This window comes from Actinopolyspora xinjiangensis (assembly GCF_900104475.1).
Taxonomy (GTDB): Bacteria; Actinomycetota; Actinomycetes; order Mycobacteriales; family Pseudonocardiaceae; genus Actinopolyspora; species Actinopolyspora xinjiangensis.
This window is the reverse complement of record NZ_FNJR01000010.1, coordinates 173,015-224,793: the sequence shown is the minus strand read 5'-3', so window position 1 is coordinate 224,793 and position 51,779 is coordinate 173,015. Positions and strand designations below refer to the sequence as shown.

The 51,779-nt window shown below is 69.5% G+C and carries 52 protein-coding genes, 1 tRNA gene, 1 pseudogene and 1 riboswitch (1 of these 55 cut by a window edge); of the genes and pseudogenes, 29 read left to right on the top strand and 25 right to left on the bottom strand.

Annotated elements, in window-relative coordinates:
* Positions 1-1,060: 1,060 nt before the first annotated feature.
* Positions 1,061-1,570 (bottom strand): histone-like nucleoid-structuring protein Lsr2, encoded by a 510-nt coding sequence (locus tag BLQ75_RS16400; protein WP_092603323.1) that lies wholly within the window; start codon positions 1,568-1,570, stop codon positions 1,061-1,063.
* A gap of 386 nt (positions 1,571-1,956) precedes the next feature.
* Between BLQ75_RS16400 and BLQ75_RS16395 the strand changes: the two genes are divergently transcribed.
* Positions 1,957-2,325, top strand: coding sequence for a histone-like nucleoid-structuring protein Lsr2 (locus BLQ75_RS16395; RefSeq protein ID WP_092603240.1), 369 nt, complete (start codon positions 1,957-1,959; stop codon positions 2,323-2,325).
* A 116-nt stretch (positions 2,326-2,441) separates the two neighbouring features.
* Here BLQ75_RS16395 and rbsK read toward each other — a convergent pair whose 3' ends face one another.
* A complete protein-coding gene (rbsK, locus tag BLQ75_RS16390) occupies positions 2,442-3,338 on the bottom strand; it encodes a ribokinase (RefSeq protein ID WP_092603321.1) in 897 nt (298 codons plus the stop codon).
* 95 nt (positions 3,339-3,433) lie between these two features.
* On the opposite strand from rbsK, the gene BLQ75_RS16385 reads away from it, so the two are divergent.
* The gene (locus tag BLQ75_RS16385; RefSeq protein WP_244515634.1) at positions 3,434-4,639 is read left to right on the top strand and encodes a hypothetical protein; all 1,206 of its coding nucleotides are present in this window, start codon (positions 3,434-3,436) and stop codon (positions 4,637-4,639) included.
* A gap of 122 nt (positions 4,640-4,761) precedes the next feature.
* Here BLQ75_RS16385 and BLQ75_RS16380 read toward each other — a convergent pair whose 3' ends face one another.
* The 4 genes from BLQ75_RS16380 to BLQ75_RS16365 form a co-directional block, all read right to left on the bottom strand.
* Positions 4,762-5,640: a spermidine synthase gene (locus BLQ75_RS16380; protein ID WP_092603317.1), complete on the bottom strand. Its 879-nt coding sequence runs from the start codon at positions 5,638-5,640 to the stop codon at positions 4,762-4,764.
* A gap of 40 nt (positions 5,641-5,680) precedes the next feature.
* Positions 5,681-6,079, bottom strand: coding sequence for an adenosylmethionine decarboxylase (gene speD, locus BLQ75_RS16375; protein WP_092603238.1), 399 nt, complete (start codon positions 6,077-6,079; stop codon positions 5,681-5,683).
* A gap of 74 nt (positions 6,080-6,153) precedes the next feature.
* Positions 6,154-7,407: a type III PLP-dependent enzyme gene (locus BLQ75_RS16370; RefSeq protein WP_092603236.1), complete on the bottom strand. Its 1,254-nt coding sequence runs from the start codon at positions 7,405-7,407 to the stop codon at positions 6,154-6,156.
* A 487-nt stretch (positions 7,408-7,894) separates the two neighbouring features.
* Entirely contained in the window at positions 7,895-9,415 is a 1,521-nt protein-coding gene (locus BLQ75_RS16365; protein ID WP_092603234.1) for a PucR family transcriptional regulator, read from the bottom strand.
* Positions 9,416-9,965: 550 nt separating this feature from the next.
* Between BLQ75_RS16365 and BLQ75_RS16360 the strand changes: the two genes are divergently transcribed.
* The 10 genes from BLQ75_RS16360 to BLQ75_RS16315 all read left to right on the top strand — a co-directional run bounded on the left by BLQ75_RS16360 (position 9,966) and on the right by BLQ75_RS16315 (position 20,614).
* Positions 9,966-10,874: an FAD binding domain-containing protein gene (locus tag BLQ75_RS16360; protein ID WP_092603232.1), complete on the top strand. Its 909-nt coding sequence runs from the start codon at positions 9,966-9,968 to the stop codon at positions 10,872-10,874.
* On the top strand, positions 10,865-11,371 hold the full coding sequence (locus BLQ75_RS16355; RefSeq protein WP_092603230.1) for a (2Fe-2S)-binding protein: 507 nt from the start codon (positions 10,865-10,867) through the stop codon (positions 11,369-11,371). Before BLQ75_RS16360 ends, BLQ75_RS16355 begins: the two co-directional genes overlap by 10 nt.
* Positions 11,368-12,777, top strand: coding sequence for an 8-oxoguanine deaminase (locus tag BLQ75_RS16350; protein WP_092603228.1), 1,410 nt, complete (start codon positions 11,368-11,370; stop codon positions 12,775-12,777). The genes BLQ75_RS16355 and BLQ75_RS16350 overlap by 4 nt, the downstream gene beginning before the upstream one ends.
* Positions 12,778-12,880: 103 nt before the next feature.
* Positions 12,881-15,196 carry a xanthine dehydrogenase subunit D gene (gene pucD, locus BLQ75_RS16345; RefSeq protein ID WP_092603226.1) on the top strand — a complete coding sequence of 772 codons (2,316 nt, stop codon included), beginning with the start codon at positions 12,881-12,883 and terminating at the stop codon, positions 15,194-15,196.
* A gap of 171 nt (positions 15,197-15,367) precedes the next feature.
* Positions 15,368-15,817: a nucleoside deaminase gene (locus tag BLQ75_RS16340; protein WP_043578708.1), complete on the top strand. Its 450-nt coding sequence runs from the start codon at positions 15,368-15,370 to the stop codon at positions 15,815-15,817.
* Positions 15,818-16,091: 274 nt separating this feature from the next.
* Complete coding sequence (locus tag BLQ75_RS16335) at positions 16,092-17,555, top strand: NCS2 family permease (protein WP_092603224.1); 1,464 nt, start codon at positions 16,092-16,094, stop codon at positions 17,553-17,555.
* Between the two features lie 144 nt (positions 17,556-17,699).
* Entirely contained in the window at positions 17,700-18,803 is a 1,104-nt protein-coding gene (locus BLQ75_RS16330) for an XdhC family protein (protein ID WP_092603222.1), read from the top strand.
* Positions 18,804-18,807: 4 nt separating this feature from the next.
* Entirely contained in the window at positions 18,808-19,383 is a 576-nt protein-coding gene (locus BLQ75_RS16325) for a nucleotidyltransferase family protein (RefSeq protein ID WP_244515631.1), read from the top strand.
* A 119-nt stretch (positions 19,384-19,502) separates the two neighbouring features.
* Entirely contained in the window at positions 19,503-19,823 is a 321-nt protein-coding gene (locus tag BLQ75_RS16320; protein ID WP_092603219.1) for a hypothetical protein, read from the top strand.
* Between the two features lie 140 nt (positions 19,824-19,963).
* On the top strand, positions 19,964-20,614 hold the full coding sequence (locus tag BLQ75_RS16315; RefSeq protein WP_092603217.1) for a TetR/AcrR family transcriptional regulator: 651 nt from the start codon (positions 19,964-19,966) through the stop codon (positions 20,612-20,614).
* 212 nt (positions 20,615-20,826) lie between these two features.
* Here the strand turns inward: BLQ75_RS16315 and BLQ75_RS16310 are convergent, their stop codons facing one another.
* Complete coding sequence (locus BLQ75_RS16310) at positions 20,827-21,048, bottom strand: DUF3618 domain-containing protein (RefSeq protein ID WP_092603215.1); 222 nt, start codon at positions 21,046-21,048, stop codon at positions 20,827-20,829.
* Between the two features lie 218 nt (positions 21,049-21,266).
* Here BLQ75_RS16310 and BLQ75_RS16305 point away from each other — a divergent pair.
* The 6 genes from BLQ75_RS16305 (at position 21,267) to BLQ75_RS16280 (ending at position 27,064) form a co-directional block, all read left to right on the top strand.
* Positions 21,267-21,340: transfer RNA gene (locus BLQ75_RS16305), tRNA-Leu, on the top strand.
* A gap of 89 nt (positions 21,341-21,429) precedes the next feature.
* A riboswitch (cobalamin riboswitch) is annotated at positions 21,430-21,563 on the top strand.
* Positions 21,564-21,874: 311 nt separating this feature from the next.
* Entirely contained in the window at positions 21,875-22,939 is a 1,065-nt protein-coding gene (locus BLQ75_RS16300; RefSeq protein WP_092603315.1) for a FecCD family ABC transporter permease, read from the top strand.
* Positions 22,939-23,709 carry an ABC transporter ATP-binding protein gene (locus BLQ75_RS16295; RefSeq protein WP_092603213.1) on the top strand — a complete coding sequence of 257 codons (771 nt, stop codon included), beginning with the start codon at positions 22,939-22,941 and terminating at the stop codon, positions 23,707-23,709. Before BLQ75_RS16300 ends, BLQ75_RS16295 begins: the two co-directional genes overlap by 1 nt.
* Before the next feature lie 57 nt (positions 23,710-23,766).
* Positions 23,767-24,771: an ABC transporter substrate-binding protein gene (locus tag BLQ75_RS16290; RefSeq protein WP_092603313.1), complete on the top strand. Its 1,005-nt coding sequence runs from the start codon at positions 23,767-23,769 to the stop codon at positions 24,769-24,771.
* 119 nt (positions 24,772-24,890) lie between these two features.
* Complete coding sequence (locus BLQ75_RS16285; protein ID WP_092603311.1) at positions 24,891-25,403, top strand: PH domain-containing protein; 513 nt, start codon at positions 24,891-24,893, stop codon at positions 25,401-25,403.
* Positions 25,400-27,064, top strand: a complete 1,665-nt coding sequence (locus BLQ75_RS16280) for a PH domain-containing protein (protein ID WP_244515630.1) — start codon at positions 25,400-25,402, stop codon at positions 27,062-27,064. Before BLQ75_RS16285 ends, BLQ75_RS16280 begins: the two co-directional genes overlap by 4 nt.
* A gap of 172 nt (positions 27,065-27,236) precedes the next feature.
* Here the strand turns inward: BLQ75_RS16280 and BLQ75_RS16275 are convergent, their stop codons facing one another.
* From BLQ75_RS16275 to BLQ75_RS16265, 3 genes are all read right to left on the bottom strand, one after another.
* Positions 27,237-27,443: a DUF397 domain-containing protein gene (locus BLQ75_RS16275; RefSeq protein WP_092603211.1), complete on the bottom strand. Its 207-nt coding sequence runs from the start codon at positions 27,441-27,443 to the stop codon at positions 27,237-27,239.
* Positions 27,444-28,292, bottom strand: coding sequence for a helix-turn-helix domain-containing protein (locus BLQ75_RS16270; protein WP_092603209.1), 849 nt, complete (start codon positions 28,290-28,292; stop codon positions 27,444-27,446). It lies immediately after the preceding gene.
* Positions 28,293-28,424: 132 nt separating this feature from the next.
* Positions 28,425-30,158 carry a pyruvate dehydrogenase gene (locus BLQ75_RS16265; protein ID WP_092603207.1) on the bottom strand — a complete coding sequence of 578 codons (1,734 nt, stop codon included), beginning with the start codon at positions 30,156-30,158 and terminating at the stop codon, positions 28,425-28,427.
* A gap of 243 nt (positions 30,159-30,401) precedes the next feature.
* Between BLQ75_RS16265 and BLQ75_RS23570 the strand changes: the two genes are divergently transcribed.
* Positions 30,402-30,569, top strand: a complete 168-nt coding sequence (locus BLQ75_RS23570; RefSeq protein WP_170837534.1) for a hypothetical protein — start codon at positions 30,402-30,404, stop codon at positions 30,567-30,569.
* A 27-nt stretch (positions 30,570-30,596) separates the two neighbouring features.
* Complete coding sequence (bcp, locus tag BLQ75_RS16260) at positions 30,597-31,064, top strand: thioredoxin-dependent thiol peroxidase (RefSeq protein ID WP_092603205.1); 468 nt, start codon at positions 30,597-30,599, stop codon at positions 31,062-31,064.
* 266 nt (positions 31,065-31,330) lie between these two features.
* Here the strand turns inward: bcp and BLQ75_RS16255 are convergent, their stop codons facing one another.
* The gene (locus tag BLQ75_RS16255; RefSeq protein WP_092603203.1) at positions 31,331-32,089 is read right to left on the bottom strand and encodes a sulfite exporter TauE/SafE family protein; all 759 of its coding nucleotides are present in this window, start codon (positions 32,087-32,089) and stop codon (positions 31,331-31,333) included.
* Positions 32,090-32,464: 375 nt separating this feature from the next.
* Positions 32,465-32,572, bottom strand: a pseudogene (locus BLQ75_RS16250) (non-canonical purine NTP pyrophosphatase); the annotation flags it as partial.
* A gap of 283 nt (positions 32,573-32,855) precedes the next feature.
* On the opposite strand from BLQ75_RS16250, the gene BLQ75_RS16245 reads away from it, so the two are divergent.
* From BLQ75_RS16245 to BLQ75_RS16235, 3 genes are all read left to right on the top strand, one after another.
* Positions 32,856-33,575 carry an ABC transporter ATP-binding protein gene (locus tag BLQ75_RS16245; protein ID WP_092603201.1) on the top strand — a complete coding sequence of 240 codons (720 nt, stop codon included), beginning with the start codon at positions 32,856-32,858 and terminating at the stop codon, positions 33,573-33,575.
* Positions 33,572-34,867: a hypothetical protein gene (locus BLQ75_RS16240; protein ID WP_092603199.1), complete on the top strand. Its 1,296-nt coding sequence runs from the start codon at positions 33,572-33,574 to the stop codon at positions 34,865-34,867. Before BLQ75_RS16245 ends, BLQ75_RS16240 begins: the two co-directional genes overlap by 4 nt.
* A 71-nt stretch (positions 34,868-34,938) precedes the next feature.
* A complete protein-coding gene (locus BLQ75_RS16235) occupies positions 34,939-35,472 on the top strand; it encodes a hypothetical protein (protein ID WP_139183004.1) in 534 nt (177 codons plus the stop codon).
* A 273-nt stretch (positions 35,473-35,745) separates the two neighbouring features.
* On the opposite strand, the gene rdgB is transcribed toward BLQ75_RS16235, so the two are convergent.
* From rdgB to clpS, 12 genes are all read right to left on the bottom strand, one after another.
* Entirely contained in the window at positions 35,746-36,351 is a 606-nt protein-coding gene (gene rdgB / locus BLQ75_RS16230; protein ID WP_092603195.1) for an RdgB/HAM1 family non-canonical purine NTP pyrophosphatase, read from the bottom strand.
* A complete protein-coding gene (gene rph / locus BLQ75_RS16225) occupies positions 36,348-37,103 on the bottom strand; it encodes a ribonuclease PH (protein ID WP_092603307.1) in 756 nt (251 codons plus the stop codon). Before rph ends, rdgB begins: the two co-directional genes overlap by 4 nt.
* Before the next feature lie 121 nt (positions 37,104-37,224).
* On the bottom strand, positions 37,225-37,644 hold the full coding sequence (locus BLQ75_RS16220) for an Imm1 family immunity protein (RefSeq protein ID WP_092603193.1): 420 nt from the start codon (positions 37,642-37,644) through the stop codon (positions 37,225-37,227).
* Positions 37,645-37,809: 165 nt separating this feature from the next.
* Positions 37,810-38,580, bottom strand: coding sequence for an MBL fold metallo-hydrolase (locus tag BLQ75_RS16215; RefSeq protein ID WP_092603191.1), 771 nt, complete (start codon positions 38,578-38,580; stop codon positions 37,810-37,812).
* Positions 38,577-39,401, bottom strand: coding sequence for a glutamate racemase (murI, locus tag BLQ75_RS16210; RefSeq protein ID WP_092603189.1), 825 nt, complete (start codon positions 39,399-39,401; stop codon positions 38,577-38,579). Before murI ends, BLQ75_RS16215 begins: the two co-directional genes overlap by 4 nt.
* Positions 39,398-40,090 carry a rhomboid family intramembrane serine protease gene (locus BLQ75_RS16205; protein WP_244515627.1) on the bottom strand — a complete coding sequence of 231 codons (693 nt, stop codon included), beginning with the start codon at positions 40,088-40,090 and terminating at the stop codon, positions 39,398-39,400. Before BLQ75_RS16205 ends, murI begins: the two co-directional genes overlap by 4 nt.
* 115 nt (positions 40,091-40,205) lie before the next feature.
* The gene (locus BLQ75_RS16200) at positions 40,206-41,156 is read right to left on the bottom strand and encodes a PLP-dependent cysteine synthase family protein (RefSeq protein WP_092603185.1); all 951 of its coding nucleotides are present in this window, start codon (positions 41,154-41,156) and stop codon (positions 40,206-40,208) included.
* A 29-nt stretch (positions 41,157-41,185) separates the two neighbouring features.
* Positions 41,186-41,464, bottom strand: a complete 279-nt coding sequence (locus BLQ75_RS16195; protein ID WP_092603183.1) for a MoaD/ThiS family protein — start codon at positions 41,462-41,464, stop codon at positions 41,186-41,188.
* A gap of 78 nt (positions 41,465-41,542) precedes the next feature.
* Positions 41,543-41,998 carry a M67 family metallopeptidase gene (locus tag BLQ75_RS16190; protein WP_043578695.1) on the bottom strand — a complete coding sequence of 152 codons (456 nt, stop codon included), beginning with the start codon at positions 41,996-41,998 and terminating at the stop codon, positions 41,543-41,545.
* A gap of 91 nt (positions 41,999-42,089) precedes the next feature.
* A complete protein-coding gene (locus BLQ75_RS16185) occupies positions 42,090-43,148 on the bottom strand; it encodes a P1 family peptidase (RefSeq protein WP_092603305.1) in 1,059 nt (352 codons plus the stop codon).
* 310 nt (positions 43,149-43,458) lie between these two features.
* Positions 43,459-44,022 (bottom strand): DUF2017 domain-containing protein, encoded by a 564-nt coding sequence (locus tag BLQ75_RS16180; protein ID WP_092603181.1) that lies wholly within the window; start codon positions 44,020-44,022, stop codon positions 43,459-43,461.
* 16 nt (positions 44,023-44,038) lie between these two features.
* On the bottom strand, positions 44,039-44,332 hold the full coding sequence (gene clpS / locus BLQ75_RS16175) for an ATP-dependent Clp protease adapter ClpS (RefSeq protein ID WP_043578327.1): 294 nt from the start codon (positions 44,330-44,332) through the stop codon (positions 44,039-44,041).
* 73 nt (positions 44,333-44,405) lie between these two features.
* Here clpS and BLQ75_RS16170 point away from each other — a divergent pair, with 73 nt between their 5' ends.
* From BLQ75_RS16170 to BLQ75_RS16160, 3 genes are all read left to right on the top strand, one after another.
* Entirely contained in the window at positions 44,406-45,707 is a 1,302-nt protein-coding gene (locus BLQ75_RS16170; protein ID WP_092603179.1) for a nicotinate phosphoribosyltransferase, read from the top strand.
* A 55-nt stretch (positions 45,708-45,762) separates the two neighbouring features.
* Positions 45,763-46,320 (top strand): nicotinamidase, encoded by a 558-nt coding sequence (locus tag BLQ75_RS16165; protein ID WP_092603177.1) that lies wholly within the window; start codon positions 45,763-45,765, stop codon positions 46,318-46,320.
* A 177-nt stretch (positions 46,321-46,497) separates the two neighbouring features.
* Positions 46,498-48,738 (top strand): ATP-dependent DNA helicase, encoded by a 2,241-nt coding sequence (locus BLQ75_RS16160; RefSeq protein WP_280137850.1) that lies wholly within the window; start codon positions 46,498-46,500, stop codon positions 48,736-48,738.
* A gap of 99 nt (positions 48,739-48,837) precedes the next feature.
* On the opposite strand, the gene BLQ75_RS16155 is transcribed toward BLQ75_RS16160, so the two are convergent.
* On the bottom strand, positions 48,838-49,113 hold the full coding sequence (locus tag BLQ75_RS16155; RefSeq protein ID WP_244515624.1) for a hypothetical protein: 276 nt from the start codon (positions 49,111-49,113) through the stop codon (positions 48,838-48,840).
* A gap of 371 nt (positions 49,114-49,484) precedes the next feature.
* Here BLQ75_RS16155 and BLQ75_RS16150 point away from each other — a divergent pair, with 371 nt between their 5' ends.
* The 3 genes in view from BLQ75_RS16150 to BLQ75_RS16140 are tightly spaced (each overlapping or abutting the next) and all read left to right on the top strand, a layout consistent with a single transcriptional unit that may run on beyond the window.
* Positions 49,485-50,081 (top strand): biotin transporter BioY, encoded by a 597-nt coding sequence (locus tag BLQ75_RS16150; protein WP_092603174.1) that lies wholly within the window; start codon positions 49,485-49,487, stop codon positions 50,079-50,081.
* The gene (locus BLQ75_RS16145) at positions 50,078-51,496 is read left to right on the top strand and encodes a class I adenylate-forming enzyme family protein (protein WP_092603172.1); all 1,419 of its coding nucleotides are present in this window, start codon (positions 50,078-50,080) and stop codon (positions 51,494-51,496) included. The genes BLQ75_RS16150 and BLQ75_RS16145 overlap by 4 nt, the downstream gene beginning before the upstream one ends.
* Positions 51,493-51,779: the 5' end (the start) of a thiolase family protein gene (locus tag BLQ75_RS16140; protein ID WP_092603170.1), read on the top strand. The gene runs 856 nt beyond the window's last position; the window shows 287 of its 1,143 coding nt (coding positions 1-287); it begins with the start codon at positions 51,493-51,495; the stop codon falls past the right edge of the window. The genes BLQ75_RS16145 and BLQ75_RS16140 overlap by 4 nt, the downstream gene beginning before the upstream one ends.

The following is a 51,779-nucleotide window of genomic DNA, read 5'->3' as shown; positions in this document are numbered from 1 at the left end:
GAATCACCACAGATTGCTCCTCACCACCCTAACACCCGGCCACACCCCCCATTCACCAGGGGGCCCGGATCCACCAGAACCCGGAACAACCAAGCATCAGAGCCAACGAACCCGACCGAATTTCCAACCGAAACCCCGCCGGACCGCCAGCCCGGCACCGCCGTGCTGACGACAACCACTCTAACCCCCACCACACACCCCGCACACCCACCCCCCCACCAGCCACTGAAACAGCAGGACAGCCAACACTTCACCCCTTCGGGCGAAGAGACGCAACGGAACTTCCGGGAGTGTTCGTCCCCGTGAACAATGCGAGGGATTCACGTTCGGGTGAGTACTGGCCACGCCTCGTTTCGTCACGACCGAGCGCGGTAACCTCGATCTCGGAACACGACCACGGGGGTAGCAGTGGATTCGACACCGATTTACACCGAATTGCGGAACACTCTGATCGATCCGGAAGGGGACCACTGGACGACCAGTGCTCCACCCGAGTTCGCCGCCTCCCTGGAAGGTGCTCACGAGCAGAGCGACCAGCCGGACGACGCTCCGAGCGGCAATCACAGCGCCGGGTCCCACACCCCACAGCAACAGGGTCGACGGAGCAAGGGACGTCGGCACCGGGCGGAGGACTGAGCGAACCACGTTCCGGCCCGTTCGGATCGCCGGCTACATCCCCCGAACGGTGACTCGCGCACCGAAAGGCTGGAACGGTCGTCCTGTCGCGCCGGTACGGCGATTTAGATCGAGCGACGCTCCGCCGGTGACGCCGAGCTCCGGAGGAGTGCCCCGCCCGCGTGCGGCAACAACTACGGGCGGGGCGGAACGCCTCGACAGTTCAGCCGTGCCCCTCGTGAAGCACGACCAGTTCTCACGGGCTTCGGCTGGGCGACTGGACACCCATCGTCAGGACCGGTATCGCGAAATCTCCGAATCCGCTCTCCCCGAGCGGTCCCGCCATTGGACGGAGCTCACCGAACGGGGGGACATTCCCCGGTGTGGAGAACACGGCACCAGCGCCAACCGCGCCGGTGGACAGCCTCGAACGAGAGAGCCGGGATCACTCGTTGGCTGAAGAGAACTGCGGGAGCGAAACGACAGGAAAACGCTGCTGCTCGTCGTCTTCGACGTCTTCGGACCGCGCCGCCTGATCGGCCGCCCCCTTGGCCTCGCTCGGCGAGAACGACAGCGGCCGCTCCAGCAAGGTATCCCGGTCCAGTTCGTCGCCGGAGGCCACCTCGGTAGGAGCGGACTCCTCCTCGTGGCGCTCCTGCTGGTAGCGCTGCCGGGTCCGCCGGGCCGCCCCGCGGATCTCCTCGGTCAGCTGACGATTGGCCTGACGGGCCTGGCGCTCTTCCTTCTCCTGCTTCCGCGTCTGCCGCCGCTTGGTCTGCTGCTGCGCCGTGCGTGCCTGCTTGATGTACGGCCCGAACAGCTCGCGCAGACTACGCGCATTCTGCTCACTCAGGTCGATTTCATAGCTCACGCCATCCATGGCGAAAGTAACTGTCTGCTGCGCTTCGGACCCGTCGATGTCGTCGACGAGTTCGACCTGAATCCGCTCGGCCATGATCACCTGTTTTCGGGAACGTGCCCCGTCTCGCTCCGCGACGCTTGCCGGTGAGACACCTCCGACCGGCACTTACGTTATAGCACGCGGCCGGGCCGTTGTCTCCTCCTCACGATAGAACAACCTCATGAGCGCCCGTAAACCACCCGCGCCCACGGAGTCGGTTCCTAAAAACCAATACCACTGAACCCTTCACTCCCACGACACGGTCCCGCGTGTTGTCCTGACCGAGGAAGTGATCACAAGGTGAACGCTGTCGTGGAGGTCACTCCGGCATCACCCATCGACCGTTCGCGACAATGGCGTGGCGTCAGTTTATTGTACTGTCGCGCTTCGTCGTAAGCTGTGGATGACCGACGAAAACGATCCGGAATCGAGGGTTAGCAGTGGCGCAGAAGGTAACGGTTCAGCTGGTCGACGATGTCGACGGTTCAGAAGCGGACTCGACCGTCGAGTTCGCGCTGGACGGGGTGAGCTACACGATCGACCTGTCGTCCGAAAACGCCGCCGAACTCCGCGACGCGCTGGCTCCCTATGTTTCCAGCGCCCGCCGCGTCGGTGGTCGCAAGCGCAGCGGCAAGGCGAACAAGGCCGCGAAAACCCGTCAGTCGAACGGCGGCTCGCAGGCGCAGAAAGCCGCTGACCGTGAACGCAATCAAGCCATTCGGGAATGGGCACGTCAACAGGGCATGCAGGTTTCCGACCGCGGTCGGATTCCCGCTGAGGTCGTGGAGGCCTACGACAAAGCGCAGTGAGGCGAGCACGGATACCCGACGGGCGGGATGACGTCACTCGTCTCCCGCCCGTCGGGTAGCTCAATCACTGAAAACATTGCGTGCACGAAAGCACGCCAAATGTGATCGTTTTTCGTTCAGCTGTCCGCCTCCTCCAAGAATTCGCGAATATCTTCCCGCGAAGGCATCGACCCGCTCGCCCCTTTTCGCCGTATCGACAGCGCCGCGGCTCCCGAACCGTGGCGCAGGGCCTCGGTCGTGTCCGTCCCGCGGGCCAGCTCGGCGGCCAGCACACCGACGAAGGTGTCCCCCGCCGCCGTGGTGTCCACCGGTCGCACCGGGAACGCGGGCATCCTGACCCGCTCTCCGGAGCGGTTCCCGTAGAGCACCCCCTCGCCCCCCATAGTCACGACGACTTCGGGGACGCTGTCGAGCAGGGAGGTCAGCGCCCGTTCGGGGTCGGACTCACCGGTGAGCACGGCGGCCTCGTGTTCGTTGGGCACCAGCAGGTTCACGTTCGACAGCAGCGAGTCCGGCACCGGTTCCGCCGGAGCCGGAGTCAGCACCACGCGCACACCGTGCGCGGCGGCCACCTCCGCCGCGGCCGAGGCCCCCCGCAAGGGGGTCTCCAACTGCAACAGCAGGCAGTCGGACGCGGCGATGGTCTCCGCGTCACCGGAGCGGAGTCGATCCATCGCGTCGTTGGCCCCTCCCACGACGACGATCGAGTTCCCGCCGTCGTCATCGACCACGATGTGCGCGGTGCCGCTGTGCCCCTCCACCGTTCGCAGGCCCGTCGTCTCGACTCCCGCCTCGGCGAGCGTCGCGCGGATCCGGCCGCCGAACTCGTCGTCGCCGACCGCGCCCAGAAACCTGGTGCCGACCTCCGCTCTGGCGGCGGCTATTGCCTGGTTCGCCCCTTTACCTCCCGGAACCGTGCTGAACGTCCGCCCGTGCACCGTCTCTCCCCGGCGTGGCGGTGTCGCCACGTAGGCGACCAGATCCATGTTGCAACTACCGAATACCGTCACCATCGTCACGGGGCCATAATTACCGTCCCGCCGGTTGGCGGGGGCGGCCAGGGCCGCTGGCGCGTCGTGCACGACCCGCCGGGTTGCCGGGACGTACCATGCCCGGCAACGAGTTGGAAAGAGGACGAGACGCGGTGGACTACGTAGTGACTGCGGGGCTACGGCCTCCGGTGGACATCTCGAAACTCGACCCGCTGCAGCAGGAAGGAGTGGTGTCGGTACTCGATCACCAGCTGGGCCGGGTCGAGGGGGTGGCGGGCCCCGAGGAGGAAGACATCGACGTGCTGGACTACCGGATCGAGGTCGGCCCGGACGGCGCGACCGTGATGCTGGCGGTCGACGCTCCCGCGCTGTCGGCCGCGGAGAACGCCGCCGCCAACGTGGTGCGGGAGATTCTCCTGGACAGCCAGGTGCTCGAACACTGGACGCTGACGCACTCCGAGGTCAAGATCACCGAGGACGAGTTCAACGAGAGTCTCGCCGCCGCCGAGCAGCACACCGGAGAGCGGCTCGGTGAGGCCGACGAACGGTTGCAGGCCGAGATAGAAGAGGCGTTCGAGCAGGCCGAACTCCCCGAGTCGGACCCCTGGCGAGGCGAAGCGGTCCCCGAGGAACGGACATCCGGCTCGCGAGCCGGAACGGCCGAGACCGAGAGCTGGCGGCTTCGGCTGTACGAGCTCTCGGAGCGGCTACGGGCCTTCTCCGAGGAGGCCTTCGGCGCGAACGAAGCGAACGGCCAGCGGGCGAAGCTGGCGGCGGGAGCGCTGATCCACGCGGTCAGCGTCGTCACCGACGAGCTCTTCTACGACGAGCTGGCGCTCACGGTCAACGACGCCACGGCGGACGGTGCGGTGGGACTGCTGGTTCTGGAGGAGCTCCCCCCGTGTTACCAGCACAATTACGATGCGCGGTTCACGCGCTCGCTGTTGCTGTGCTCGGCCGCCGTGGCGACCCGATTGACGGGAACTCGCTGGCAGCCACCGCGATGTGTCGCGGAGGCGCTGGCGCTTCGGCTGTTCGTCAACGAAGCACGGGTGGTGCTGGAAGCCACCGAGCTCATGAGCTGGGACGAGAGCGCGCCCCTCTTCGAGGCGTTCGCGGCCCACGCCTGCCCGGACAACGCTTACGAGGAGCTGTTCACGGTGGGCACGGCGGCCGCGGAGGGAGCCGATTCCTCGGAGGAGGCCGTGACCGGCGAGGCCGTCGAGCAGCGACTGCGTACCAGGGGGCTCGCGTTCGAGCAGTGGTTCAGCAAGCGGGAGGAGGCCAACACCGCCACCGGGCAACATCCTTATCTGGGCTGAACCACGGCACCTCCGCTCGTGGCACGGCCGGAGCCGGCGCGTCGTTCGACGAGCACCGGTCGTGAGTGGGACTCACCCCGATAAAACGCGAATCCCACTCACCAGCCGGTGCCCGCGACCCCTCACTCCTGGTGGCGCACCGAGTACGGTGGGACCGTCAGACCGATCAGGCTCGCATCGTCGATCGTCGCCGGTTCGTACTGGCTCTTCGGCATCGCGTCGAGCATGACGTTGACCGGATCGTCCAGTTGCTCGACCCGGCCGAACAGGAAAGCCCACTCGTGTTCGTCCGAACCGAAGTAGGTGACGGTGTCGAACACCGTACGGAACCGGTTGTAAGCCCTGACGAGCGTGGTGTTTCGCCACACCGTCGGCGAACCCGCCTGGAAGCCGACCACACCGCCGGGGGCCAGCACCGCCTGGCACCTGCGGATGAAGTCCTCCCCGTACAGGCGGTTGTGCTGACTGTCGGTCTCCTCCGCCCGCTCGTCGGGAAGATCGACGATGACCAGGTCGTAGCGCTCGCCCGAGCTGATGGCCCCGTCGATGAAACCCCAGCCGTCGGTGTAGTGCAGCTTGACGGGACCGTTGCCCGCTTCCAGATCCGCGAGCTCGGCGGCAGTGTATCCGTACGGGAGGTGCTCGGCGCACACGCGCACGCACTCCCGGTCGATGTCCACGTGGTCCACCCGGGCGGCACCGGCCTTGACCGCCATCCGACTGGCCACGCCCTCGCTGGAGCCGACGATCAGCACCCGTTCCAGCTGTTCCGCGAGCAGGAAACCGGGCACCATCATCGCCTCGTGGTAGACCAGCTGCGAGAACTCGGTGCTCTGCCGATCGTCGTCGCAGAACAGCGCGATTCCCTGGCCGGTGCGGCCGATCACCACGTGCTGATAGCCGGTGTCGCCCTCCCACAACACCTCGTCGATGCGCCAGAGCCGCCGCATGTCCTCGCCCAGCGGCTCCTGGACCCACTGCTTGCCGTCGAGCTCGATCAACTCCCGCTCCTTCGGATGAACTCGGCCGAACACACGTCGTTCACGTGAGGCCGGTTTCATAGTCATGACCACGCCGGATGGTCCGGCAGTTCACATTCGTCGGGCTCAGGGACTCGGCGAGCAGACTCACCGCCCGCTCCGGCTGCGCCCTGTTCCCACAAGTGAACACATCGATGAAGATCGAACCGTTTTCCGGATAGGAGTGCAACGAAGCATGGGATTCCGACAGGAGCGCGAGCACCGTCACACCCTGCGGATCGAATCGTTTCGAGATCACGTCGCACACCGTGGCCTGTGAACGGTCCAGTGCACTGTTGAGCGCGTCTGTCAGGAACTGTTCGTCGTCGAGCAGTTCCGCGGACACCCCCTCGAGCTCGGCGAGGACGTGCTGACCGGTGAACAGACCGACAGGCTGCAGGGTTCCGGCGTCAATTGACATCTATCGACCTCCCAACATTTCGCAGATTCCTACGGGGAAACCTCTCGGCGAGCCGCGGCCGTCCCGGCCGCCGGTCACGCTCGCTCGGTGGTCTCGGCACTGTCGAAACAACGGGTACTCAGCGGTTCGAACCCGTTGAAGCAGACCGAGGAGTAACTCGCGGTGTAAGCCCCCGCGCTGAGCAGGTCGATCGTGTCTCCACCACGCAGCGTGGTCGGCAGTTCATAACCACTGCGCTGGTACAGCACGTCGTCGCCGTCGCAGGTCGGCCCAGCCAGCACCACGGGGCCGAGCGGATCGCCGTCCCGGCTGGTGCGCAGCCGGTAGGTGATCGCCTCCCCCTCGGTTTCGGCCAGCCCGTTGTAGCGTCCCGCGTCCAGGTACACCCAGCGCCCCTCCCCCGCCGAGTCGGCGGAGACCAGCACGACTTCGCTGCGCAGCACACCGGCGTCCCCTACGAGGTACCGCCCGGGTTCGAGCAGCACTTCGGGGCGCCGGTCACCGAAGTGACGTCGCAGCGCGTCCTCGATCACCTCGGTGTACTCGTGGAGTCCGGGGGTCGGCTGGGTGTATGTGGCCGGCAGTCCCCCGCCCAGGTTGATCATGCGGACACCGTCGGCGGGCACCGCGGGATCGCACATCGCCTCGGCCGCGGCCGCGATGCCGTGCTCCCACGCCTCGGCGGCGAGCTGCTGCGACCCGATGTGAAACGAGACGCCGTGCGGAACGAGCCCGAGATCACGGGCGTACCGGAGCAGTCGAACCGCGTCGGCGGGAGTACAGCCGAACTTGCGTCCGAAGGGTGTGCGGGAACCGGTGTTGTCCACCGCGACGCGGCAGAACACCGCGGCCCCGGGGGCCGCGGCGGCTATGTTCTCCAGATCGGCCGTGCTGTCGGTGGCGAACAGCCCAACTCCCCACTGGTGAGCACGGGCGATGTCACCTGGCTTTTTGATGGTGTTGCCGTAGGAGATCCTGCCTGCCGGGGCTCCCTGCCGCAGACACAGCTCGATCTCGCCGGGACTGGCGACGTCGAAGGAGGCGCCGAGCCGGACGAGCTCGGCCACCACTCGGGGATCGGGATTGGCCTTGACCGCGTAGCAGATCCTCGCCTCGGGCAGCTCCGCGCGCAACCGGGAGTAGCGGTCGCGCACCACCGCGAGATCCACCGCCAGACAGGGGGTGGCGGGACGCTCGTGGTCCAGGAAACGGCGGATGCGTTCCGACTCCTCACCGGAGACCGACGGTGCCCTGTTCACCGTCGTGTCGAGGATGGCTCCGCCGCCGTGGCGGTCCGTCACAGCGTCGCTGCCGGACAGGTAGGTCAATCCCGGAACCTCCGTTTCTCGGCCGTCGGCGGGCCGTCGCGTGGAACACACCAATCCGGCCAGGCCGGTCCGTGGCGGCCCGAGGAGGACCGAGCCGGGTACTGCCCTGCGCCGACCAAAAACGGTACCGCTGATGGCGGCGCATTTTCCAATCACACCGAAGGCTTCCCCCGGACAGCGGAACCGACTGTGACAACTGACACGGGACGTGGCCACACGGTGGATCGTTTCCCGTTCCGGGTTTGTTTCACTCACCTATCAGGTGTCTCGCCGAGTGGATGGCGATTCCCAGTCAGCGGTACCTACCGCTGCCATCCACCGCGGTGGCCGCGTCCGAGAGCCCGGCCCCTCGGGCCGGTTCGGGCACTCCCTCGCGAAACGCCGCTAGGCTGGGACGGAGCTCGAAGCGGTGCCCATCACCGCCGAGCCGACCAGCACCGCTCCAGCACGTTCGCGAGCCCCGCTCGTGCTCGGGTCTCCGGGAAGTTCACCCGCTGATCTGCAGCGCCAGGTAGAAGTCGACCCTGGTCGGAAAGTCCCCGAGGTCACGCCCCGTTATCTCCTCCACACGACGAATTCGGTAACGAAGCGTGTTCACGTGCACGTGCAGCAGTTGGGCACAACGCGACCACGAACCGGAACATTCCAGAAACGTTCGCAGGGTGTTCACCAGATCGGACTGGTGACTCCGGTCGTAGGCCAGCAGCCCGCCGAGCAGTCGTTGCCGGTAGGAATTCCGGAGTTCGTCGGGAACGGCCGACAGCAGGACCTGCTGGGAGACCAGGTCCTCGGCGGTGGCGATGCCGCAGCGGCCCTCACGCTGCTCGGCCAGCCGCCGCGTGTAACGGGCTTCCTCGACCGCTCCGCGCAGGCCGCTCGGATCGGCCAGGTCACTGACTCCGACGCTGACCCCCAGCCAGAACGGCCCGTACTCCAGCTCCCCCAACGTGGCCCGCAGCCACCCCGCCAACCCCGCCAGCTCGACCGGGGCGTCCACGTGCTCACCGAACACCGCCAGCGCACCGGTCTCCATCGGGGCCGTCACCGAAGGAAGCCCGGTGGCGGCGGCGATCTCCCGCAGCACGTCCGCCGCTGACTCCGAGCGCCCTCCCGTCGCCAACGCCACGACGCACAGCGCACCCTCGGTGGGCAGGCCGGCCTCGGCGAGCCTGCTCGCCACCTCCCGGGAACCGACCGACCCCTCCAGCAGCGCGCGCAACGCGGTGCCGACCGGGCGACCTGAGACCTGGCGCCCCTCGTCGAGCCTGCTGCGCAGCAACGCCACCGCGGTGGCGAGCTCGTTGCCGACCGCTTCGCGCGCCCGGTCCGCCTGGTCGCCGGGCAGCACGAGGAACCACCTGGCCGCGCGCGACTCGGTTCCGGAACTGACCGGCCAGAGGACGTAGGCTCGGCCACTGTCGGTGAGCACCGTTCTGGGCAGCCGCTCGGCCCTGAGGAACTCGCGGACCAGCGTACGACGGTCGGACGGCGGCAGCCTGCCGTGCTCGGCCACCACGGCTCCCACGGCGGAGCAGACCCAGCAGTCGGTGCCCAGCTCGGCCGCCGCGGCGGCGAGCACCCGGGGAAGGTCGGCACCCGCGGCCACGTCGGTCACCAGGTCGCGGCCGGGGGTTCGTTCGTTGCGCACGGCGCCGAGCACGTGTTCGAACAGGGTGTTGAAGCTGACGTTGACCGACAGCTCGAACAACGGCACGCCGTGCCGAGCGCAGGCCCGCACGAGATCGGCCGGGGCTTTTCCCAACCTCGCCGTACCGGCCACCAGGCCCGCCACCCCGGCGTCGGCCAGCGAGGCCGCGAACTCCTCCGAGTCGGAGGGGTCGCGGTGCCACACCAGCCCGCTGAGCACAAGCTCCCCGCCCTGCAAGTAGCGCCTCGGATCGATGAGATCCGTGATGTAGACGCCCCGCACCACCCTGTCCAGCCGCTCACCACCGGTGAGCAGGGTCAGTCCCATCCGGGGATCGTCCAACAGATCGCCGAGAAGCACGAGCGCCCCTAACGAGTCCTTGCGGAGTGTTGTTCGGCCCGGTACTCCGCCCGGGGCCACCGGACGACTCCGGCGGGTGGGCGGGCGCGTCGCCAGGCGGCTTCCGGACACGTGGCGCGGGACACTACTCGACGCGCCCCACGACGCCCCTCGGGTGCCGACTCGGGACGGGCCCCGAACAGCTGGGCCGCCGCTCCGCGAAGGTTTTCGGCTCCCACGCTCACCCGTCCGCGCCGGGGAACCGGAGCGGCCCGGAGCCAGGTGATCCTAGTCATGCCCGCGGCACCGCCGACAAGAGGCGCGCGACACCGAAACACGACCATCACGGGAAATTCCGCGCTCCGCGCCCGAACTCGGCTACGTTGCCCACGCGAGGACACGCTCGACGAACAGGCCCGGGCCGGGAGCGTTGGTTGTAGAAAAGCACGAAAACCACTCGTTCACCAGCGGTTCGTTTCATGTTTTCCGCCGCTAGTCAGTCCGGGTGGAAAAGCTGTGTACTTACTCACACCCCAACGGCCTATCTCGGGTTGTGATCTGGAGAAACACAGTGGATTTCCTACGACCGGCCGGCTGGAGCGAAGCGCTCGAAGCCAAGGCCAACCACCCCGATGCGACTCCCATCGCGGGCGGCACCGACGTCATGGTGGAACTGAACTTCGACCACCGGCGCCCGGAGACGCTGCTCGACCTGACTCGCATCGAACAGCTCCGGGAGTGGTCGCGAACCGAACGGAACGGTGTTCCGACTGTGCGCATCGGTGCGGCCGTGCCCTACGCCCGGCTGATCGAGGAACTGGGGACGACCCTGCCCGGGCTGGCGATGGCCGCCCGCACCGTGGGATCACCGCAGATCCGGAACCGGGGAACGCTCGGCGGGAACCTCGCCTCGGCCTCACCGGCCGGTGACGGGCACCCGCCCCTGCTGGCTTCGAACGCGGAGATCGAGCTGGAGTCGGTGCGCGGCAGCCGCACGCTCCCGCTCGCCGACTTCTTCACCGGGGTCAAGCGCACCGACATGGCCCCGGACGAGCTGATCGCGGCGGTACACGTGCCGGAGGGCACCGGACCGCAGCAGTTCTCCAAGATCGGTACCCGCAACGCGATGGTCATCGCCGTCTGCACCTTCGCCGTCGCCCTTCACCCTCGGCGGCGCGGGGTCGGTACCGGGCTGGGCTCGGCGGCCCCCACACCGCGCTCGGCCACCGAGGCCGAGGAGTTCCTCGCCGGGGCGTTGGCCGAGGACGGCCAGTGGGACGACCCGCGCCCGCTCCCCGCCTCGGTGACCGAACGCTTCGGTGAGCTGGTCGCTCGCGCGGCGGCACCGATCGACGACGTACGCGGCACGGCCGGGTACCGCACACACGCGTTGCACGTGCTCGCTCGCCGGACGCTGTCCTGGGCCTGGGACGAGTACCGCAGCGGCACCGAACTCTCCGGGAGGCAACGATGCGCCTGAATCTGACCGTCAACGGCCGCGCCATGACCGCCGACGACGTGTGGGAAGGCGAGAGCCTGCTGTACGTGCTCCGGGAGCGGCTCGGACTGCCGGGCTCCAAGAACGCCTGCGAACAGGGCGAGTGCGGCTCCTGCACCGTCTACCTCGACCGGGTTCCCGTGTGCGCCTGCCTGGTGGCGGCGGGGCAGGCCCAGGACCGCGAGGTGGGCACCGTGGAAGGGCTGGCCGACGGCGAGGAGCTGTCCACCGTGCAGCGGGCCTTCATCGACGAGGGCGCGGTGCAGTGCGGATTCTGCACCCCCGGTCTGCTGGTCGCCGCCGACGACCTGATCGAGCGGGTCCCGGAGCCCTCCGACGCCGAGATCAGGGAGGCGTTGGCCGGAAACCTGTGCCGGTGCACCGGCTACGAGAAGATCATGGCCGCCGTCCGCACCGCGGCCGAGCGGAGCGGCGGCACGAGCGGTTCGGGGAGCTCCGCCGGGGGTGACCGGACATGAGCGAGCATCCTCCAGGGCCACCCGCGCGGCGCACCGTCATCGAAGGCGCGGCCGTGGTCACCGTGGACACACCGGACCCCAACATCTCGGGCACGGGCACCGAGTACCCCGAGGGTCACGTCGTGATCGACAACGGGCGCATCAGTGCCGTGGGCCCCGGGCCGGCCCCGGAGCAGCCGGGACCTGTTCACCGGATCGACGGCAGCGGCTGCCTGGTGACTCCGGGGCTGGTCAACACGCACCATCACCTCTACCAGTGGGCGACACGCGGTTACGCGGTCGACGCGACGCTGTTCGGCTGGCTCACCGAGCTCTACCCGGTCTGGGCGGGCATCGACGAGGAGCTGACCGGTTCCGCCACCGCGGCGGGACTGGGCTGGACGGCGTTGTCGGGATGCACCACCGTCGCCGATCACCACTACGTGTTCCCAGACACGGGTGGGGATGTGCTCGGCGGCGTGGTGGCCGGAGCCGATCGCATCGGCGTGCGGCTGCACGCGGTGCGCGGCTCGATGGACCGGGGGCAGTCCGCCGGGGGACTGCCCCCGGACTCGGCGGTCGAGGACACCGAGTCCGCGTTGCGAGGAACCGAGGAGGCGATCCGGCGGTTCCACGATCCCTCCTTCGATTCCCGGCTCCGGGTGGCCGTGGGTCCCTGCTCGCCGTTCTCGGTCAGCGGCGAACTCATGCGGTCGGCGGCCGAGCTCGCACGGCGACACGGGGTTCGGCTGCACACGCATCTCGCCGAGACCTCCGACGAGCTCAGGCAGTGCGAACGGGAGTTCGGATGCGACCCGGTCGAATACGCCGACCGGCTGGGGTGGCTGGGCGAGGACGTCTGGTTGGCCCACGGCGTGCACCTCTCCGAGCGGAACGTCGCCAGGTTGGGCGAGACCGGCACCGGGGTGGCGCACTGCCCGAGCTCCAACGGGAGGCTCGGGGCCGGGGTGGCTCCGGTTCGCCCGCTGCTGGACGCGCGCGCCCCGGTCGGCCTCGGTGTCGACGGTGTGGCCTCCAACGAGTCGGGGCGGCTCGGTGACGAGCTGCGTCAGGCACTGCTGCTCGGCCGGGCCCACTACGGCCCGGACGCGCTGTCGGTGCGTGACGCGCTGTGGACGGGAACCCGCGGCGGGGCGCGTTGTCTCGGCCGGGAGGACGAGCTGGGCTCGTTGGAGCAGGGCAAGCTCGCCGACATCGCGCTCTGGGACCTCGACGGTCTGGGGCACGCCGGGATCGAGGACCCGGTGGCAGCGCTGGCGCTCGGCCCGCTGCCGCGGCTGCGCACGCTGCTCCGCGGCGGGGAGACCGTCGTGGCGGACTCCCGACTGGTCCGGGAGTCCGAGCGGGAACTGACCGACGAGCTGCGGCGCGACTGCTCCCGGATCGCCGCGAAGGGGGTCGGATGAGTTCGGCCCCACCGCGGACTCCGCGTCCGCCTTCCCACCGTGGCCCCATGACACCCGCCCGACGAGAGCGGTCGGCACGACACATCCCGGAAGAGGTGGCTCGATGAGCGATACCCACGCACCGGCGCACCGGCCCCAGGACCTCGACGACGCCATCGCCGGAGGGGTCGGCGAATCACCGCTGCGCCCGGACGGAACGCTGAAGGTTCGGGGGGACTTCGCCTACTCCTCCGACCTGTGGGCGGAGAACATGCTCTGGGGTGCCACGCTGCGCAGCCCGCACCCCTCGGCGCGGATCCGTTCCGTCGACATCGGTCCCGCGCTGCGCTCACCGGGCGTGCACGCGGTGCTGACGGCCGAGGACGTGCCGGGAAGGAATCTCTACGGTCTCAAGGACATCGACCAGCCGGTGCTCGCCGAGGACGTGGTTCGCTACCGGGGCGAGGCGGTGGCACTGGTCGCGGCCGACCACCCGGAGACCGCGCGCCGCGCGCTGGACCTGATCGAGGTCGACTACGAGGTGCTGGAGCCGGTGGTCGACGCGGAGCTGGCCGCCCACGACGACTCGCTGCCGAAGGTGCATCCCGGCGGCAACACGGTGCGGTACCAGCCGATCGTCAAGGGTGACCCCGAGGTGACGGCCGACGTGGTGGTGTCGGGTACCTACACCGTAGGCATGCAGGACCAGGCGTTCCTCGGCCCCGAGTCCGGGCTGGCCATCCCGGCCGAGGACGGCGGCGTGGACCTGTACCTGGCCACGCAGGACCTGCACACCGACCGCAAGCAGACCGCGGCGGCCCTGGACCTGGACCCGGAACTGGTGCGGATGACCATGTCCGGCGTCGGCGGCGCGTTCGGTGGCAGGGAGGACCTGTCCATGCAGGTTCACGTCTGCATGCTCGCGCTGCGCACCGGCAGGCCGGTCAAGATCGTCTACGACCGCGAGGAGTCCTTCTTCGGCCACGTGCACCGCCATCCGGCGAAGATGTACTACGAGCACGGGGCCACCAGGGACGGTGACCTGGTGTTCGTGCGCGCCCAGCTCTACTTCGACGGTGGGGCCTACGCCTCCAAGACCCCGGTGGTGGTGGGCAACGGCACCACGCTGGGGGTCGGACCCTACGACGTCGCCAACGTCTCGATCCAGGGCTGGGGGATGTACACCAACAACCCGCCCTGCGGCGCTATGCGCGGGCTGGGGGCGGTGCAGCCCGCCTTCGCCTACGAGTCGCAGATGGACCGGCTCGCCGAGGCGCTGGACATGGACCCGGTGGAGCTGCGCATCCGCAACGCGATCAGCCGGGGCGACACCACCCCGACCGGGCAGGTGCTGGACTATCCGGCTCCGGTCGCCGAACTGCTGCGACGCGTGCGCGAGCTGCCGCTGCCGGAGGCTCCGGCGGCCGGTGCCGAGCCCGACATCCGTGACCTGCCGGGCGGTGCCTCCAACACCACTCACGGCGAGGGGGTGGTGCGCGGTGTCGGCTACGGCGTGTGCATCAAGAACATCTGCTACGCCGAGGGGGCGGACGACTTCTCCACCGCCAGGGTGCGGCTGCAGAACGTGGCGGGGGAACCGCTGGCGATGGTGCACACCGCCGCCGCTGAGGTCGGGCAGGGCCTGGTCACCGTGCAGCAGCAGATCGCCCGGAGCGAGCTGGAGGTGGAGCGGGTCAACATCCACCCGAACGACACCAGCGTGGGGCCGGCGGGGTCCAGCTCCGCCTCGCGGCAGACCTATGTGACCGGCGGTGCCGTGCAGGCGGCGTGCCGAGCGGTCCGGGAACGACTGTTGGCGATCACCGCTGAGCGGTTCGGTGAGCCCGCCGCGGAGCTGTCACTGTCCGGCGGGAAGATCGTTTCGCGGGAATCGGGAGTGCTCGCCGACATCGCCGAGGTGCTCGGCTCCGAGGCCATCGAGGAGACCAGGGAGTACCACCACCGCGAGACGTTCCCGCTCGACGAGCGGGGACGCAGTGAGCGCGCCCAGGTGCAGCACGCCTTCTCGGCCCACCGCGCCGTGGTCGACGTGGACACCGAGCTGGGGCTGATCAAGGTCGTGCAACTGGACTGCTCGCAGGACGTCGGCAAGGCGGTCAACCCCGAGTCGGTGGTGGGACAGATCCAGGGCGGCTCGGCCCAGGGACTGGGCCTGGCGGTGATGGAGGAGATCCAGGTGGGCGAGGGCAAGATCCGCAACCCCTCGTTCACCGACTACCTGATCCCGACCATTCTCGACATGCCGCCGATGAACGTCGACGTCATCGAACGGGGCGATCCCAACGCCCCCTACGGCGTGCGGGGGGTCGGAGAACCCCCGACGATCTCCTCCACTCCGGCCATCGTGGCCGCGATCCGCGCGGCCACCGGCAGGGACCTGACCCACGTGCCGGTCGGTCCCGAGCACATCATCGGCTGACCTCGAGGCCGGCCCGATCCGTCGGGGCGCGGCCGACCACCGGGGACCACGCCGGTCCCCGGCCCGCCGGGGCCGCCGGATCGGGCGGCCCCGTGCGCTCCCACCACGAAAGGAACAGTCTTGTCCGCACAGGAAACCGTGTCCGCGCTCCCGGCACGGGCCGGGGAATGGATGCAGGAAGCGATCCGGCTGGCCACCGACAGCGTGGCCAGGGGCGGCGGCCCCTTCGGAGCCGTGATCGGCAGGGGCGAGGAGATCGTGGCCACCGGCACGAACATGGTGACCACCAACCTCGACCCCACCGCCCATGCCGAGGTGACCGCCATCCGCAACGCCTGCCTGGCGCTGAACAGCTTCAAGCTGGACGGCTGCGTGCTCATCACCTCCTGCGAACCGTGTCCGATGTGCATGGCTTCGGCGCTGTGGGCCCGGGTGGACCGGATCGGCTACGCGGCCGACCGGGACGACGCGGCGGTCGCGGGCTTCGACGACCGGGCCTTCTACGAACTGTTCACCGATCCCGACGCGGTGTGGCCGACACCGGTGCGGCGCATCGAAGCGGGCAACCGCACCGAACCCTTCGACGCTTGGCGGAACAAGGCCGACCGCGTCGAGTACTGACGGCGCCATCTACGCTGTCAGTGCCGTTCCACGGCGGCGTCGGCCGTGACGACCGGGTCATGCCGGCGCCGTGGGTACACCGTCGCGGAGTGACACCCGAGTGTTCTCCCGGTACCCGCAGCAGGGCGTCAACCGCCGTGCTCGAGACATCAACTATTCACCAAACGCCCCTGATCGGGCCGGACACAGTGCTGTTCACGGCCCGAGGACGAGTCCGGCCCGAAGCCTCGGTCGAAGGCGCTGGCCGGGGGCGCCCACCGGCATGGGAGGACGCATGACCCAGTTGAGACCGGATTCGACCGAGACGGATCCGGCCCCCGAGCCCCGACCGAGCTCGCCGATCGACCGGTACTTCCGGATCACCCAGCGCGGTTCGAGCCTGTCCCGCGAGTTACGGGGCGGGATCACGACGTTCGTGGCGATGTCCTACATCGTACTGCTCAACCCGTTGATCCTCGGTTCCTCCGAGGACGTCACCGGCGCCAGCCTGAGCAACACCGAGCTGACCACGGCCACGGCGCTGTGCGCGGGTGTGATGACCGTGCTGATGGGTGTGGTCGGCAACGCGCCGCTGGCCATGGCCGCCGGGCTCGGCGTGATCCCGGTGGTGGCGTTCACGGTCGCGCCGGAGATGACCTGGGCGCAGGCCATGGGGCTGGTGGTGCTCGAAGGTGTGTGCATCGTGCTGATGGCGATCAGCGGGGTGCGCGAGCGGATCATCAACTCGATCCCACCCGCGCTCAAGACCGCGCTGACGGTGGGAATCGGCCTCTACATCGCGCTCGTGGGGCTGGTCAGCGCAGGGTTCGTCACCAGGCAGCCCGACGCCGCCAACACCGATGTGCCGGTACAGCTGGGACCGAGCGGCCATCTGGTCGGGTGGCCGCTCGGGCTGTTCTGCCTGACCCTGCTGCTGATGATCGTGCTGGTCGCCAGGAAGGTTCCCGGGGCCATCCTGATCAGCATCGTGACCGGAACCCTGCTGTCGATCCTGGTCAACGCCGTGTTCGACGTACCGGCCGAACAGTGGGGGCGGACCAGTCCCGACCTGCCGTCGAGCCTGGTGGCCACTCCCGACTTCGGGCTGTTCGGCAACATAGACCTGTTCGGCGGATTCGTGAACGCGGGCGTGATCGCGGCCGTGGTGTTCCTGTTCACGCTGGTGCTGTCGGGCTTCTTCGACGCGATGGGCACCATCACCAGTGTCAGCAGCGAGGCCGGGCTGACCAACTCCGAGGGCAAGGTCCAGGGGATGGGACGCATCCTGCTGGTCGACGGCGTGGGCGCGGTCGGGGGTGGTGTCACCGGCTCCTCCCCGAACACCGTCTTCCTGGAGTCGGCCGCGGGGGTCGCCGAGGGGGCCCGTACCGGCCTGGCGAGCGTGGTCACCGGTGTGCTGTTCGCGGCCACCATGCTGTTCACCCCCCTGGCGGCGGTCGTTCCCGCACAAGCGGCCGCGCCCGCCCTGGTCCTGGTCGGCGGGATGATGATGGCGCAGGTGCGCAACATCCCGTGGCACGACGAGGACTTCGTGATCCCGGTGTTTCTGACCGTGGCGATCATCCCGTTCACCTATTCGATCACCAACGGGGTGGGTGCCGGGTTGATCTCCTACTGTGCGATCAAGATCTGCAAGGGACGGGCCAGGGAGATCGGCTGGCTGCTCAGCGGGCTGGCGCTGATCTTCGCGGTCTACTTCGGCATCGAGGGGGTCAAGGCCGTCTTCGGCGTCTCCTGACCGCCCGGGCACTCCGACCGGCACGGGCCCGCTCGGCGGAACCTCCAGCCGCTCGCCCCTCGGACGGCCCGTCCGGAGGACGAGTGCCGACCGGATCCGCCCGCCTCGATCCCGGTGACTCGATTCCAGTGAAAGGTGGCTGGTATGCGCGAAATCGCCGACGAACTGCTGCGGTGGATCGAGGCGGGCGAACGGTTCGTGGTCGCCTCGATAGTGGGGGTGCGCGGCAGCGCGCCCCGCGACGTCGGTGCCACCGCGGCGGTGCACTCCGACGGGACCGTGCTGGGAAGCCTCTCGGGGGGCTGTGTCGAGGGCGCGGTGTACTCGTTGGCCACGCGGGCGCTGTCCGACGGCGAACCGCTGCGCACCTCGTTCGACCACGATCCGGACGATCCCTTCGCGGTGGGGCTGACCTGCGGTGGGGAGCTGGATGTGTACCTGCACCCCGTCGATCCCGCCGACGACTCCCCCGCGGGGTCCGGGGGGACGGCGGCGGCACTGTCCTGGGCGTTGCGTTCGGCCCTGCGGGGTGAACCCGTCGCGGTGGCCCGGATGCTCGACTCGGGGCGCACGCTGGCAGTGGGCGCCGAGGAGCACGTGGGCGGCACCGGTATCGACGAGCTGGACGGGACGGTCCTGGCCGAGACCAGGGCGATGCTCGGCCAGGACGTCTCCGGCACCAGGCGGCTGTGCGTGCCGGGCGGGCGGGAGCACCCGGTGTTCGTGGAGTCGTGGAACACCCCGCCGCGCATGTTGGTGTTCGGCGCGATCGACCACGCCGCCGCACTGGCCCGGATGGGCAAGTTCCTCGGATACCACGTCACGGTGTGCGACGCTCGACCGGTGTTCACCACGAGAGAGCGGTTCCCCGAGGCCGACGAGGTCGTGGTGCGCTGGCCGCACGAGTACCTGGCCGAGGTCGGCACGGATCAGCGTAGCGTCGTCTGCGTGCTCACCCACGACGCCAAGTTCGACGTGCCGGTCCTGCGCGAGGCGCTGCGCCGTCCCGCGGGATACGTGGGCGCGCTCGGCTCTCGCCGCACCCACGCCGACCGTCTCGACCGGCTGCGGGCCGCGGGACTGACCGAGCCGGAACTGGAACGGTTGCGGGCTCCGATCGGGCTCGACCTCGGGGGGCGTACCCCGGAGGAAACCGCGGTGTCCATCGCGGCCGAGATCGTGGCGCTGCGCAACAGCGGAAGCGCGCGACCGCTGACTCGGACGAGCGGGCCGATACACGTTGCCTGAGCGGGTGGCCGGACTGCTCCTCGCCGCGGGTGAGGGCAGGCGGTTCGGCCTGCCGAAGGCGTTGGTGCGCCATCGCGGTTCGACGCTGGTGGAACGCGCGGCCGGGGTGCTGCTCGCGGCGGGGTGTGATCCGGTGGTCGTGGTGCTGGGAGCCGCCGCCGAGCGGATCGCGGCCACGGCCGACCTCGCCGGGACGGTGCCGGTGACGAATCCGGAGTGGCGCAGCGGGATGGGTTCCTCGTTGCGTACGGGGCTGGCGGTGCTGGGGGATTCCGAACGCTATTCCGACGTGTCGAGCGCTCTCATTCTTCCGGTGGACATGCCGGGAATTACCGAATCCGCTGTGCTACGGGTGGCGGAACACGCGAGCGGGGACGCGCTCGCGGCGGCAGGTTACGACGGGGAACGCGGCCACCCGGTGCTGTTGGGCAGGTCGCACTGGGACGGGGTGCGCGAGGTAGCGCTGGGGGACCGGGGCGCACGTGACTACCTACGCGTCCGGAACGTACGAATCGTGGCCTGTGAGGACATCGCGGCGGGCTTCGATATCGACCGCCCGGAAGACCTGAACGAGGGATAACCCGTAGAGTCGATGACCACGCGTGAGTGACCGTGCCGATCCACGCCCTATGCGGCCGCCCTTCGGCCGGAACGCGCGAGTTCACGGCGATGATTGAGCATGCTGGACGCGGAGGCATCATGGCTCAAGGGCACATCACAGCCAACTACCTGCCCGACGGGGACGACTGGGTGGTGCAGGTCACTTCCGACGTGGAGTCGCGCACCGCACGCGCACCGGGCCTGATCGCGGCCAGGGACAAGGCGGACCAGCTGATCGAGCAGCTGGCGCCCAACTCGGCGGGACGAGTGGTCATCCACTTGCTGGACGGCGACGGTTTCGCCTTCAGCACCGCCTACTTACAGGCGCGCCACGGACTGTCCGACGAGGCCACCCGCGCCGCCGCTCGGCAGGCCGCCGCGGCCGCGGCCCAGCAGCACCCCGGGGGCCACCGCGGCTGATCCCCTTCCCCGGCGCCACGCGCGAACCTCATCCCCGGAACGAACGCTCCCGGCTCGACCGATCGGTTCGGCTGCCCCACCCGCCGTCCACGTCGAGAGCACTGAATCGAGCCGCGCGAAGGCAACTAGGATATCGGCCCGTGAACACACCGGTCGACAGCGATTGGGAATCCGAGCCGCCCGCCAGCGGCAGCCGTGCGCACGACACGGGGGCCTCCCCCGGCAGGGGCAGACCGAGAGACGCCACGCGGGACGCCGCGCTGCGCAACGCGGCCCTGGAAGTGCTGGCCGAAGTGGGCTACCGCGCGTTGACCATGGACGCGGTGGCCGCGCACGCGCGGGCGGGCAAGGCCACCATCTACCGCAGGTGGGAGTCCAAACTCGAACTCGTCATCGACACCTGCACCCAGCTGGTGCGTCGCAACATCCCGCAACCGGACAACGGGGGCATGGAAAGCGACCTGCGCGAGTTCCTCAGCGCGTTCGCGGAGTTCCTCAGTGGACCGGTCGGCAAGGGCGCGCAGGCGCTGGTCGGCGAGTTGCCGCACGAACCCGAGCTGGCCGACGCCTTCCGGGACTCCTTCCTGCTGCCCCAGCGCGACGTGCTGCGCAGTATCATCGACCGCGGTGTCGAACGGGGTGAGACCGGTGAGAACGCGCCGGTGGACACCGTGGTGGAACTGGCGGGGGCAGCGTTGATCCACCGACTGATGCTGACCGGCGAACCACTGGACCAGCGTTTCGTGGACCGTCTGCTGCACGAGGCGCTGCTGCCGCTGCTGCGCCGGTAGTCGGACCCCCACCTCGACCTCCCCTCCCCCTCGCGGGAGAGCCGGTAGGAGTCGTGCCCGGTCGTCCGACGCCGTGGGCCGTCAGCACCGGCCGGACGCCACGTTCGAAGGACGGCGCCCCCTCCGGACCCGCGACCGGAGGCGGAGCGGATGCTTCCCGCCGTGCTCGCAAGCCGGTCGGGCAACGGCCGGCTTGCCTCGGCACGGTCTCCTCAACGCAACAGTTTGCGCAGCACCAGAACCGCCGTCAACGCGCCGACACCGATCAGCGCGTAGCGAATCCGGGGATCCTCGAGTTTCTCCCGCACGGTGGCTTTGCCCACCTCCACGGCACGGGTGGGGTTGGCCTTGGTTTCCAGCTCGTCCAACGAAGCGGCGAGCGCCTCACGGGCCTTTTCGATGTCGCGCTGGATGGCGTCGGGATCGCGGGCCACCTGTCCTCCTCGTACTTCCTGGGGTCTTGACCGGCCTGGCTGCCGCGGACGAGCGTACGCATCCCGGGACGACGACCTCCCCGGTCGGGCACCCTGGCTGTGCACACGGTAGATCACACCACAGCACCAAGGGGTGGTGACGCCGCCCGTGTCGCGGACTCGGGCGGATCGGGACCTGCCCGTTCCGTGACCGCGTGGATCGGTATGCTGACCCGCGAGGGGCCGTAGCCCAATTGGCAGAGGCACTAGGTTTAGGTCCTAGCCAGTGCGGGTTCGAGTCCCGCCGGCCTCACCCTCTCCGACTGCCCGGCCACGCGTGTTCGGCGTCTTCCCGCCGGGTTGTCCGCGTGTGTGCCCTCGCACAAGCCGTGGACAACGCGGATCACCCACTCCAGGATTGATCCGACAACCGAACCGGCAGCGGCCGGGGGAAGTCCGGTGCGAATCCGGCGCTGACCCGCAACGGTGAGCTCGTTCGAGCAAGCCCGAGAACCCGTCGTTGCCGATGACCGCCCCTTCGGCTCCGCCGCAGCGGGCGCAGCTCCACGACCGTCGAGGACCGCGGGAGGGAGCCCTCGCGCAGTCGCACGTCTCGGTGATCCCTGCGCGTGGTGCCCTCGTGCGGTCGGCAACCCGCAGGAAAGGCACCTCCGTTGTGCGACAGAGCTTCACGTCCGATGACAGCACGAGCTCTCCATCCGCTACACGCTCCGCTTCCGATGGGGTCCCGCCGGGGGTGAACGGCTCGAACAGTGTCGAGCGGACCAACCCGGCCCCGACGGCACGCCAGGACCTCACGGGGGAGGTCCACCCGGGCGGGGAAGCACTGGAGCGGAAACCTCCGGAGAAACGCCCGGCACGAGCCCGGCTTCCGCTGCTGTGCACGCTGTTCGGCGCCGGGCTGCTGGTCTCGGTGGTCTGCGGCGTGGCTCTGGGGCCGACCGGCATCCCGTTCGGCAAGACCGTCGAGCTGCTCTACCAGGCACTGCGCGGTGGCGTGGTCCCCGCCGAGGACGCGGGGATCTACTACATCATCTGGGATGTGCGGCTGCCCCGCGTGCTGCTCGCCGCGGTGGTGGGTGCCGGGCTGAGTACCGTCGGCGTGGCCACCCAGGCGATGGTGCGCAACGCCCTGGCCGACCCGTTCGTGCTCGGCATCTCCTCGGGAGCCTCGGTCGGCGCCAGCGCCGTCGCGCTCTACGGGATTCTGGGGGCGCTCGGACTCTACGCCCTGTCCACAGCCGCGTTCCTCGGGGCGTTGGCCGCGACGTCGCTGGTGTACCTGGTCGCCCGCACCTCGAACGGGCTGACGCCGCTGCGGTTGATACTCACCGGCACCGCGATGTCCTACGGCTTCTCCGCCGTGACCACCCTGCTCATCTTCCAGTCTCCGAAGGGCAACGCGGCCGAGTCGGTGATGTTCTGGCTGTTGGGCAGCCTCGGCGGCGTTACGTGGCGCTCGTTGCCGGTGGCAGCGGTGGTGGTCTGCTGTGGAATCGGTTACCTGCTGCTGTCCGGCGAACGGCTCAACGCACTGGCCATGGGGGACGAGACCGCCACGACGCTGGGAGTGGACCCCGCCGGGTTCCGCCGCGAGCTGTTCGTGCTCGCCGCCGCCGTCACCGGTGTGCTGGTGGCGGTCAGCGGTGCGGTCGGATTCGTCGGACTGATGCTGCCGCACCTGGTCCGCCTGCTCGTCGGTGCGGACCACAGGCGGGTCCTGGTGCTCGCGCCACTGGCCGGTGCGGTGTTTCTGGTGTGGACCGACGTGCTGGCGCGAACGGTCGCCGCTCCGGAACAACTGCCGCTCGGCGTGATCACCGCCGCGATCGGTGTCCCCTGCTTCCTGCTGTTGATGCGCCGCCGGGGCACCACGTTGGGAGGTCGCTGATGGACCTGGAGCTCAACGAGGTGGCCGTCTCGGCGGCGGGGAAGCGGCTCATCGAGGACGTGGGCCTGCGGGTTCCCTCGGGCGGGCTCGTGGGGCTGGTCGGACCCAACGGCAGCGGCAAGTCCAGCACGCTTCGCTGCGTCTACCGGACACTGCGGCCCGAGCGGGGCAGCATCCGGCTCGGCGGCCGGGAGCTCGCCGCGATGTCGCTGCGGGAGAGCGCCCGACTGACCGCGGCGCTGACCCAGGAGTCGCAGGCCGAGTTCGACTTCACCGTCACCGAGGTCGTCGAGATGGGACTCACCCCGCACCGTGGGTCCGAAGCGGACCGCGGCGGTTACGACCCCGCCGGGGCACTGCGCGCCGTGGACTGCGAACACCTGGCCGAACGGGGCTTCCTGACGCTGTCCGGCGGGGAGAAGCAGCGGGTGCTCATCGCTCGGGCGCTGGTGCAGCGACCGGAACTGCTGGTGCTGGACGAGCCGACCAACCACCTCGACATTCGCCACCAGCTGGAAGTGCTCTCGCTGGTGCGGCGGCTGGGCATCACGACGCTGACCGCGCTGCACGACCTGAACCTGGCGGCGGCCTGGTGCGACCACGTCCACGTGCTGTCCCGCGGCCGTGTGGTGGCGGGTGGTCCTCCCTCAGAGGTACTGACCCCCGAAACGGTCGGTGCCGTCTTCGGGGTGCGGGCGCACGTGGTCGAACACCCGGAGACGAACGCACCGCAGCTGCTGTTCGCCCCCGCCGAAACGACGAAGAAGTGACTCGACCTCGACGGACGAGGCCGGAAAGGACGGAACGTGGGAAACCACCGAACGACGATGGTCCGAAGCGCGGTGGCGCTGTTGTCGAGCGCCCTGCTGCTCGGCGGCTGCGGCGCGGAGGTGGCGCGGGAGAACTCCGGTGAGGTGCCGGAACGGTTCCCGGTGAAGCTGACCAACTGCGAACGGGAGCGCACCTACGAACACCCACCGGAGAAGGTCGTCACCAACGACATCGGGGTCACCGAGATCATGTTCGCGCTGGGACTGCAGGACAGGATGGCCGGCTACTTCCTGTCCGACGGCCAGCGGCGCGGCGTGGAGAGCTCCCCGTGGAAGCAGCGGTTCGAGCGGGTCCCGCGCCTGGCCGAACGGATGAGTATGGAGCGGATCCGCGAGGCGGGCGCGGACATGGTCTTCGCCGGGTGGAACTACGGATTCGGCGAATCGAGCCGCATCACCCCCGAGCGGCTGGAGTCCGAAGGGATCGACTCCTACGTGCTCAGCGAGTCCTGCCGGGTGGGCGAGACCGGTAAGCGGGGCATCATGCCCCCGCTGGAGGCGCTCTACACCGACATCCGCAACCTCGGTGAACTGTTCGGAGTTCCGGAACGAGCCGAGAAACTCGTCTCCGACTACAGGAGCACCATCGAACGGGCCGCGCCCGACGCGGCCGAGGGGGAGCGCCCCACGGTGTTCCTCTACGACTCGGGGCGCAGCGAGCCCTTCACCTCCGGCAACGGCGGCGCCGCCGACCAGATCATCAGCAAGGCCGGTGGCAGGAACGTCTTCGCCGACCTCGACGACAGCTGGGTCTCGGTGAGCTGGGAGAGCGTGCTGCGCGCCGACCCCGACGTGATCCTGATCAACGACTACGGCGACGAGACGGTGCGGGACAAGATCCGGTTCCTGCGCGAGCACCCAGCGCTGTCCCGGTTGGAGGCGGTGCGGCAGGAGCGGTTCATCGACCTGCCGTACGCGGCCCTGGTGGAGGGGCCGCGCAATCCTTCGGCGGTGCGCGAGCTCGCCGACTTCCTGGAGTCCGTGCCCGGCGACGGGACCTGATCCGGGGGACCGCCGGGGCACCGGCTCGCGCGGGCCCACTGGTTCCGCGCGGGCCGGTTGCCGCCGATCGCCCGGAAACGGCCAGAATGTGGGCGACCACGAGCCGCGCGGAGGTGGCGATGATCGACGTCGGTGGCACCGAGGGCGGTGTGCGGCTACGAGCACCGCGACACCGGGTCGCGCGCAGGGCCGTGCTCTGGTGGAGCTGTCAGGCCGCTTCCCGCGTCGTCGTGCTTCTCGCGGCGGTCGGTTTCGGAGCCTGGTGGTCGCCCTTTCCGAACCGAGCGCTGGTGATCGCCCTGATCGTGCTGGGAGTGCTCGGCATCGGCTACGTCACCGTGATGCCCTGGTGGCGCTACCGCGTGCACCGCTGGGAGACCACCGAATCCGCCGTGTACACGGCCGCCGGCTGGTTGAGCCGGGAGTGGCGGGTGGCCCCGATGTCGCGCATTCAGACCGTGGACACCGCCAGGGGGCCGCTGCAACGCGCGCTGGGGCTCTCCAGCGTCACCGTCACCACGGCCTCGGCGGCGGGGCCGCTGACCATCGACGGCCTGGAGCGGGACGTGGCGGCCGATCTCGCCGAGAGACTCACCAGGACCACCCAGGCCACCCCCGGTGATGCCACGTGAACGAGTTCCCGCCCGAAGAGGCCACCGCCGCCCCGACTCCCCCACCGGGACCGTTCGAGGACTGGCAACGGCTCGACCCGAAGGCCGTCGTCGCGTCGACGGCGCTGGTCGTCGCGCCGATGTTTCCGATCGTCGCGATCATGGCCGTCTCCGACGACGGCTCGACGAGAACACTGACGACCGCGGGCGTTCTGCTGGGCGTGGTCGTACTCACCCTGGTGGGATCCTGGTTGCGCTGGTACTTCACCAGGTTCAGGGTCACAGCCGAACGGTTCGAACTGCGCGAGGGCAACATCTCGCGGAGCTTCCGCTCCATCCCGCGTGAACGTGTTCGCAGCGTCGACCTGACCGCGCCCGTGGTCCACCGGCTGCTGGGGATCTCGGTGGTCAAGATCGGCACGGGTCAGAAGGCGGGAAGTGAGGGGGAACTGAAGCTGGACGCGATCAGCACGGCGCGGGCCGAGGAGCTCCGCCGGTTGCTGCTGCGGCCGCGCGCCGGAACCACTCCGGAAAGCGCTACCCCACCGGTCGCCGACTCCGCGGAGGAGACCGGCACCGAGCTGGCCCGGATGCGTCCGACCTGGTACCTCTACAGCACCCTGACGGCTTCGCTGCTGTTGTTCACCTGGGCGGCCGTCGGATCGGCGCTGAGCACGCTCAGCGACGTGTTCCGCGCCCTGTGGGCCGCCGACACCGCCACCGACTGGCTGTCCGACACCGCGTCGTCGGTGTGGACCCACGCCCCGCTGTGGGCCGTCGTCGTGGCGGCCGTGGTGACGGTCCTGGTCGGTGGGTTGCTGGGGGCGCTGGCCTTCTCCGTCGAGATGTGGTGGGGGTTTCGCCTCACCAGGGAGGGGGATGCCACGTTACGGGTACGGCGCGGGCTGCTGACCACACGTGCCGTCTCCCTGGAGCGGCGGCGGCTGCGCGGGGTGGAGCTCGCCGAGCCGATGTTGTTGCGGTTGGCCGGTGGCAGCAGACTCACCGCCGTGGCGACCGGGCTGGAGCACGGCGAGACGTCGGGACGCTCCGACAACAAGGCCCTGCTCCCACCGGCACCGCGCGGTGTGGCGGGACGGATCGGCGCCCTGGTGCTGGAGCGTCCCGGCACGCTGGAGGACGGCGCGCCGCTGCGGGCCCACCCGCGCGTCGCACTGCGACGGCGCCTGTCGCGGGTACTACTGCCCGCGCTGCTCCTCGCGTCCGGGCTCGCCGTAGCGGCTCACCAGAGCGAGGTGGTCCCGTGGTGGAGCTGGCTCGTGCCGCTGGGGACCGCTCCGCCCGCCGTGGTTCTCGCGTGGGACGCCTACCGCAACCTCGGACACGGTCACCGCGACGAGTACCTCGTCACCCGCTACGGAACCGGAGTCAAGCGAACCGTCCTGCTGCAGCGCGAGGGGATCATCGGGTGGCGCATCAGCCAGTCACCACTGCAACGGCTCGCGGGGCTGCTCACGGTCAGTGCCACCACGGCGGCCGGGAACGGGTACTACTCCGTTCGTGACGCCGAGGCAGAGCAGGGACTTTCGTTCGCCGAGAGCTGTGTTCCGGGACTTCTCTCCCCATTCCTGGAAAAGAATTCGGAGTTCACCTCGGAATCCGTCGATTCACTCGACGGCACGTCCCACGAAAGAGCGAAGAAACGAACCGACCACCCGTAACCCCGGACCAGCGACGGTGAACACCCGAGATTCAACCCGCCGAAAAGGACTGATTCTCGCCGGAAAAACGCGAATCGAGTCCACATCCGCGACGGGAAACGAAAACCCACCCTGGGAACGTGCCGTAGAACGGCCCCCGTCTCCGCTGTTCTCCAGGACGGGGACCCACCGTTCACGGGGTGTCCTCACACCTCCGAGAGGAATCGCCCTTGAGCATGTTCAGGAACAGCCCCCACTGCCGAACCCCCACCGACAACTGCCCGGCGAGGCGATTCTTGCTGTCCCTGACCCGTACCACGGTGCTGGCGAAACCCACTTCCACGCACTGGCCCTGCCCCTGAGTACGAGTACTACTGCGCCATGAAAAGAGTTCACTCATCTACAACTCCCCTATACGTGCCTCCAACACGCGCGACGATTCCTCGAAACCGGCGGCGTGCGCACGTAAATGATCCATCATGACGTCGTAGTTCGACAGTTCGTTCTCCCTTTCGAGGTACCAACCGCCCACGTGAGTCTCGACGTAGACCACGTCGGGATCGACATGGTCGGAGTACCGCAGAATCACGAACGGACCGACCTGGGCCGGGTGCGCGTCCGTGTCCAGCGGCATGACCTGTATCGCCACGTTCCCCCGCTCCGACAGGCGCAACAGATGCTCGAGCTGCTCGCGCAGCACTCGCTTCCCGCCCGCAGTCCTGCGCAGCGCGGCCTCCCCGATCACCGCCCACAACCGGAGCGGGTCGTCCCCACTGATCCGCTGCTGCCGCCGCAGCCGCAGCTCGGCCCTTCGCTGGATCTCCCGCTCGTCCGCGTCGATGAGGGTGGCTCTGGTGATGGCGTGGGCGTACTCCTCCGTCTGCAGCAGACCGGGAACCGCGTCGGGCTCGTAGGTCTCGATCGAGGCCGCTTCGGCCTCCAGACCGATGTAGGTCTCGTACCACTCGGGCAGGATGTCGCTGTAGGACTGCCACCAACCGCGCGCCCGGGCGTCCCGTGCCAGCCCGAGCAGCCGCTGCCTGCCCGCTCCGTCCACACCGTAGAACTCGAGCAACGCGGCGACATCGCTGACCGTGGGTGAGCGCTTGGCGGTCTCGAAGCGGCCGATCTTGGCCTGGGTGCACCCGAGGTACTCCGCGGCCTGCTGCTGAGTGACTTCACGAACGGCACGCAGCCTGCGGAGTTCGGCCGCGAGCCTGCGGCGCCGCACCGTCGGACTCACTGTCATGTCCCCAGTTTGCTCGCGCAACCGCGCAGCGTCACCACACTGTTACGCGATCAACTCCACCTCTTGCTCCGGACGCGGGTGGGGCGAACAACGGCCCTTTACACCTCTTACGGGCGAACCGGCTGTGCCGGCTCAGGGCCTGGGGATGTTGCGCAGATTGCTGCGCGCCAGGCGAATCATCTTCCCGACACCGCCTGCAAGAACCGTTCTGCTCACGGCCAGCGCGAACCCCTTGACCTGATCACCGGTGATGTGCGGTGGAATGGACATCGCGTTCGGATCGGTGACCACGTCGACCACGGCGGGCCCCGGATGGGACAGCGCGTCCCGCAGCGCGACCCGAACCTCCTCCGGACGCCGCACCCGCACGGAGTACATCCCGAGCGCCCCGGCCAGCGCCGCGAAGTCCACCGGATCGTGGTCGGTGCCGTGGTCGGGCATGCCGTCCACGAGCATCTCCAGCTTCACCATCCCCAGCGAAGCGTTGTTGAACAGCACCACCTTCACCGGCAGTCGCAGGCTGTGCAGCGTCAGCAGTTCTCCCAACAACATGGACAGCCCACCGTCACCGGACATGGCCACGACCTGCCTGTTCCCGTCGGCCAGCTGTGCGCCGATCGCGTGCGGCAGGGCGTTGGCCATCGAGCCGTGGATGAACGAACCGAGCATTCTGCGCCTGCCGTTCGGCGTGACATAGCGGGCGGACCAGACGTTGCACATCCCGGTGTCCACTGTGAACACCGCGTCCTCGCCGGCGAGGTCGTCGAGCACGTCGGCGACGTACTCGGGGTGGATCGGGATCCGCTTGTCCACGTCCCTGGTGTAGGCCTCGACCACACTTTCCAGCGTATCCGCGTGCTCACGCAGCATCTGGTCCAAAAAGGACCTGTCGGTCTTGGTGTCCAGGTGCGGCAGCACCGCCCGGATGGTCTCGGCGACGTCGCCCTGCACCGCGACGTCCAGCACGGTGCGCCGCGCCAGGTGGGACGGTTCTATGTCCACCTGCACGGTGTTGGCCTGGGGCAGGAAGTCGTCGTAGGGGAAGTCCGTCCCCAGCAGCACCACGAGGTCGGCGCGGTGCATCGCCTCGTGGCAGGCCCCGTAGCCCAGCAGGCCGCTCATCCCCACGTCGTAGGGGTTGTCGTACTGGATCCACTCCTTGCCGCGCAGCGCGTGCCCCACCGGCGCCTTGAGGGTCTCCGCCAGCCGCATCACCTCGTCGTGGGCGTGCCGGGTTCCCGCACCGCAGAAGAGCATGACTCGTTCGGCGGCGTTCAACGCCCGCGCCAGCTCCCTCAGCTGGGACTCTGGCGGAACCACGGTCGGCGGCTGGCAGTGCACCGCGCCCTGTCGAACCGGGTTGACCGCGGCGCGCTGCGCCACGTCGCCCGGCATCACCAGCACCGACACCCCTCGGCTGCCCGCGGCCGTCTGCAGTGCGCTGCGCAGCAGCCTGGGCATCTGCTCGGGCTGGGAGAGCACCTCGCAGAGGTGGCTGCACTCGTTGAACATCCGCTCCGGGTGGGTTTCCTGGAAGAAGCCGGTGCCGATCTGGGCCGAGGGGATCTGCGAGGCCAGCGCCAGCACGGGAGCCCCGCTGCGGTGGGCGTCGAACAGCCCGTTTATCAGGTGCAGATTGCCGGGACCACAGCTTCCCGCGCAGACGGCCAGTTCGCCGGTGAGCTGCGCCTCGGCCGCCGCCGCGAACGCGGCGCTCTCCTCGTGCCGCACGTGGATCCACTCGATGCCGTCGGTGCGCCGGACGGCGTCCACGACGGGGTTGAGACTGTCCCCGACGATGCCGTAGATCCGTCGGACCCCCGCCTCGACGAGTACCTCGATGAACTGGTCGGCCACTGTCGGCATGGCTGCTCCAACGAGAACTGCGGGTGTAACCGTGCCCGCCCGGCGCGCGCCACGACCTGTGGTGTCGCCGCGCGGGTCCCAACCAGCGACCCTCACCGCCCGTACGGGTTCCCGCAACTCGGGGAAGCCGCACTCGGGGGCGGGCACCGTGCCATCACCCGTTCGGAGGAAGCGAGTAACGATGCGCGCTCCCCTCGCGATCTCACCGGCGACCCAAAAAGATGATCTCGGGAAAGGAAAGTGGTGAACGTCCGCGTTTACACCCTGTCCGCCATCGCGGTGACCGCCTCGGCCGTGGCCGGACTCTGGTTCGGCGCCATCATGGCCAACGCCGATGTGTTCCGTTCCGAACGACCGGCGGCGGAGTCGAACCACTCGGTGATCTCGAACACGACGACACCGCGTCCGTAGCCGGACGGCATCGGCTAGCGTCGGGGCATGACAGCGAAACTCTCGACGGGCGATGCCGCCCCCGACTTCACCCTGCCCGACGCCGACGGCAACTCCGTGACGCTCTCCGATTACCGGGGGAAATCGGTGGTCGTGTACTTCTACCCGGCCGCCGGTACCCCCGGCTGCACCACGGAGGCCTGCGACTTCCGGGACAGTCTCGGAGAGCTGGACGGCGCCGGGTTCGCGGTGCTGGGGATCTCGCCCGACAAACCGGCCAAGCTGGCCGAGTTCCGCGACGCCGAGGGCCTGACCTTCCCGCTGCTGTCCGACCCGGACCACGAGGTCATGACCGAGTGGGGGGCCTACGGCGAGAAGCAGAACTACGGTAAGACCGTGCAGGGCGTGATCCGCTCGACGTTCGTGGTGGACCCGGACGGCAAGGTGGCGCAGGCGATGTACAACGTCAAGGCCACCGGGCACGTCGACCGGCTGCGCCGCGAGATCGGAGTCTGACGGACTTCGACGGTGAGGCGGTGACCACCGCTCACCGGCGGTGACGGTGCGGCCCGAGGTGACGAGGGCCGTGCGGAACCGCGAAGTCCGTCGGAACGAGTTCCTCGGATCGGCGAAGTGGGGCCCGTTCCCGGCGCGGGCCCGACACGCGCCGACTTCCAACCAGCCGGATGTCCGAGCATCTCCGCCGGACCTCCGCACCGGCTCGCGCCTCCCGGACGATGCTCCGTCGAACGCCCGGCGGAAACCGGGGCGGCAAAACTCCACTAGTCCAGCGCCAGGTACACCGCGACCGCCGCGGCGATCACCACCACCGACCAGCGCAGCACCGTAGGCGGGAGCCGCCGCGCGAGCCTGCCCCCCGCGTAACCACCCAGCAGAGTGCTGGGAACCAGGGTCAGCGCCGCGAGCCAGTCCACCGGCGCGAGCAGCGCGTAGATCAGCAGCGTGACCACGCTGCCGAGCAGGCTCAGCCAGTTCTTGGCCGCGTTGAGGACCCTGAGCTCGGCGTTGGCCGTAAGCACGAGGATCACCACCAGGATCACGCTGCGGGCACCGCCGAAGTAGCCGCCGTAGACCGAGGCCAGCAGGATCCCGACCGTGAGCGGCACCGTCCGGTCCGGACCGTGCTGGTCGGGGTTGCCCAGCAAGGCGCGGATCCGGTTCTGGAACGCCATCAGTACCGCCGACAGCCCCACCAGAGCGGGGACCACCGCGTCGAAAACGGAGCCGGGCAGGGTGAGCAGCAGGGCGCAGCCACCCGCCGAACCGAGCACGGCCGCGATGGAGGTCGGCAGCAGTCTGCGGCCGTTGCGCGTCAGATCGCGGCGCTGACCGAGTGCCGCCCCGACGAACCCCGGCCCCTGCGCCACCGCGTTGGTCACGTTGGCGGCCAGCGGGGACAGCCCGGTGCCGAGCAGCGCGGGGAAGACCAGCAACGACCCGCCGCCCGCCACGGCGTTGACGCCACCGGAGAGGAATCCGACGAGCACGAGCAGCGACAGTTCGAGCCATTCGGGAAGCACGGCGGAAACCTAGCCGTTCCGGTAGGCACCCCTCAGCACGGGGAGAGATTCGGCACAGCGAATTCCGCGCAGCGGTATACGGATACCGCTAAGCGGAATCATCGTTTCGTGGCGCCCCGAGCGGGGACGATCTCGCTCGCCCCCGCCCCACGCGAGATGCCAAGCCCCGGCGCGAGCTCTAAGTCGTTCACCTGCGTGCCGACTCGCCCTGGAGCGGGCCGGACCTCCGTGCGGTACGCGACCGTCGAAGACGGACCTGCCCGGCGACTGCCGCTGCTCCCGGAAGACCGGCCGTTCCGGACTCCGTAGCTGGCTTTCCACCGGGGTTCCCGGGGAGAACCGGCCCTGAAACGGACACCCGTCGGAACGGACCGCCTACGCCGCCAGCTTCCGCGGGTGCGGCAGCAGCTCGCGCAGCGCCCTGCCCCGGTGCGAGTCCGCGTCCTTCTCGGCCGCGGAGAGCTCCGCCGAGGTGCGGGTCTCCCGATATCCCACAAGATCCTGGCTAACTACGGCGTCTTGGGGCGACTTGTCGAACTGATCCTCCCCAACCTCTACAGAATTCCGACATCTTAACTTTTCCTCCTGCGGCGCATGTTTTTTGAACCAAACGAACCCACCCAGGAAAATAATTTTCCCCACGTCGCTCGGCGAAAAAACACCCTCGAAAAATTATCCACGCACACCCGCGTGTTCATGTGCTATATTCCGATTGATTCCACAGTAAATCACATTCGAGGACGGGGATTTGACTTCGACTGTTCGTATGAGCGCGGTATGGCACTCATACCGGGGCCATACCGCGCTGCGGGGTATCGACATGTCATTGCCGGTAGGCGTGACGGCGCTGTTGGGGCCGAACGGGGCCGGCAAGAGCACGCTCATGGGCGTGTTGTCGACCGTGTTGCGTCCACAGCACGGCCGGATCGAACTGAACGGGCTGGACCCCGTGCGCGATCGCCGGCGTTATCGGGAGTCGATCGGCTTCCTACCACAGAATTTCACCGCTCCGGGGCGTTTGACGGTCTCGGAGTTTCTGACGTTGTCGGGGTGGTGGCGCCGTGTACCACGCGCAGAACGGAGGGACGCCGTGCGGTGGGCACTGGATTCCACTGGTTTGGGCGAACGGCGCACGAGCAAGGTGGACAAGCTCTCCGGAGGAATGCTGCGCCGCCTGGGAGTCGCGCAGGCATTGGTCAATGAGCCGACCGTGCTGCTGTTGGACGAACCCACAGTGGGCTTGGACCCCCGGCAGCGTAACGCGCTCCGTGAGGTGATCACCGAGCTCGGAAGGCAGCACACGGTGCTGCTGAGTACGCATCTGACCGAAGATGTAGCGGCGCTGGCCGATCGGGTGATAGTGCTCGACGAGGGGCAGTTGGTGTCCGACTCCACGGTTTCCGAGCTGACCGATCGTGAGAAAGCCACGGCGTCCGATCTGGACGAGGTTTACGAACGACTGCTGGGGGCGGGTAAGCCGGCATGAGTATCCTGGGAATCGCGCTGCGCCGCAGCACCGCAGTATGGGCGGCCCTTCCGATCCTCGTTTTCACTTGGGTGGTCACGAAGGATCGAGAAGGGCTGTGGAACGGCGACTGGTCGATGGCCTCTGGGCATCTGAGCACCTCGGTGTTGTGGCCGGTGGCTCTGGTGGCAGCGGTGGCCGCATGGGATGCCTCGCGGATGCGCCGCGTGGGTGCGGATCTTCTGGAACGAAGCTATCCGCGTTCAGGGATGGCCTATCTGCTGCTGGCCGGTCTACCCGCGTTGCTTTTGTCCGTCTTGTGTTCGGCAGTGATGTTGTTGACCGTCACGGTTTCCGTGCGGGGTGGTGGACACCCGCTGTGGAACTATCTAGCGGTGGCCGAAACATCCTTCGTCGCTGGTGTCGCCGTGGGAGTGGCCGCCGGCTATGTACTGCCACGATATTTGGCCGCGCCCACGGTCGGCATCGTGCTGTGGTTGGTGATGGCCTACGGCTCGATCAGCGACAACAAGTACATCCGCGCCCTGGTGATCCGAGACATCCAATGCTGCTCGATCTCCGAACAACCGCTGCTGGTAACTCTGGCGGGGCAATGGCTGTGGCTGCTCGCCCTGATCATCTGCTGTACGGCCGTACTGTGCTGGCGTCGTCCTCGCCTCGCGGGGCGGATCGGGTTGTTGGCCTTGGTGGTCCTCCTCGGCTCGGGAAAGATGTTCGCCGAAGGAAACGCCCGGTTGACCACGATGCGCCAACCGGACCAAGGCATCTGCCGCCAGAGTCCCGGCGGAGCACAGGTGTGCATGTGGCCCGCCCACAGTGCCGGGATGGACCGCTGGATGGACGTGATCGACGAATACCGCAACCGTTTTCCAGAACTGCATCCGGCCGACAGTTACGCGCAGAAAGGACTGGACTGGTCCGGCGATTCGGCCCGTATCACCAGGATCGAGCCGGCAGAATCACGTCGAGATCTGCTGAAGAGCTTGGCGATTCCCAAGGTATGGGACTCACCCGAGTGCGCTCTCGTCGAAACGGAGAACGACTCCAACCCCCACACCGGATATCGCTACCGCGAGTACCCGGGTATGGAAGCTCGTGCTCCTTTGAAGGCCTGGGTACGCCACCGACTTGATCCCGACCTGAGCATGAAGCAACTCAACCCGCCGCCCAACCGCGTGGCGGAAATCGAACAGCTCCTGGCGGCTCCGAAGCAACAACAACGGTCCTGGGTGCGTCGAGCGGTCACGGCCGCCAACGACTGCACCACCCCTATGCCGGAGCTACCCGCGTGACCCCCGCCTGGCTACTGCTGCGAGCACACCGATGGCCACTTCATGTGGCAGGTTGCGCCGGGGTCGGCCTCGTGAACACGGCCTTCGGGGCCCAACGCCTCCCGGTACCGGTACCCAACGTCGGTCAGCTCGACGTGCCGCTGGGCCTGTTCAGTCCGCTGATACTGTCCTGCCTTCTCACGCTGCAGTTGCGCCCACCCACTCGGTTGTGGGAAACCGCTCCTCGTCCTCAAGGAGCGGTGCGACTCGGACTACTGATCGCAGCCGTAATCCCCGCCGCGCTGGCCTGTCTCCCGCTGTGGACGCACAGCTTCGAACTGGCCCTGAGCGGGTTACGCAATCTGGCCGGGCTCACCGGCATGACCTTGGCCACCGCCACCGTGGCCGGCTCAAGTCGCGGCTGGATGACCGCTTTCCCCTACGTACTGCTGACACTGCTGCTGGGCACCCACGGCAGCAGCGCTTCAGGGGGACGACCGGATCATCCCTGGTGGGCCTTCGTCCTGGAACAACCCGCCGAAACGACCGCCGCCACCCTGAGTGCACTGCTGGCACTCGCCGGAAGCACCGGTTACACGGTATTCGGGACGCGAACGGAACAGTAGAGAAGGCTGGTGGGCGGACAGCCGCGACGGTGACGCACGGCACTGCCGGGCGCTTCACCCTCAGCAACTGCCTGCGACGAAGCTCCGTCGGGATACCCGAGGGGAAACATCTCACCCGAGTCGAACCGACTCCAGCGGGCCCTCGACCCCGGGGCCGAGGGCCCGCCTCACACGGGTTCTCAAAGCGGCGAGAGGGATCGACCGGATCAGCCCCGGCCACCGAATCAGCGAGCCGTACGTCGATACGCTCCGAAAGTGACAGGAACGAACCGCCTACGCCGCCAGCTTCCGCAGGTGCGGCAACAGCTCACGCAGCGCCCTGCCACGGTGCGAGTCCGCGTCCTTCTCGGCGGCGGACAGCTCAGCCGAGGTGCGGGTCTCCCCCTCGGGCACGAAGATCGGGTCGTAGCCGAAGCCGTTGGAGCCGCGCGGCTCTCGGACGAGGCTACCGGGCCAGGTGCCGCGCACCACGGTCTCCGAGCCCTCGGGCGTCACCAGCGCCGCCGCAGCGACGAACGCCGCGCCGCGGCGCTCGTCGGGCACGTCACCGAGCTGGGCCAGCACCAGGTCCAGGTTGGCGCGGTCGTCGCCGTGCCCTCCCGCCCAGCGCGCCGAGAGCACGCCGGGCATCCCGTTGAGCGCGTCCACCTCCAGGCCGGAGTCGTCGGCCACGGCGGGAAGACCGGTGGCGCGGGCGGCGTCGACCGCCTTGGCCACGGCGTTGGCCTCGAAGGTGGCGCCGGTCTCGGGTGCCTCCGGGAACTCGGGCACCTCGTCGAGGCCGACCACCTCCAACCCCGTCACTCCGGCATCGTCGAGTATCCGCCGCAGCTCCGCCAGCTTAGCGGCGTTGCGGGTCGCCAGCAGCAGCTCGCTCATGCGGCACTCCCCGGCAGTTTGCCCGGGTACGGCTCCGCCAGCGCCTCGGCCTGCAGCTCGCACAACCGCGCCGAGCCCGCCAACGCCACGTCCAACATGCTGTCCAGCGTGGACCTGGGGAACGTGGCTCCCTCACCCGTCCCCTGCACCTCCACGAAGGTGCCGTGGTCGGTGGCCACCACGTTCATGTCCACCTCGGCGCGGGAGTCCTCCTCGTAGGGAAGGTCCAGCCGCACCTTCCCGTCGACCACGCCCACGCTGACCGCGGAGACCGCGCAGGACAACGGCTTGGGATCGGAGAGGAGCTTGGCCGCCCGCAGCCAGGTGACCGCGTCGGCCAGCGCCACGTAGGCACCCGTGATCGCGGCGGTCCGGGTACCACCGTCGGCCTGGATGACGTCGCAGTCCAGCGTGATGGTGTTCTCGCCGAGCGCGCTCATGTCGATGCAGCTGCGCAGCGACCGCCCCACCAGCCTGCTGATCTCGTGGGTACGTCCCCCGATCTTGCCCTTGACCGACTCGCGCACCCCGCGCGTGTTGGTGGCCGAGGGAAGCATCGCGTACTCGGCGGTCACCCAACCGAGACCGGAACCGGCACGCCAGCGGGGAACGCCCTCCTGCACGCTGGCCGCGCACAGCACCCGCGTACGCCCGAATTCGACCAGCACCGATCCGGCCGGCCAGTCCTGATACCCGCGGGTGATCCGCACGTCCCGGAGCGCGTCGTCGCTCCTGCCATCAGCTCTTGCCACGCGCACCACCCTAGAACGTCCCACCGGCAGGTCCGAAAGGCGGCGGTCCACCCGGGAACCGGGGAACCGCTTCGGCGGTCGTCCCGCCACGTGCCCGCGCCCGCTCCGCGCGGCGAGGGGCTCACTCCGCCACGGTCCGCCAGGTCACGGACTCGGGACGCTGACCGGTCCGTAGAAACTCCCGAAGCGCCTCGGCCAACGTCGCCACCGGCACCCCACTTCCCTCGGGGAACTCGACGTCACCGCCCCGCAGCCCCGGTGCGGCGGGGTCCCCCTCCGGCACCGCGAGGTCGTGCTCGACGTCGATGTAGCTCATGTAGCCGTAGCCGTCGCGCACCGCCACGCACACGTCGTGGTCCGGCATCCCCTCGTCCTCGTCGGCGAGCTCGCGGGACTCGTGCCAGACCGTGGCCACCCCGGCGTTCGGCTCCGCCAGCCGGGCGAGCAGACCGTCGATCTCGCCGGGCTCGGTCAGCGTGACCCCGTCGCCACTGTTGCTCTCCTCGGGCGACTCGATCGGCCACACGGCTGTGATCGTCACGGTGCTCCTCCACGACGAACGGTCTACGGACACTGGCGGAAGCAGTATTCCACTCACCCGTCGGCACCACGGACGCACCCGGACGGACCGGCGGAAACGATCCCGGTCCACGCCCGGAGGGCGCCGGGAGACGCAGGGCGACCACCTTCGCCGGGCGCACCGCGCTCAGACCCGGTACTCGGCGGCGGTGGAGACCAGCTCGGTGGGAACCGAGGTGTGCTCGCGAGCCTCCGCGAGGATCGCGGTCTCGTCGCACCAGGGCTGCAGGTGGGTGAGCAGCAGCCGCCCCGCCGACGAGCGCTCGGCCAGCTCGGCCGCCTGCTTGCCGGACAGGTGCAGCCCGTCCGGGCGGTCGGGCGAGTCGGGCCAGGAGGCCTCGGCGAGCAGCACGTCTGCCTCGTGTGCCAGCTCGGCGAGTCCGTCACACGGCCCGGTGTCGGCGGTGTAGGCCAGCACGCGTCCCTCGGCCGCGATCCGGAACCCCCAGCTGGGACACACGTGGTGCACCGGAAACGCCCGGATCTCGAACGGACCCACCCGCACCGGGGTCTCGGGCACCGGTGCGAACTCGAAGACGTCCGAGAGGTCCGCCGAGGCTCGTTCCCCCTCGTTCGGGGCGTACAGCGCGGCCAGGCGCTCCGGCGCCTCCTCCGGAGCGAAGACGGTCAGCTTCCGCGCCGTCGGATCGTACGGCGGCGAAGGGTGGTAGCGGCGCAGCACCGTCAGCGCGCCGAAATCGGCGCAGTGGTCCGGGTGCAGGTGTGACAGCAGCAGCGCCTCGGGCCCGAAGGGGTCACCGAAGCGCTGCAGCGTGCCGAGCGTGCCGTTGCCCAGGTCCAGCAGGATCCGAGTCTCGCCGGACTCCACCAGGTACCCCGAGGTGGGCGAGCCGGGACCGGGGATGCTGCCGGAACATCCGAGAATCGTCAGCTTCACACGGCCGAGCGTGACACGTCCGAAGGCCGCACAACATCGGATGTGACGGAGGGCCCGAGAAACCGGCGGGCGAGCTTGGCGAACGGCTCGGGGGACCCGGTGGCGCGGAACTCGTGGTCGGGTGCGGCATCGGGGCCGAGCGGTTCGGCCAGCGAACCGCGCTCGGTGAGCACGCGTGCGACCTCCCGGGCGCTCTCCTCGGCGCTGGAGACCAGCGTGACCTGTTCACCCATGACGTTCCGCAGCACGCCGCTCAACAACGGGTAGTGCGTGCAGCCGAGCACCAGCGTGTCGACGTCGGCCCGCTGCAGCGGCTCCAGGTAGCTCTGCAGCAATCCGAGGATCTGGCGCCCCGAGGTGATCCCGCGCTCCACGAAGTTCACCAGCCTGGGGCAGGCGACGGTGTGGGGGGTCACGTCCGGGACGGCGGCGAACGCGTCCTCGTAGGCACGGGACCTGGCCGTGGCGCTGGTACCGATCACGCCCACCCTGCCGTTGCGGGTGGTGGTGGCGGCCCGGCGCGCCGCGGGCAGCACGACCTCCACGACGGGCACGTCGTAGCGCTCCCTGGCGTCGCGCAGGCAGGCGGAGGAGGCGGTGTTGCAGGCGATCACCAGCATCTTCACTCCCTCCTCGACGAGGGAGTCGGCCACCGACAACGCGTGCTCGCGCACCCGACCGAGCGGCAGCGGCCCGTAGGGGGCGTTGGCGGTGTCGCCCACGTAGCGCAGCCGCTCGGCGGGAAGCCGGTCCATGATCGCGCGGGCGACGGTGAGACCGCCCACGCCGGAATCGAAGATCCCGATCGGTGCTTGGGTCACGTTCCGAGTCTGCCCGGTAGGTCGTCGCCCCGCTCGAACCGCGCCCTGTGCGCTCGGTCACCGCGCCTGACCAGCCACGCCGCGAGCACACCGCCGAGCGCGCCGAACAGGTGCGCCTGCCAGGAGACGTTCGGCTGTCCTCCGGGGAGCACTCCCCACAACATGCCGCCCCAGTAGACGAACAGCACCACCGCCACGAGGATCTGGCCCGCGCTGCGGTTGAAGAACCCCCGCACGAGCAGGAACAGCAGCCAGCCGAAGGCGATGCCGGAGGCGCCGAGGTGGGTGGAACCGTCGCCGCCGGTCAACCAGGTGCCCAGACCACCGACCAGCAGCACCACCAGGGTCACCGCGACGAACTGGCGCACCCCGCCCGCCATGCACAGCCACCCCAGCACCAGCAGCGGCACCGTGTTCGCCACCAGGTGCTCGAAGCCCAGGTGCAGGAACGGCGCCCACAGGATTCCGTCCAGCCCGTCGAGTTCGCGGGGTTGGATGCCGTTCGCGTCCAGTCCGGTGACCTGGCGGGTCGGAGTCGAGAAGCCGGTCTGGAAGAACAGCTGGTCGATCAGCTCCAGCAGGTACAGCAAGGCCACGATGCCCAGCACGATCAGCGCCGCGCGGGCGGGACGGCGCGGTATCACACGTGGCTTGGGTGCTCGGTTCGGTCCCCCGGGCGATGAGCTCACGTCACCGAGCCTACGCCGAGACGGAGCGGGCTCACCAGATCGGGAACCGCTGCCGCGACGGAGACCCGGCCGCGCCGCGCGCGGCGATTCCTCACGAAATCGACGTTCACCGAAGTCACGCCCAGAGCTGGCCGTCCAGCCGCTGCGCCGCCTCGTCCAGCGTGCCGCCGTAGGCACCGGTGGACAGGTACTTCCAGCCCGCGTCGGCCACCAGGAACACGATCTCGGCGGACTCCCCGGCCGCGACGGCCCGCTCCCCCACGGTCAGGGCAGCGTGCAACACCGCGCCGGTGGAGATCCCCGCGAAGATCCCCTCGTGCTCCAACAGCTGACGGGTACGGCGCAACGCGTCGTAGGAGCCGACGGAGAACCGCCTGTTCAGCACGTCGGCGTCGTAGAGCTCGGGGACGAACCCCTCGTCCAGGTTGCGCAGTCCGTACACCAGCTCGCCGTAGCGCGGCTCGGCCGCTACGATCTGGGTTCCGGGGTTGTGCTCGTGCAGGTAGCGGCCGACCCCCACCAGCGTTCCGGTGGTGCCCAGTCCCGCCACGAAGTGCGTGACCCCGGGGAGGTCACGCAGGATCTCGGGGCCGGTCCCCCGGTAGTGGGCGTCGATGTTGGCCGAGTTCCCGTACTGGTAGAGCATCACCCAGTCCGGGTTCTGCTCGGCGAGCTGCTTGGCCACGGCGACGGCCTGGTTGGACCCGCCTTCGGCCGGGGAGGAGACGATGCGGGCTCCGTAGGCCTGCAGGATCTGCCTGCGTTCCTCGGAGGTGTTCTCCGGCATGACGCACACCAGCCCGTAGCCCTTCAGCGAAGCGGCCATGGCCAGTGAGATGCCGGTGTTGCCCGAAGTGGGCTCGAGAATGGTGCACCCCTGGGTGAGGGCCCCCTCCTTCTCCGCCGCCTCGATCATCGCCAGCGCGGGCCTGTCCTTGACCGACCCCGTCGGGTTGCGGTCCTCCAGCTTCGCCCACAGCCGCACGTCGGGTGCGGGCGAGAGGCTGGGCAACCCCACCATCGGAGTGTCGCCGAGGGTGTCGAGCAACGAGTCGTAGCGAGCCACTTCGATCTCCTCCCCGCGAGGTGGGTGCTTCAGCGCATACCACCGGCGACGGCCGGCAGGATCGTCAGGCTGTCACCGTCGCTGACGGTGGCCTCCAGACCACCCACGAACCGGACGTCCTCGTCGTTGACGTAGACGTTGACGAAGCGGTGCAACCCACCGTCCTTGACCAGCCGGTCCTTCAGACCGCTGTGCCGGGCGTCCAGGTCGTTGATCACCTCGGCCACGGTGCTCCCGTCGGCCTGCACCGACTTCTGCCCGCCGGTGTGACTGCGCAGAATGGTCGGGATCGAAACGTTGACAGCCATGGCGCAACCTCCTACTACACGAGAATTTCGCAAATCCACCCGACAGCCGCGCCGTGCCTGGTCACACGACGCGGGGACTCAGCCTAGGTCGGGGATGTCGTCGCCGCCGGTGTGGGCGAACATGTAGGACTCGACGACCTCCACCGGCTCCTCGGTGACGACGCCGTCGACGATGCGGTAGGAGCGCAGCTCGTATTCGTGCGGGTCCCTGGTGGACACGAGCACGTAGTGCGCGTTGGGTTCCGAGGCGTAGGAGACATCGGTCCGCGAGGGGTACGCCTCGGTCGCGGTGTGCGAATGGTAGATGACCACCGGCTCCTCGTCGGCGGCGTCCATGGCCCGCCAGACTCGCAGCTGTTCGGTGGAGTCGAACCTGTAGAACGTCGGGGAACGTTCGGCGTTGATCATTTCGATCATTCGTTCCGGACGGTCCGACCCCTCGGGGCCCGCCACCACACCACACGCTTCATCCGGGTGGTCCCGTCGAGCATGCGCAACCATCGCATCCACGAGGTCGCGTCGGATCACCAGCACAGCCACCATCCTACGGGGTGATTCACCGTGGTCCCATCATGTGAACCCGGTGACCGGTCGTTCATGGTTCGAAACGACATTCGACCATGATTCATTCCCGCCCGGGATGGTAGAGGCGCGTGTAACAGGGCACCGCCCCCACCGACTCGGCGGCCAGCACGGCGTGCACGATCGCGCGCGCCGTCACCTGGGCGGCGGCCGTGCACACCTCGTCCATCGCGGCGATCCAGCCGGGCTCCCCCGCCGCGGGCGCGCCCGCGCGGTCACCGGTGGCCAGCGCGAACACCGTGTCCCCGTCGGTCATGCCGTGGGCGGGCCGCACCGCCCTGGCCAACCCGTCGTGCGCGGCGACGGCGACCCTGCGGCACTCCGGTTTGCCGAGCCCGGCGTCGGTGGCCACGACACCTATCGTGGTGTTGAGCGGGGCGATCTCGTTGCCCGCCCGGTCGGGGCGAGCGGTCAGCCGCGCGGCCGAGGCGACGTTCTCCGGGGCGGGGCGGGGCAGGTCGAACTCCCCTTCGAGGCCGCTGTCGGCCGCCCACGGCAGGCCGGTCTCCGGATCGACCACGGTTCCCCGGGAGTTGACGGCCATCAACGCGCCGACCACCGTGCCGTCGGCGAGGACGGCGCTGGCGGTTCCGACCCCGCCCTTGATCGCCCCCGCCACGGCTCCGGTGCCGGCGCCGACGTTGCCGGCACCGGGATGATCACCGGTGCGCGCCTCGCACGCCGCGTACCCGAACGTGGCGTCGGGGCGTCTGCCCCAGTCGCTCATGGGCAGGTCGAAGAGCACGGCGGCGGGCACCACCGGGACCACCTCGTGCGGGGTGGGGCCGACCGGTACGCCGTGACCGCGCTCGGCCAACCAGCGCATCACCCCGTCCGCCGCGGCGAGTCCGTAGGCGCTGCCGCCGCCGAGCAGCACACCGTGCACTCGCTGCACCATGTGGTCGGGGGTGAGCACGTCGGTTTCCCTGGTCCCGGGGCCCGCCCCGCGAACGTCGACGGCACCGGCGGCCCCCTCCGGGGTGAGCACCACCGTGCTGCCGGTGGCCCACCGCTCGTCCCATCGTCGTTGATGACCGACCGTGACCCCGGCCACGTCGGTGATCGCGTTCTTCGGGCCCGCACCGGGAAGCGAATCGACCATGTCGGCCATCCTCGTCCAACCAGGGGCCCGCACGCGAGCACCTCGGCGATCGGCGGGTTCCGGCGCACCACGACACGCGGCACCGCCGGAGATTCCACTTCGAGTCGTGTTCCGCCGCGGCTGGTCCGACCCGTCCGGCCACGGTTTCCGTGCCGCCGGGTGCGGGGATTCCGGCCGGACCTACGCGGCCGGGCGAGCCGAGCCGGGCATGTCGCGGGGAACGCCCACCGTACGCGCTGTTCGGGAGCGGCCCGAGACCACGAGAAGGGCCGAGCCGGTGACCGTGCGCGAACGGGCCTCGCGGCCGGTCTCAGGAGCTCAGCGCCTGGATGAGGCTCTCCTGCACCCAGGTCAGCCACTGGTAGACGTAGTAGTGCTCGCGCTGCAGTTGGTCCTCGGGGGGCTCGTCGGGAACCTCCTCGGAGACCCCGAGCGCGGTACCGAGCGCCAGCCGCACGTCGTTGAGCGCCGAGAGCCAGCTCTCGGCCTGCTCCTCGGTCAACGAGACCTTCCCGCCCCGCTCGGGGCAGGTGTCCAGCACCGTGGCGGCCACACCGCTCTTGTGCTCGATCAGCTCGGGCTCGTGCAGCGATCTCAGCGCACCGGCGGTGTCGGCGCTCTCCGCCTCCGGCTCGAAGCTGTCCCGCTCGGGGCGGATGAAATCGGGCAGCAGCCTGGCCAGCACGCTCTCCTCCGGGGGTGTGCTCGGCCCGGCGCGCATCCCGGTCAGCTCGGCGAGTTCGTCCTGCGGCGCCTGATCGGCGCGGGCGGTGAGCATGTCCTTGATCTCACCGACGAGTCCGCGGACCACCGCGGCCTCGTTCGGTTCGAGCTCGGTCACCAGCCTGTCGTTGTCGCGTGTCCAATCCTGCACTGGATTCGCTGCCCGTTCACGAGTCGTGCTGCATGGTGGCCCAGAGACCCGCGGCGTGCAGTTTCGCCACGTCGCCCTCCACCTTTTCCTTGGAGCCGGATGAGACCACGGCCCGGCCCTTGTTGTGCACGTCCAGCATGAGCTTGGTGGCGTGCTCCTTGCTGTAGCCGAAGATCTTCTGGAGTACGTAGGTCACGTACGACATCAGGTTGACCGGATCGTTCCAGACGATCGTCACCCACGGACGCTCCTCGGTCGCGGCCTCCTCCGGTTCGGCCTGCGTACTTTCCACTTCGGCGGGCGTGGTCATGCTTCCATTCTCACACGCCGCCGGTGTGCGGCTGCCGCCCACGCGGTTTGGCCGGACACGTAATCTCGCGGACATGACCGATCCAGCCAGTACCGCGCTGCGCACCGACCACTACGAACTGACCATGCTCAGCAGCGCGTTGCACGACGGCACGGCGGGCCGTCGCTGCGTGTTCGAGGTGTTCACCCGGCGCCTTCCCGACGGCCGCCGATACGGGGTGGTCGGCGGTGTCGAACGGTTGCTGGAGGCGGTGGAGAACTTCCGGTTCGACGAGGACGTGCTGCGGGCCCTGGAACGCGACCGGGTCTGCGACCGGCGGACGCTGGAGTGGCTCGCCGACTTCCGGTTCACCGGCGACGTCGACGGCTACCCGGAGGGGGAGCTCTACTTCCCCGGTTCCCCGCTGCTGACCGTCAGCGGCACCTTCGCCGAAGCCGTGCTGCTGGAGACGGTGGTCCTGTCGATCCTCAACCACGACAGCGCGGTGGCCGCGGCGGCCACGCGCATGGCCTCGGCGGCCAACGGCAGGCGCATCATCGAGATGGGGTCCCGGCGTACCCACGAGGAATCGGCGGTGGCCTCGGCGAGGGCCGCCTACCTGGCCGGATTCACCGCCACCTCGAATCTGCTGGCGGGCGCGAGGTACGGCATCCCCACGGCGGGCACCTCGGCGCACGCGTTCACGATGCTGCACGACACCGAACGGGAGGCGTTCGAGGCCCAGGTCGCCGCGCTGGGGGCGGACACCACCCTGCTGGTGGACACCTACGACATCACCGAGGGAATCCGCACCGCCGTGGACGTGGCGGGAACCGAACTCGGGGCGGTGCGTATCGACTCCGGCGACGTGGGCGTGCTGGCCAGGCAGGCCAGGGAACAGCTCGACTCGCTGGGCGCCACGGGAACGCGGATCGTGGTCTCCGGCGACCTCGACGAGTTCGCCATCGCCTCGCTGCGGGCCGAACCGGTGGACGTCTACGGCGTCGGCACCTCGCTCGTCACCGGCTCGGGGTATCCCACCTGCGGAATGGTCTACAAACTGGCCGAGGTGGACGGTCGACCGGTCGTCAAGCGCAGCTCGCACAAGGAGTCGCGGGGCGGCAGCAAGAACGCGCTGCGCAGGCACAAGCCCACCGGGACCGCGCTGGAGGAGGTGGTCCACCGCAACGGCCCCGGTATCGAACCGCCGAAGGCGGGCCCGCACGACAGGTTCATGCAGCGGCCGCTGCTCCGGAACGGCGAGCGGGTCGAGAACCTCCCCGCCCTGGAGGACAATAGGCAGCGACTGCGGCACGCCCTGGTGAGCCTGCCGTGGGAAGGGCTCAAGCTCTCGGCGGGCGAACCCGCGATACCCACGGTGTTCGAGGGGTTCTGACCTTCCGGTTCGGACCCCGCGAACGGGCGGCCCGACTCGGCTGTTGGAGGTATCGATGTCCAAGGCGCTGATCGTCGTCGACGTGCAGAACGACTTCTGCGAGGGCGGTGCGCTGGCGGTGGACGGCGGCGCGGAGACGGCGTCCGCGATCTCGCGGCTGCTGGCCGACTCGGACCACGACCATGTGGTGGCCACCCGCGATTACCACATCGACCCGGGGGAGCACTTCTCGGACAGCCCCGACTTCGTGACCTCCTGGCCGGTGCACTGCGTGGCGGGAAGCGCGGGGGCCGGGTTCCACCCGGAGCTGGACGTGGCCCCCATCGACGCGGTGTTCTCCAAGGGGCAGTACAGCCACGGCTACTCCGGTTTCGAGGGCAACGGTCTGGCGGAGTGGTTGACCGCCCGGGACGTGCGGGAGGTCGAGGTGGTCGGGTTGGCCACCGACCACTGCGTGCGTGCCACCGCGCTGGACTCCGCCGCCGCGGGGTTCGACACTCGGGTGCTGTTGGGGCTGACGGCGGGAGTGGCCCCCGAGACGGTGGAGGGCGCGCTGCGCCAGTTGCGCGAGGCCGGGGTCGAGCTGTCCGGTGAGCCGGTGGTCCGGGGTTGAGCGGCGGGAGCCGCACGAGGTCGCTCGGCTCCGGCGTGGAACGGCTTCCCCGCGACCCGGCTCCTCCGGGCGCGCACTCGTCGGGGTGGTGCCCCCTGAGGGGGCGCACCGGACGGCGGCTCCTCGCGGCGCGGACGGCTGCGATGGTGTGGGACCGCTGCGGTAGCGTCGGTGACCGTGCCAGCATCCGTTCCCAACTGGTCCGTTCCCGACGTCTTCGAGCCCGACGGCACCGAGGAGCTGCCTCCGGAGCTGACGAGCTCTGAGCCGAGTTCCGAACCTCCCGGGGTGGAACCCGCCGGGCCGCCGCGCGACCTCACGACCGGCTCGGACGCGGGCGGCGCGGCGCGACCGGGCGGAACGGCGCAGGGGGCAGCCACCAAGCGAACCGACGTCGAACCGGCCGATCTGTCCACATTGCTCTCTGAGGCGGTGCGGGCCGTCGGCGGCACTCCCCGTGACGGGCAGACCGCCATGGCCGAGGCCGTCGAGCACGCCATCGAGTCCGGCGAGCACCTCGCGGTGCAGGCGGGGACCGGCACGGGCAAGTCGCTGGCCTACCTGGTCCCGGCCATCCGCCACGCGGTCGCCGCGCACACCACCGTGGTGGTTTCCACCGCGACGATCGCGCTGCAACGCCAGCTGGTGGACCGCGACCTCCCACGCCTGGCGAACGCGCTGGCCGACTCGCTGGGCAGGAGGCCCACGTTCGCGATCCTCAAGGGCAGGCGCAACTACCTGTGCCTGAACCGGGTGCACGGCAACGCCCCCGAGGAACCGGACGAAGGGGCGCTGTTCGACCCGTTCGCCGCCTCCTCACTGGAACGCGAGGTGCGAAGGGTTCACGAATGGGCCTCGGAAACCGAGACCGGCGACCGGGACGAACTCGTGCCCGGCGTCTCGGAGCGGGCCTGGCGGCAGCTCTCGGTGACCGGCAACGAGTGCCTGGGAGCCCACCGCTGCCCGGTGGGTGCGGACTGCTTCGCCGAGCAGGCGCGCAACGAGGCCGGGCGCGCCGACATCGTGGTCACCAACCACGCCCTGCTCGCGATCGACGCGCTGGATGAGCGTCCGGTGCTGCCCGAGCACGACATGGTGGTGATCGACGAGGCGCACGACCTGGTCGACCGGGTCACCAACGCGGCGGGCGGCGAGCTCTCGGGCAACGCCATCAAGCAGGCGTCCAGGAAGTGCGGGCGCGCGGTGGACGAGGAGGTCGCCGACCGCCTGAACGAGGCGGGCGAGGGGCTCGAGTTCCTGCTCGGCGAAACCGAGCCCGGCCGGTTGCGGGAACTTCCCGAACAGCTGGCGGCGGCGCTGTCCACCGTGCGCGAGGCGGCGACGGCGTGCGTGAGCGCGCTGGGACCGGAACAGCGCGAGGACGTGGAGACTGGCAGCGCGCGCAAGCTGGCGCTGGCGCCGACCCAGGAGATCCGTGACACGGCGGACCGGTTGCTGGCGGCGTTCGACCAGCCGGAGCAGGATCGGCGCGACGTGATCTGGGTCAGCGCGGAGAACAACAGGGCTCCCTCGCTGCGGGTGGCACCGCTGGGGGTGGGCGGACTGCTGCGGGAACGCCTCTTCGAACAGCGCACCACGGTGCTGACCTCGGCGACGCTGGCGCTGGGCGGCTCGTTCGACACGTTGGCGGCGCAGTGGGGACTGCCGCCGCGGCGGGAGGCTCGACCGGCCACCGACACCGCGACGGCGCAGGAGCCTCCCTCGGACGGTTCGGAACCGAGCTGGGTGGGGCTGGACGTGGGCTCGCCGTTCGACTACCCCCGCAGCGGCATCCTCTACGTGGCGCGGCACCTGCCGAAACCGGGCAGGGACGGTCTTCCCGAGGCGTACCTGGACGAACTCACCGAACTGGTGACCGCGGCGGGCGGGCGCACCCTCGGATTGTTCTCCTCCATGCGCGCCGCTCGTCAGGCCAGCGAGGAACTTCGGCAACGACTGTCCACTCCGGTGCTGTGCCAGGGCGAGGACAGCACCTCGCAGCTGGTCGACTCGTTCGCCGGAGATCCGGCGACCAGCCTGTTCGGCACCCTGTCGCTGTGGCAGGGGGTGGACGTCCCGGGCCGGTCGTTGCAGCTGGTGGTGATGGACCGGATTCCCTTCCCCCGGCCGGACGATCCGCTCGCCTCCGCCAGACAGCAGGCGATCTCGGCACGGGGCGGCAACGGCTTCATCACCGTGGCCGGGACGCACGCCGCGCTGCTGCTCGCGCAGGGGGCGGGCAGGCTGCTGCGCTCGGCGAGCGACCGCGGGGTCATCGCGATCCTGGACCCCAGGCTGAGCACGGCACGCTACGGGGGATTCCTGCGTGCCTCGCTTCCGCCGTTCTGGAGCACCGAGGACCCGCAGGTGGTGCGGGGAGCGCTGCGACGGCTCGACGAGGCCGCGGCGAACCGGTGAGGGCGGGGTTCAGCGGTGGGGCCGAACCGGCGGTTCCCCACCGGGATCCCACTCCCCATCGGATCCCAGCCCGGCACCGAGCTCAGCCAGGGGACTCGCTCATCCGCTGAACTCGGAGACACTCCTGTCCCGTTCGTGCTGACGTTCGGACTGCCGGGGCATCTCCGGGTGCGTGTACTCCTCCACGCGCATGGCCGCACCGAGCGCGAAGAACGTCGGCGCCCACTCCCCGATGAAGATTCCCCACCTGTCCGCACGAGCCAGAGCCTCTCCTCGCAGGCCACGGGAGGCCACCCAGGAGACGACCGCGAGGAGTATCGAGGCCATCCCCGCCCCGAACATCTTGTCCGAATCCATTCCGTAGTTGCGCAGCATCGAAAGCACGGTGACACCTCTCGGAACACTCCCGGACCTCACAGCCGAGGCGCCGGGCATTGCGGGACACCCTCCGGATTTCCCTCGCGGGACGGTGCGAAACCGGCCACGCCCGCGCCCGGCGTAACCGATCGTGTCCTCCCGCCACGATCGGGTGCTCGGCGGTTCCCGAGAGGTCACCGGGCTTGCCTCCTCGGTTGTGGGAACCCCACAACGGCGGGCGATCTTTTCTGTAACCGGCCCGGTGCCGGTTAGGTTCGCACCGCTTCCGTCAACCGATCGGCGGAAGTATCACCGGAACGGGCGAGTCCACGTCGCGTACCGTCCGTCCGGGTGAGCTCGCTTTCGACCGTTCGCACAGGAGAGCAGCGTTGTCCGACTCCACTCCCCAGCGGTCCGCCACGCGGCACCGCCAACCGGCCGCGGATCTCGCCAGGATCGTGGTGTTCGCCGCCTTCATCGCCGTGCTCGGCACCTTTCCCGGCATCTACCTGGCGGGCGCGGCGGCGCCGATCGTGTTGCAGAACCTGGGGCCGCTGCTGTCCGGGAGCCTGCTGGGCCCGCGCCGGGGAACCGCCTCGGTGGTGCTGTTCCTGACCCTGGTGGCGCTCGGCCTGCCGCTGCTGTCCGGTGGGCGCGGCGGAATAGCCCCCTTCTTCGGCCCCAGCGCGGGATTCCTGTTCGGCTGGATCCTCTCCGCCCTCGTGGTGGGCCTGATCGTGTTCCTGTCCCGCAAGCCCACGCTGCCGGTGCTGCTGGTGGCCAACCTGGCCGGTATCGCCGTGGACTACCTGGTCGGGCTGCCGGTCATGGCCGCGGTCATCGGCGACTTCCGCGCGGCGGGCATCGCCATGCTCCGTTACGTACCCGGCGACCTCGCCAAGGTCGTGGTGGTGTCGCTGGTGGCCGCCGCCGTGCACCGCGCCTTCCCGAACAGCACACCCCGGAAGGCCTCGACAGCTCGATGACCCCCCGCACAGGCACCACCGCGCCCTCCGTCCCGCCGTCGCCGCCCGTCCTGGCGGGCGGCGCGCCACGCGCCGTCAGCTCACCTTCCTGGCGGATCACCGGAGCCGAGCTCCGTTCGGAGGCACACGCGGCGGCCACCGAACTCGCCCGAGCCGGGGCTGGGCCGGGCAGCCGCGTGTTCGTCGAGGCCGAGGAGGACGCCCGCACCGGGCTGTGCCGACTGCTGGGCGCCGACCTGCTCGGCGCGGCGACCCTCCTGGCGGCCCCGGACTGGGGCGAGGCCGACCGCGCCGGGGTGCTGCGCGACGCCGCACCCGACGTGTTCGTCGAGGGGCCCGTCCGCGCCGATCCGGAGCCGGTCGTCCCGCGAGGCGACGGCGAGACCCTGTTCTACCTGCCCACCACCTCGGGAAGTACGGGCCGCGCCCGCGTGCTGGCCCGCACCCGGCGCTCCTGGTGGTACAGCTTCGACGCCTTCGAGGTGGGGGTGACCGGGCAAGACAGGGTTCTGATCCCCGGACCGCTGAGCTCCTCGCTGTTCGTCTTCGGCGCCCTGCACGCGATGCACCTCGGCTGCGAGGTGGAGCTGCTGGAGCGCTGGTCCGCGGCCGAGGCCGCCGAGGCGTGCACGAGGGCCACCGCCGTGCATCTGGTGCCCTCGATGCTGCGAGCGCTGCTGGCGGTGCTCGAACGGCGGCCGTGGCTGCTCGCGGCGTGCCGGGTGCGCAGGTTCGTGTGCGGCGGGGCGAAGTCCGACGAGGAGCTCCGGAACAGGTTGGGCGAACTGCTCCCCGGTTGTGAGCTGGTGGAGTACTACGGTTCGGCCGAGCACTCCGTGGTGGCGCTGCGCGGCGCGGACCGACTGCTGCACCCCGCCGCGCACGTCGAGGTCAGCATCGGCGAACCGGATGCCCCTGCTCCCGCGAACGGGCCCGGCGAGCTGTGGGTGCGCTCTCCGCTGAGTTTCAGCGGCCACCTGGAGTCAGGACGGTTGTGTCCCGCCGATCCCGGTTTCAGCAGCGTGGGCGATCTCGCGGTCGGCTCGCACCGGGACGGCTTCCGGGTGCTGGGCCGGGGCTCGGCGGTGATCGAGACCGGCGGCACGCTCGTGGTCGCCGAGGAGGTGGAGAACGCGCTTCGCGCCGCCGAGGGAGTGTTCGACGTCGTGGTGGCGGGCACGCCGCACGCCAGGTTCGGCTCCCTGGTCACCGCCGTGGTCGAGCCCGACCCCGGGGCCGATCCCGACCCGGTGGAACTGCGCCGGGTCGCGCGGGAGTCCCTCGGGAAGGCACAACGTCCCCGCCGCTGGCTCTCGGTCGGCGAGCTGCCCCGCACCTCCTCCGGCAAGCCCGCGCGCGACGCGGTGCGCGAGTGGCTCGCGGCGGAGGGGGCGGCCTCGGAGGTGGCGCGATGAGCACCGCGCCCGCGGGGCCGCTGACACCGGTGGTCACGGCGGCGCGCCGCTCCCCCGTCGGCACGGCGGGTGGCTCGCTGCGCGACGTCGAACTCGACCGCCTGGCGGCGAGCGTCACCGCCGTTGTCGGCGAGGACGCCGGGTTCGAGCGAGTCGACGAGGTACTGCTGGGAAACACCCGGGGTCCTGGTGGCAACCCGGCCCGGGTGGCGGCGCTGCGCGCCGGACTCGGCCACGAGACCCCCGGCATGACCGTGGACCGGCAGTGCGCCAGCGGATTGAG

Excerpts from the sequence above, each read along its gene's own strand:
- BLQ75_RS16400 (WP_092603323.1), bottom strand. The coding sequence starts at position 1,570 with ATGGCCGAGCGGATTCAGGTCGAACTCGTCGACGACATCGACGGGTCC.
- rbsK (WP_092603321.1), bottom strand. The coding sequence starts at position 3,338 with ATGGTGACGGTATTCGGTAGTTGCAACATGGATCTGGTCGCCTACGTG.
- BLQ75_RS16385 (WP_244515634.1), top strand. The coding sequence starts at position 3,434 with ATGCCCGGCAACGAGTTGGAAAGAGGACGAGACGCGGTGGACTACGTA.
- speD (WP_092603238.1), bottom strand. The coding sequence starts at position 6,079 with ATGTCAATTGACGCCGGAACCCTGCAGCCTGTCGGTCTGTTCACCGGT.
- BLQ75_RS16355 (WP_092603230.1), top strand. The coding sequence starts at position 10,865 with ATGCGCCTGAATCTGACCGTCAACGGCCGCGCCATGACCGCCGACGAC.
- BLQ75_RS16350 (WP_092603228.1), top strand. The coding sequence starts at position 11,368 with ATGAGCGAGCATCCTCCAGGGCCACCCGCGCGGCGCACCGTCATCGAA.
- pucD (WP_092603226.1), top strand. The coding sequence starts at position 12,881 with ATGAGCGATACCCACGCACCGGCGCACCGGCCCCAGGACCTCGACGAC.
- BLQ75_RS16340 (WP_043578708.1), top strand. The coding sequence starts at position 15,368 with ATGCAGGAAGCGATCCGGCTGGCCACCGACAGCGTGGCCAGGGGCGGC.
- BLQ75_RS16335 (WP_092603224.1), top strand. The coding sequence starts at position 16,092 with ATGACCCAGTTGAGACCGGATTCGACCGAGACGGATCCGGCCCCCGAG.
- BLQ75_RS16330 (WP_092603222.1), top strand. The coding sequence starts at position 17,700 with ATGCGCGAAATCGCCGACGAACTGCTGCGGTGGATCGAGGCGGGCGAA.
- BLQ75_RS16320 (WP_092603219.1), top strand. The coding sequence starts at position 19,503 with ATGGCTCAAGGGCACATCACAGCCAACTACCTGCCCGACGGGGACGAC.
- BLQ75_RS16295 (WP_092603213.1), top strand. The coding sequence starts at position 22,939 with ATGGACCTGGAGCTCAACGAGGTGGCCGTCTCGGCGGCGGGGAAGCGG.
- BLQ75_RS16290 (WP_092603313.1), top strand. The coding sequence starts at position 23,767 with ATGGTCCGAAGCGCGGTGGCGCTGTTGTCGAGCGCCCTGCTGCTCGGC.
- BLQ75_RS16285 (WP_092603311.1), top strand. The coding sequence starts at position 24,891 with ATGATCGACGTCGGTGGCACCGAGGGCGGTGTGCGGCTACGAGCACCG.
- BLQ75_RS16275 (WP_092603211.1), bottom strand. The coding sequence starts at position 27,443 with ATGAGTGAACTCTTTTCATGGCGCAGTAGTACTCGTACTCAGGGGCAG.
- BLQ75_RS16270 (WP_092603209.1), bottom strand. The coding sequence starts at position 28,292 with ATGACAGTGAGTCCGACGGTGCGGCGCCGCAGGCTCGCGGCCGAACTC.
- BLQ75_RS16265 (WP_092603207.1), bottom strand. The coding sequence starts at position 30,158 with ATGCCGACAGTGGCCGACCAGTTCATCGAGGTACTCGTCGAGGCGGGG.
- bcp (WP_092603205.1), top strand. The coding sequence starts at position 30,597 with ATGACAGCGAAACTCTCGACGGGCGATGCCGCCCCCGACTTCACCCTG.
- BLQ75_RS16245 (WP_092603201.1), top strand. The coding sequence starts at position 32,856 with ATGAGCGCGGTATGGCACTCATACCGGGGCCATACCGCGCTGCGGGGT.
- BLQ75_RS16240 (WP_092603199.1), top strand. The coding sequence starts at position 33,572 with ATGAGTATCCTGGGAATCGCGCTGCGCCGCAGCACCGCAGTATGGGCG.
- rdgB (WP_092603195.1), bottom strand. The coding sequence starts at position 36,351 with ATGAGCGAGCTGCTGCTGGCGACCCGCAACGCCGCTAAGCTGGCGGAG.
- BLQ75_RS16195 (WP_092603183.1), bottom strand. The coding sequence starts at position 41,464 with ATGGCTGTCAACGTTTCGATCCCGACCATTCTGCGCAGTCACACCGGC.
- BLQ75_RS16185 (WP_092603305.1), bottom strand. The coding sequence starts at position 43,148 with ATGGTCGATTCGCTTCCCGGTGCGGGCCCGAAGAACGCGATCACCGAC.
- clpS (WP_043578327.1), bottom strand. The coding sequence starts at position 44,332 with ATGACCACGCCCGCCGAAGTGGAAAGTACGCAGGCCGAACCGGAGGAG.
- BLQ75_RS16170 (WP_092603179.1), top strand. The coding sequence starts at position 44,406 with ATGACCGATCCAGCCAGTACCGCGCTGCGCACCGACCACTACGAACTG.
- BLQ75_RS16165 (WP_092603177.1), top strand. The coding sequence starts at position 45,763 with ATGTCCAAGGCGCTGATCGTCGTCGACGTGCAGAACGACTTCTGCGAG.
- BLQ75_RS16155 (WP_244515624.1), bottom strand. The coding sequence starts at position 49,113 with ATGCTGCGCAACTACGGAATGGATTCGGACAAGATGTTCGGGGCGGGG.
- BLQ75_RS16145 (WP_092603172.1), top strand. The coding sequence starts at position 50,078 with ATGACCCCCCGCACAGGCACCACCGCGCCCTCCGTCCCGCCGTCGCCG.